This is a genomic window from Streptomyces sp. NPDC047081 (assembly GCF_040643775.1).
Taxonomy (GTDB): Bacteria; Actinomycetota; Actinomycetes; order Streptomycetales; family Streptomycetaceae; genus Streptomyces.
Genome location: NZ_JBEYUY010000042.1, coordinates 1 through 56,991 on the forward strand (window position 1 = coordinate 1; position 56,991 = coordinate 56,991).

Sequence of the window (56,991 nt, forward strand, 5' to 3'; positions counted from 1 at the left end):
CTGGCGATGGGGTCGCGGGGGTTCTCCGGCGGCGTCGGATCCGCGGAGCTGGACAGCCTCACGCTCGTCTGCCCGCCGGGCGCCCGCCGCGGTCCCGCGGGGGGCGCCAGTCAGCTTCTCTTGTCCCTCCTGAACCGACCAGCCGTGGTTCGGCGTTCCCGACGAGTTCGGCCCTTGGCGCTGCGAACCCGCCCGCCGCGCGCGAGATGGGTTCCGCAGGGCTGGTCGCGGGTCTGGTGGGGCAGCCAGCCCTGCGCGACCGTCACATCACCAGGTGACGGAGTGCGGTTCGGTGTAGGCGCGCAGGCCGTCGGGGCCCATTTCACGCCCCAGTCCACTCTGCCGGAGTCCGCCGAAGGGGACTCGGTCGTCGCACGCCATGGCGTTGGCGGTGTTGATCCAGGTGGTTCCGGTGCGTAGGCCCTTGGCCAGGGCCGTGGCGCGGGTGTGGTCGCTGCTCCAGACCGAGGAGCACAGTCCGGACCAGCTGTTGTTGACCTCGCTGACGACGGCGTCCAGGTCGTCGTAGGGAAGGATCGGCAGAGCGGGGCCGAACTGTTCCTGGGAGACGATCCGCAGACCGGGGTCAGGGTCGAGGATGAGCGAGGGCCTCAGGAAATGGCCCCCGGAAGCCGCGACATCGTCGGCGAGGGTGCCCAGTTCGCGGACCTCCGCACCTGCCTCGCGCGCCTCCGTGACCATCGCGGAGACGATGTCCCGCTGCTGGGCGCTGTTGAGCGGTCCCATGGTGGTGGCCGGGTCCCATCCGGGGCCGATCCGGTGGGCGCCGACGGCTTCGGTCAACCCGGCCACCAATTCGTCGTAGCGGGACCGGTGGACGTAGACACGCTTGACCGCCATGCAGACCTGCCCCGTGGTCAGAAACGCCGCCATCGCGAGACGGCCGACGCTTTCCGGGCCGAGGTCGGCGTCGTCGAGGACGAGCGCGGGGTCGTTGCCGCCGAGTTCGAGGGTGAGCCGGGTCAGGTTCTGCGCGGCCGTCGCCATGATGCGCTTGCCGGCGGCGGTGCTCCCCGTGAAGACGATCTTGGCGACGCGGGGATCGGAGATGAGCGGGGCGACCGCGTCGTTGCTGCCGGTCACCACGTTGACGACACCAGCAGGCAGCGCTGTGGCGAACTGCTCGATCGTGCGGACGAGGGCGAGCGGGCAGGTGGGCGGCGGCTTGATGACCACGGTGTTGCCGGCCAGGAGAGCGTAGGGCAGGCTCGCGGCGAGGATGGCGATCGGCCAGTTGAACGGCACGATGATCGTGACGACCCCCATGGGGAGGGCGTGGATCTCCGATGTCAGCGGCGGGCCGTCGAAGCGCCGGGGCGGTGCGTCCAGGGAGTCGACGAGATCGAGGGCCGCTCGCCCGCGGATCCCGAAGACGTCGATCTCCATCTTGCTCTCGAAGGCGATCTTCCCGTTCTCGCGCACCAGCAGGCCCGCTCGCTCGGCCGCGGTGTCGTCGAGCGAGCCGAAGGCCTCGTCGAGCATCTCGGCACGGCGGCGGACGGGGACGGCCGACCAGCCGGGGAACGCCGCGGCGGCGGCCGCCACCGCGGACCGGGCGAGCTCCTCGGTCGCGGCGGCCGCGTGGCCGACGACCTCGTGAGGGGCGGCGGGGTTGTGGACGGCGGTGTAGTCGTCGGTGTCGACGCTCTTGCCGTCGATGAACAGGCCGGTGTGGACAGCGGCGGGGCGATCGGCGATCTCGGTCATGCGGGATCTCCTGCGGTGGGGACGGGCAGTACGGGGACCGTGAGGTGAGAATCGTGGCGGCCGCCGGTATGGACGAAGTGCGGTCCGTGGTTGACCGTCTCCTCGTGGCGGGCGTAGACGGCGGGCTTGGGGTATCGGTTGACGTCGCTGCCCTGTACGACCAGGAGAAGCCGGTCACCGGCCTCGAACCGGGTGCCGGAGGGCAGTACTTCGATGTCGAGGCGCACCGTCTCACCGGCGGCCACGGGCAGTTGCCTGCGGTGGGCGAGGACGGGCAGGTACGGGGTGGAGCGTTCGGTGTCCTGCTCGCGGTGCGAGGCACGTTGCCAGCCGACCGCCACCGGGCCGTCGTCGAACTGCGCGAAATAGGGGAAGTGGACGTGGTTTCCCTCGGCGTCGAGCTTGAACAGGGCGACGAAGACGTCCAGGTCGTCGGCCTCAGGGGCGGACATGTGGAGTGAGGCGACGGCGTGCCCGATCACCTCGGTGGGCTCGTCGAAGGTGAACTCGAACGAGGCACGGTGCGACGCGAGCCCGCTGCCGAGACTGTCGTAACTCACCGACTCCTCGGTGTCCGAGGGCTTGGGGCTCAGCGTCCCCGTTCCCGCGCGCAGGTACAGCTGCCGGTATTCCGTCTCCTCCGGAGGCCACTGTGCGGCGGTGCGGAAGTTCCCGTTGTACGAGGTCCGACGGGCCTCCATCCGGACGCGCGGCCAGTCGTGCGGGCCGGGGCCGCGGTCGTGCAGGAAGCGGTCGAAGAAGACGCGCTGTCGTTCGACGTTCGCCGGCTCGTAGTAGTAGGCCCACTTCTTGCGGCCGTGGACGTCGAGCCACTTGTGCTCGGACGAGATGCGGCGGAACCCCTCCAGGGTGCCCCGGCTGTGCAAGCCGTGGTCGGACCAGCTGGCGACCACGAAGGCGGGCACGGTGATCCGTTCGAGGTCGGCGCTCTTGGACGCCCAGAAGTCGTCGAAGAACGGGTGTGCCTCGGTCTCGGCGGCCAGGTCCTCGATCTCCGTCGTGCTCGCGCCCCAGCGCTGCTGTATGTAGGGCCAGAACGAGGTCTCCGGGATACCGCCGTGCCGGACGACCTCCCGGTAGGTGTCCGTCCAGCCCTCCCACGGATTGATCGCGGCGAGATGCGGCGGGTTCAGTTCGGCCACCCGCCACTGGGACACCGTCAGGTACGAGACCCCCGAGAGGCCGACCTTTCCGGTGCTCCATGGCCGGGTGCCGGCCCATTCGACGAGGGCGGCGTAGCGCTGCGCCTCCTCCGGCGAGCAGTAGGTCGCACGGCCCTCGGAGTACCAGGTGCCGGGGATGTCGGCGAGGACGATGGCGTACCCGTGCGGTACCCAGTACTCCGGGTCGGGGGACTCGAAGGCGGTGATCTCCGAGGTGTGTTCCGGGCGGACACCGCTGTGGGGATAGATGACACCGATGGGCGCGGGATTGTGCTTGCCGTACGGCGACCAACTGATCAGCGGGGCCGCGGGGGCGTCGTTGTCCGGGCGGTACACGTCGACGTAGACGTGCTCGCCGGGTGCGACCTCGACCGCCACGTCGCGTTCGATGAGCATGCCGGGGCGGCGCTCCAGCCGGTCCCGCGGTGGTACGCCGCCGCGGGACTCCGGGCTCGACAGGGGAGTGCGGAACAGGTACTCGGTCATGCCACCGCCTCCGCGGATTCCCCGGGCTCGGCGATGAACGGGCCGCGCATCGGGCCGCGTCGCGCGATGCCGATCCGGCGGATGCGCCCGTCGCGCAGCGTGTAGTGGATGAAGTAGTCGCCTTCGACGCTCTCGCCCCGCTTCAGCGGGCTGATGGAGAAGTCCGGGGCGTCCTCGATCGCGGTGAAGCGGGAGGTCGCCTCCAGGGCGAGCCGGTCCTCGTCGACGACGATGGCGTGTGCGGTCAGGGTCTCCCGCACCGACCGGAACATGCCGTCGTAATAGGCCGCGATGGTCTCACGGCCGCGCAGCACTCCCACCGAGGGCAACCTAAGTTCCACGTCGTCGGTGTAGAACTGGGGGAACCGTTCGGTGTTGGCGACGCTGAACGAGAGAAGGTAGTCCTGGAAGGCGCGCTTGCCAGCGGCGTCCGGGCGGATGCGGGTGGGAGCCGGGGTGACCCCGTGGTCGGCCTCCCAGGTCGCCGTGCGCAGTCCGGCGATGCGTTCGCCGGTCGGGTCGAGTTCGTAGGTGACGAAGAACTTGACGGTGGTGAACTCTCCACGGGACAAAGGGCGGAAGGCGAAGCCCGGCCGGTCCTCGGTGGCGTGGAAGTCCATGTCGATCTCAGCGGCTATGTGCGTGGCGCTCCGGGTGACGACCTGGGGTCGCATCGTCTCCCGGATCCCGTCGTGGGCTTGGTTGAGGAAGGCCAGGATCTGGTCGTGGCCCTTCAGGTCCGTGGACGAACCCGAGAAGACGGCGTCCTCGGTGAAGTAGCGCTTCACCAGGGTTTCGTCGTCGCCGGAGTTGAAGAGCTCCGCGTAGGCGGCGTGGTCGAACGGCATCAGAGCGCTCCCTCCGCACCGGCGGGGACGAGTTCGTCGGCGCCGGCCCAGCTGCCGTGGTAGCCAGGACGCAGCCGGACCGGCAGCTTCATGGTGGCGATCGGTCCCAGTTCGATCTCCTTGGCGTCGAACAGCAGGATCTCGGTGCGCATCTCGGAGACGACCCCCGCGACCTGGATGAGGAAGCCGTCCGCCTCCGCAGCCGTGTCCGAGAGGGGAACGAAGCACGGTTCCTGGAGGATCGTGCTGGGGTCGGGTGCCCTCCAGACCGTGGTGGTGCCCTTGTCGAGGTCCACGTGGGCCAGCGCGTTACGGCTCTGGCCGTCCAGCTCCATCAGCCAGCCGTGCCGGTAGTGATCCATCTGGAACCGGTCGTCGTTGCGCGGGAACTCGCCGATGAAGTCGGTGAGCGTGCGCACCTCGGAGAACCGCGTACTCGTCGAGGCCAGGTCGACGGTCCAGCGGGTGAGCTTGGCCCGCGCGCCCGCCGGGTCGAAGGGCGTGCCGTCGTAGGAGGGGAAGAACGGGAAGACGACCGAGTCGGAGACGGCGAGGTCGATGGAGACCCTGGTGCCCTCGTTGAAGGCGTTCATCACGTGCGAGGCGAACTGGTTGGGCGCGGTGAACCAGCGGAGGTCCTCGGCGCCACCGCCCCTCGGCATGACCCCCAGGAAGACGTCCTTGGTCCGGTCCCACCCGTAGTGCTGCTTGCCGGCCCTCATCTCGTCCAGGTCGCCGACCAGCGGGATCACGGGGAAGACGACGTAGTCCCGGGTGACACCGAAGTCGTGCAGCATGCAGTAGTACGGGACCTCGAACCAGGCCTCGTGCGTGATCTTCCCTTCAGGGCTGATCTCGTAGTACGCGACGTCCCGGGTCATGAGCCCCTTGGCACCGAACCCGAAGGCGATCAGCTGACCGGTCTCGGGATCCTTCTTGGGATGCGCGGTGAAGCTGACGCTCGTGAGCCCTCCCTCGAAGTCCCAGCTGCCGATCGTTTCCAGGGTCTGGGGGTTCATCGCGATCGGAGGGCTGTCCTCCTTCATGGCGAACAGTGTCCCGTTGTGCACCAGCGCGCTGGTGTTGGCCAGGCCCCGGTTGGCGTCGGCGGCCCTCGGGTCGTCGGTGGACGGGTTGCGGTACGCGCCGAACAGGGCCTCCCCGGCCTCACGCTCCAGTTCGAAGCGGGGGGTGCGTACGTAACGCCGGTTGAAGTCGACCCGGCCGTCCTTGAAGCGGAGGGACTGGACGAGTCCGTCCTCGTTGAACACGATGTCGTTCTCGACGCGTGACGGATATCGCCTGTCGGCGCCGGACTGGTAGAAGATGCCGTCGATCTCCGGAGGGATCTCGCCGACCACCTCCACATCCTCCAGCGACATTTCGAACCGACCCGGCGCGTGGAATTCCCGGCCGGCCGGGACAGGGGGGAAATGAACCACGAAAATCACTTCCTAAGGGTGTGCGAATGGGCACGGGCAATCATCGATTGCCCGCACTTTCGAGCGAAAGCGGTTCTTGCTTCCTCGTGTTTACTGGCGCGGAGGGTCGCTGAGTTGCCGGACCGCGACCTCGGCATTGCGCAGCAATAGGTCGAGAATGAGGACCGCGGCACTTTCGGGTAGGTTGCCCAGAAGCGCACGCTGACGGTCGAGTGAAATCGGGGCCAGGGATTTCACCATCGCGTCGCCCTGTGCGGTGAGCCGGTAGCGGGCCATGCTGCTGGAAGCGGCGGGCACCCTCTCCACGAGGTCGCGCTTGACCAGCCTGGACACGGACCGGCTGACACCGGCCTTGTCCACCCGGGCCCGCCGACTGAGCTGGGACACGGTCAGTGGGGCGTGGTCGAGAAGCCGGATGACCCGGAGGTCGTTGTGGCCCAGCCCGTGAGGGGCTTCCACCAGAGCGGTGGTGGTGGTCTGGATCAGCTCCGCCAGCCGGACGACCCGGACAGCGATGAGCCGGTCGAGGAGGTAGGCCTGGTCGGCGGGCTCCGCGGCATGACCAGCGCCGTCGGTGGGACGGCGAGCAGAGGCATATCGCTTGTGTGCGGCCTGCGGTGTGGTGCCGAGTACGTCTCCCAGCTGGAGCCAGGTCGCGCCGGCCGCCAGGGCCGCGGCGACGGCCTCACCGCGGGCGGCCTCCACCGCGACGGTGAAGGCGCGGAGCAGTTCCGTCTGCTCGGCGATCGCTTGCAAGGCGTCGGCCTCGGGACCGGGTGAGGCAGTACCTCGGCCTGAGCCCGGCTTCCGCGTCTCCTCCTGGCTCGTACTCATGCTGGTCCTCAGTCGAAGTAGTCGCCGTGGGTGTTGAACCCTATGTGGTGCGGCGCCTGTACGCGGCCCAGCTCGTCGAAGGTGGTCGCGTCCAGGATGAGCAGGAAGGACGAACCGGCCTTGGCGTCCAGCACGACGGACAGGACGACCCCGGAGTCCTCGCCGTCGGCGCCGGGCTTCTGGACATAGACCGGCTCTCCGGGGAAGCAGTGGTCCCGCGACCAGCGAACATCACCGCCGGTGGTGACATCGATCTTCACCAGTTCGTCGAACCAACTGCTGTCAGGTGTCCGATAGGCGGTGCCGTAGGCGAAACGGTAGTCACGCGCGTTGGCGAGCGCGTAGTTGATCCGCGGGAACTCCAGGTGCGCCTCGGAGAGCGTCTCCACCGAGACCCGGCGCCTGGACGGCCGGATCCGGTACCGACGCAGCTCGCCGTAGAAGCGCGGCTTGTGTTCCGGGTCGCGCAGGCGGTCCAGCTTCAGGGACCACACCGAGGCGGCGTCGTTCATCGCGACCACGTCGACGACGATGTCGTCACCGTCCTCGTAGGCGTTGCAGTGGTGGAAGAAGAAGAACGGCTCGCCTTCGAACCTTCCGACCACGTGTCCGCTGTGGCGGTCCACGACGATGAACTCCGTGCTGCCGTCGGGGTCCCACTTGAGGGCGTCGACGCCGCGGCCGGTGCGGGCCAGGGCCGCCGCCGAGAAGGTCATGGGCTGAGCGGTCAGCACCATGTACCGCTCCGTCATCGCGAAACTGTGCATGTACCGGGGGGTGCCGTTGGTGGGCACGCGCGCGATTTCCCGGCGCGTCGTGGTGCCGGGAGCCCAGGCGTGCACGCGGTAGGTCGGCCGCGGTCCCATGTTGGTGAAATAGGCGATCATGTCGCCGCTGTCGCGGTCGAAGTGCGGGTGGGCGACCGGGCCGAGCTGGCCGGCGACATCGGACTCCATCTTGACCTGTCCATAGGTCTCAAGGGTGTCCGGGTCGAACTCCACCGGCAGGGGGACCTCGGTCAGCGCGAGATACTTCTCGCCGATCCGGGCCACGTTGATGTTGGTGTTGTCCGTCTGCTTGGGGTCGAACATCGCCATGATGCGCTTGCCCATGATCCGACAGGGATCGGTTCCCATGGTCGCGGGTTCGCCCAGGACGCCGCGTTCGCGGATCGAGCGGTACGCGTGAGTCCGCAGGAACCGGCTGGCGTAGGCGACTTTTCCCGCACCGAACGAAAAACAATTGATCATCGCCAGACCGTCGAACCAGTGGCCCATGGATTTCGTCCCCGTCGGACTCTTCCAGTCGAGCAGAGCGGGCGTCACCCGTATCAGGCGCCCGGTCAGCCATTCCGGTACCGCACCCTCAATGGGAAGGCTGTCGTGGCGGACTTCCTCCTCCATGGTGGTGAAGCCGAGCATCCGATCCTCGCCACTCTTGGATGAAGGTTCGGCTGTCGAGGAAATTTCCGTGAGACTCACGTGATTCACCCTTCGGGATCAACGGCGCCCGCCCGCGGATAATCCGTCTCGTGGGCTTCTGGTAAGACACTGGAAACACCGTCGACAGCCACTAAAACCGGCCCCGGGTAAGGCGGTCAACACCTGGTTAACACGCAGTTCATCCGCCACTCCGGCAGGACATCAACCTGGGTTGATGTGGCTGACGGAAGCTTCTGAGCGTAATTCGCCGAGGGGCGGTCACCGGCGATGCCGTAGGCAACACGGGTGTGATGCAGGACATACTTGCGTGTGCGTGACCGGGGTGCACGTAGGCGAAAGGCTCCAGCGGTGCCGTGCAGGCGACGTTCAGATAGATGGCACGACGTGTGGCCGCCGGTGCTAGCCTGACATCAATGTGACGATATGCCCGATAGCTCTTGGTGGAGGCCGCGCGGCCGCTACCTGTCGTGCATGTGTGAGCAGGAGGCGCGGTGACGGCTGAGAAGGCTGGTTCCGTAAGCGCCGCGGAGCAAGCTGAGCGACTGCCATTCGGCGCCCGCGCGGCCGAGAGCGCGGACCGCTGGGGCGAGGAAGCGCGAAGTTCGGAGACGCTGGCCCTGGTGCTCCAGCAGGCGACGGTCTGCCTGGGGGGCGTCGGCGTGCTGGTCCATCGGTACGACCGTGCCGCCGGTCGGCTGCTCCTGGCCGCGGCCGGCGGACTTTCCCGGGCGAGCGCCGGAGCGTGGGTGGATCTCTCCGAGGAACAGGATGCCGCGCCCGCATGTGCGCTGCGGTGCGATGCCTTCGTGTATGTCCCGGGTGACAGTCTGGGCACCGGCGCGGTCGGCACGGCTGCCGTGCCCCTTCCCGGAGCCGAAGGGCCGATCGGTGTGCTGTCGGTGCTCATGGCAGAGGCGGGGGAGCCCAGTGACACGCGGCGGTCCCTGCTGCGCGCGTTGGCGAGGTGGGCCGGTGCGCGGCTCGGTGGCGATGGGCCCGGTGCGCCGTCTGGTTCAGGGCCGGTACCCCCGGCCGACCGGTCTCTCCGCATGGGCGACCTGACCGCGGCACTGGCCGAGGCCGTCACCTCCGACGAAGTGGTGAAGGCCGGCGCCACGTTCATCCTGCCGCCCTTCGGGGCCGACGGGCTGGTCTTCCTCGTTCTCGAAGGCGGCCGCCTGAACGTCGTGGGGGCTGTCGGGTATCCGCAGGAGTTCCTCAGCCTGCTCGACAGGGCGCCGCTGGCCACACATTTCTCGATCATCAAGGATGTACTGCGAACCCGTATTCCCCGGTTCGTCGAATCGCGGGCGGAGCTCGACAGAGGCTATCCGGCGATGAGACACGTGAACGAGGCGTCGCCGAAGGCGGCATGGGCGTTCCTGCCCATGATCGCCTCCGGTCGCACCATCGGCTTGTGTGTGGTGTCCTTCAGCCGGCCCCGCTCCTTCAGCGACGAGGAACGCTCTTTGCTGACGGCGTTGAGCGGGCTGTTCGGTCAGTCACTGGAGCGAGCCCGCCTGTACGACGTGGAGCACGCCCGCGCTCGGGAACTGCAGCGTGGACTGCTGCCCAGGACGCTGCCTCGCCTGCCCGCCGCCCGCGCCGCCGCCAGGTACCTGCCCGCAGGTCGGGGAGAGGAGGTGGGCGGCGACTGGTACGACCTGATTCCCCTGTCCGCCGACCGGGTGGCCGTGGTGATCGGCGACGTCATGGGGCACGGCATCGCCGAGGCGGCCACGATGGGCCGGCTGCGCACGGCCGTACGCACACTGGCCGACCTGGAGATGCCTCCCGACGAGCTGTTCAGCCGTCTCAACGACCTGGTCTCCGATCTCGGCGAGGACTTCTACGCCACCTGCCTGTACGCCGTCTTCGACCCTGTGGCCCGAACGTGCACCTACTCCCTGGCCGGGCACCCTCCACCGGTCGTCGTCCACCCCGATGGCAGTGTGCACTTTTCCGACGTGATCCCCGACCCGCCGTTGGGCGCCGCCAAGCCGCCCTTCGAGACCCACCAGTTGCAGTTGCCCGACGAGAGCCTCCTAGTCCTCTACACGGACGGGCTGGTCGAATCCCCCACCCGCGACGCCGACCAAGGACTGACCCAACTGCTGCAGGTCCTCTCCCCGGCGACAGCCGCCTCCGTCTGCTTCGAGGACGCTGACGAGAACGATGTCGGCCGACGCCTGGACGAGTTGTGTGACACGGTGGTGTCGGCTCTGCTTCCCGATCGCGATCAGACGACTGACGACGCGGCCCTCCTCATCGTCCATACAAGATGTACGGCCGCTCGTGATGTCGCCTCGCTCGACCTCCCGAACGATCCCCGGGCAGCCGGACAGGCCCGGCAATACGTCCGTGAACAGCTCGAAAGATGGGGGCTCGACGAGCTCACGCTCACAACAGAACTGCTGGTGAGCGAGCTGATCGGCAACGTCGTCCGGCATGCCACGGGTCCAATCCGCCTCTGTTTGCTGCGCAGCCGTTCCCTGACGTGCGAGGTGTACGACGGCAGCCTCACGACCCCTCGCATCCGCCACGCCAGCTACACCGACGAGGGCGGACGTGGCCTGCAGCTCGTCTCGGCCATGTCCCGGCGCTGGGGGGCCCGTTACCTCCACAACGGCAAGTGCATCTGGACGGAGCAGGATCTGCCGGTCACGCAGGTCTCCGGGTAACGCGGTCGCGCAGGCGCTCCCGCCTAATAGCCCCTGAGGTCGTCGCCTCGGTCTCTGACGGGGACGTGCTGTAGGTCTGCAGCCCGCAAGGCGTGAAATCCCACTGTGTTCTTGGGAAGGCGTCTGAAGGCTCAGCCCTTGAGGGACGTAGTGCCGGCCGGAGTACTCGACGAGTTCCTTCGGCTCGGGGATCCATCTCGAAGAGGCAGTCCAGCGTCGCGACGGTGATCTCGTTGCTGAAGCCGGGTTTGCCGTGGATCATCCTCGCCACGAACTCCAGGTCCTCCTGGCGGTCGGCCGATGCCGCGGTGTCGTAGCGCGGAGCCCGTCCGTGACCGGTGGGGGGCGGGCGGCCGTTCAGCCGAGGAGGGTGGTGAGGGCCTCCTGGAGGAGGTGCAAGGCCTCTTCGGCTTCCCAGACCGCTTCGCTGTGGCGCCAGGCGATGTAGCCGTCGGGGCGGACCAGCAGTGCTCCGGCTTCGTGGATTTCGCGGGCGCGGTGCCAGTCGTGGTAGGCGTCCTCCGTACCCTTGGCGCCCATGACGACGGTCCGCAGGAAGGGGAGATCGGCCTTGTCGGCCGCGTGCACCCATGCCTGGCCGGCCAGGCCGGTGACGAGGGAGAACTTGCCCTTCTGGGTCACGTCGAGGGTAGAGACCCTGTGTCCGCTCTCGTCGACCAACCACGCGTGCGGGATCTTGGCGCCCGGCCGGGTCGTCGCCTGCAGGTACAGCACGGGGTCGCGCTCCCAGGCCTCCTCGCCTGCCTCGGCGTCGGGGATGACGGCGCAGGATTCATAGCGCTGGTTGAGTTCGATGCCTTGGGCGTTGAACTCGGTGTTCTTCAACTCGACGGCGGCAACGAGGGCTTCGCGGGCCTCGACGCCGGCGGGGCCGGTATCGCGGATCTTCGCCAGTCCGGCCGCGACCGGGTCGGCCTGGCCCTCGGTGCGGAACGCCGCGTTGAGCGGGCCGTAGTCGACGCGGGACTGGTTGGCGCGGGCGACGATCTTCGCGCCCACCGGCACGCGCTCGTCGGAGTAGGAGTCGAGCAGCTTGGGCCCGGCCCACTTCTTGATCACGTAGGTGAGCTTCCAGGCCAGGTTGAAGGCGTCCTGCATCGACGTGTTCGAGCCGAGCCCGCTGGACGGGGGGTGACGGTGGACGGCGTCGCCCCCGCAGAAGACCCGGCCTGCGGAGTACCGGGTGGCCCAGGCCTGGTTGATCTGCCACGTGTTGACGCTCTCGATCTCGATCTCGACGTCCGGATCGCCGATCATCTCGCGGATGCGCGGCAGGACCGCCTCGTGGCTGAGATCCGGCTCCGGTCCCTCGATGTCGTACCCCCAGCCGGCGATCCACTGGTGCCAGGGGCGCACGGCCCGGAAGGTTCCCATGCCGATCTCGCCGTAGCCGGCGCCGGGGGTCATGATCCAGTGCAGAACGGCGGGTCGATGGGCGACGTATCGGGTGAGGTCGGCCTTGAAGAGGGTGTAGATGCTGCCGGCACGGCCCATGACGCCCTCGATGGGCAGGTCCAGTTCCTCCGCGATCTTGGAGCGGGCGCCGTCCGCGCCTACGAGGTAGCGGCTGCGGATGGTGTATTCGTGTCCGGTGAGCCGGTCGCGGACCGTGGAGGTGACGCCGGTTTCGTCCTGCACATGGCCGAGGTATTCGGTGCTGAAGGTGATCTCGGCGCCGCGGGCCGCGGCGTTCTTGACCAGTACCGGCTCCATGTAGGGCTGCGGGATGTCGAGCACGGGACAGGGGCTGCCCTGCAGGTAGTCGCTGAGCCGGTTTTCGCCGGTGCCCCAGGTGCGCAGCCGGGCGACCTCCTCACCGGCGAGGCCGGTGGTGAAGACGGTGTCGCCCATCAGGTTCCACGGCGTCGCGACCGAGGCTGCCTCCTGCTCCACGCCGAGGTCGCGCAGCACCTCCAGGGCACGCTGGTTGGCGATGTGCGCGCGGGGGCTGTTGGCCAGCCAGTTCCACTTGGTGACCACGCGTACCCGGACGCCGTACGTGGCCAGGGCGAGCGCGCACGTGGCGCCGGTGGGACCGGTACCGACGACGAGGACGTCGGTGTCGAACTCTTCCGTGGCGGGCGCGCCGTGCGGTGCTTGGTTCATCAGGTACTTCCCTTGCTGGTGGTGGTGTCGGTGAAGCTCCCGCGGCCCCGGCCGACGCCGGTGATTCCGGACCGCTCCAAGCGGCTCGCGTAGCCGAGTCGTTCGGCGAAGTGACTATGCGTTCTCCTTCGCCGAGTCGACCGGCTCCCGTCCACCGATGAGCACGGCCATCAGCGTCGCGGGTCTGTCACTCTTGTTGCGCCACGCGTGCCGGGTGCCGTGCTGGACGACGACGTCTCCCGCGGACAGCCGCACCTCTCCCTCGTCGAGGGCCAGCCACAGCTCGCCGTCGAGTATGACGTCGTAGTCGACGGTGGTCGTGGTGTGCATGCCCGGATTGTCCGGCTCGAACAGCTCGGCGAGCCCGGGGCTGATGCGCCCCATTTCGGCTGCGGCCGCGGCCGGATCGAAGCCCGGGTCGGCGTACACCGCGTCGGGCGGGAAGGTGACGATGATGAAGCTCGTCCCGCCCGGCTCCGGTAGCAGCGTCGGGGTGGCGACCGCGGGGTCGCTGCCCGGGTGGGTGAGTGCGGGGACTGGCGGCGTGTACCAGACCAGGGTCTGCTCGAAGCCCGGAGTCTCGGCGGCAAGCGCCGTTCTGGGCGGTTCACCGTCTTCGATGACGCGGCTCATGCCCTCGGAATTGGCTACGAGGACGCGGCGAACCTTCATGACCTACCTCCATTGGTGGGTCGGAACACTGGGGCGGAGTGGGTGACGTAGTCGGGATGACGTGGTGTCCCGTGCGAGGACTCTGGTTGTTCATCTGCGGTCCTTCGGAGCAGATGAACAGTGCAGGGAAGGGTCAGCCGCGTGGCTGATGGGCGCCGGTCATGAGTTCGGCCAGGTCGTCGGGCCGGAGGAAGGAGGGCGGCGGTGGCGGACCCCAGTTGTAACGGGCGTGCCGGCCGCTGAAGACCTCGGGCTTCCACAGGTCCTCGTCGACGATGACGTCGAGGTCGCTGTAGTACTCGGCGAAGGTCCCCGACGGGTCACGCAGGTACCAGAAGAAGTTGGATCCGACATGGTGGCGTCCCAGCCCCCACACATGGCGCGCCGGATCCGCGTCCAGCATGGCCGCGGCGCCGCGCCCGACCTCGTCCACGTCCTCGACCTGCCAGGAGCTGTGGTGCACGAACGTGACAGGGGTGTTCTGGACGAGCAGGTTGTGGTGGTCGGTGGAGCAGCGCAGGAAGGAGCCGCGGTCCTTGATGCTGTCGCTGACCTTGAAGCCGATGCCGTCGACGAAGAAGCGCATCGAGGTGGCCAGGTCGGTGGAGCCGAGGACGACGTGCCCGAGCTTGCGCGGTGCGACGGGTGCCGTTCGTGACAGGCCCTCGGCGCGGGCGTTGACGCGCAGCGGACGTCCGGGCGAGTTCGGTTCGGGGAGCGGGCCGTCGTCGTTCTGCTTGATGGGTTCGGCGATCTCGACGCGTACGGCTACGCCGCTGACCGGTTCGACCGCGCTGACGGAGGCTTCCTCGCGCCGGGCGGCGAACCCCTGGGCGTGGAGGCTCGATGCCACCTGTCCGAGGTCGTCCTGGTCGTCGGCTCCGATGGTCATCGCGACCAGGCGTCGGGTGGGGCGGCTGACCAGCCGGAGCTGCTCGCCGCCGTCGCGGGAGGCGAAACGCCCTTGGCCGAGCGGGCGCAGGCCGAACTCGGTGTAGAACTCCTCGACGGGGGCGGGGTCGGGGATGCCGAGGGTGATGTGGCGCAGGCTGTGCAGGCTCACGGCGGCCTCCTTTCCGGGACTGTGCTGGCTTGCGGGGGTGCGGGCCTGGTGCGAGGCCGCGGGCGCTGGTCAGGGCGGTTTTCGGCGGGGCCGGCCGCTTCCATGATCTCCCTGAGCCGTAGCGGACTCGGGCAGGGAGGCTGCGTCCGATGGCGGAGCGAACCCGCCCGGTGGCGAGACGGCCACAGGTGCTCGCGCACCCGGGGCGCCGGGAGGGGCCTACTCAGTCCGGCAGTAACTCCCGGACGGTGGCAGCGGCGTCGCGATCGGTCCGCCGTGTCCGACGCCGACCCGGAGCCATCGGTCAGATCTCCCCGGCGATGGGGTTGCGCAGCGTCCCGACACCGGAGATCTCGACTTCCACCACGTCGCCGGGCTGCAGGAACACCGGCGGCTCGCGGAACAGGCCGACGCCTCCCGGGGTGCCGGTCACGATGACGTCGCCGGGGGCCAGCGGTGTGAAGGTGGAGATGTAGGCGATCAGTTCCGGGATGGAGAAGATCAGGTCGGCCACGGAGGCGGACTGGCGGACCTCACCGTTCACCCGGCACACCAGGTTCAGAGCCGCGACGTCGGGCACCTCGTCCGCGGTCACCAGAGCCGGGCCGAAGCCGCCGGTGGCCGGGAAGGTCTTGCCCGTGACCCACTGGCCGGAGTGCCGCTGCCAGTCCCGGACGCTGCCGTCCTGGTAACAGGAGTAGCCCGCGATGTGAGCGAAGGCGTCCTCGGCCGGGATGCGCCGCCCGCCCTTGCCGATGACGACCGCGAGTTCGCCCTCGTAGTCGAAGGACTCGGTCTCGGTCGGCCGGATCAGCGGCTGGTCGTGGCCGACCTGGGAGTCGGCGTAGCGCGGGAAGACCGTCGGGTAGGCGTTCTCCGGACGCGAGGTCTCCTCCCTGTGCGTGCGGTAGTTGACGCCCGCACAGAGGATCTTCGCCGGGTCGGGGACCGGGGGGAGCAGTTCGACATCTGCGAGCTTCACATCGCCGGCGCTGCCCTCGGTAGCGGCCCGAACCTGCTCCAGCGCCCCGGCGGCGAGTACGGCCCTCACCGAGCCGAGTTCGGGGCTGAGCACGTCAGCGCAGTCGATGATCGCATCACTGTCCCGCGTGAGCCGCCCGAAGCTTGTACGCCCGTTGTGGCGGAAGGTGACCAGGTGCACCGCTACCTCCTGAGTGCCTCATTGCATCTGCAGGATCGTTTCTAGGGGCTAAGAGTCGATTCGTCAATGGATATGCGATTCCTATCTTGGTAGTCGTCTTTGCTAGGCTGACCGCATGACGAAGCGCGGCACAGCGGTGACCCTGAACGAGGACATCTACCGGCGCATTCGCGGGGACATCCTGGCCGGCCGGTACCGCCCGGGAGGCAAGCTCAGCCCCGCCGAGTTGTGCGAGAGGTTCGGGGTCAGCCGTGGGGTCGTCCGCGAAGCGCTGACGAAGCTGGCAGAGCAGAAGCTCGTGTCGGCGCGCGGCGGTCAGGGCTTCAGCGTGGTCACTCTGTCGCCAGAGGAACTCGCCGACCTGACGCTGGTCCGGGTCGACCTGGAGACCAGGGCGCTGCGACTGGCCGTCGAACGGGGCGATCTGTCATGGGAAAGCGAGGTCGTTTCGACTCACCACCGGCTGGCCCGTACGCCCATGCGCGAGGCGAGCGATCCGGAGCGCACCAGCGAGGAATGGGCGTTGGCCCACGCGGCGTTCCACGAGGCCCTGATCAGCGCGTGCCGGGTGCCTCTTCTGCTGGACTTCTGCCACACCCTGCGCGCGGCGACCGAGCTGTACCGGCGCTGGTCGGGACCGGCCGCCGCCAGTCTGGCGGACAAGCGCGACGTCGCCGGAGAGCACCTCGCGATCATGGAAGCCGCGGCGGGTCGGGACGCGGATCTTGCCGCCGAGCTGCTGGGCGAGCACTACCGGCGTACCCAGCAATTGCTGCTCTCGGGCGGCTTCACGCAGCCTGAGCCGCCGACGGACGCACCATCCGCGATTCGGGACTGACACCGAGGGTGGTCCCCTCGGGGCGCGAGTCGGCAGAGGAGGTGGCGCCTTCGTCCGACGGCGTCAGGCTTGGCGGCAGCCGGTGGGGCCGGGCTGAGAGAGGTGTCGATGAGGCCGCCGACGCGGCCGATCTCGTCGAAGGAACGCGGCCCTTTCGTCGGCCGCCTCGGTGAGTCCCGATGGTCAGAGATGCCTCCGCGCGGGTGCCGACAGATGCATCCTGCCGGTTGTGGCTCGCTGGTGGATGTCAGTGTCCGGTGAACCGCGGGCGTCGCTTGTCCAGAAAAGCAAGCGCACCTTCGCGCAGGTCATGCGAGGTGTGACAGCGGTCGACGGCCTGCTCCGCGAGACGACGGGCGGCCTCTGCCACCTCGCCGTCGCCCTCGGACAACCGGCGGACAGCTCGGATGGAAGCCTTGGCGGCGCGGACCGACAGCGGGGCGTTCGCCGCGATGGTCGCGGCGAGCTCGTCGACCTCCTCGCCCAGCTCTTCGGGTGCTACCACCCGGTCCACAAGCCCCAGGGCGTGCGCTTCCGAGGCAGGAAGCCGACGCCCCGTGAACAACACGTCGCTCGCCGCCGACGGCCCTACGGCCTGGATCAGAGCAGCTGTCTGCGCCAGTGGATATCCGACGCCCAGACGAGCTGCGGGAATGGCGAGGACACTTCGGGTGTCGGCGTAGCGGATGTCGGCTCCCAGGGCGAGAGCCATCCCCGCGCCGATGCAGTAGCCGTGGATGCGTGCGATGACGGGCACGGAGACCGCGGACAGCTGGGTGAACAGCGCGCCGGCTGCCCGGTCGGCCGCTTGCCGGGCTGTGGCATCCTGCCGGTCCGGGAACTCGCTGATGTCAGCGCCCGAGACGAAGGCGTCCTCGCCGGCACCGCGCAGAACGACCACCCGTACGGCCGGGTCCTCGTCCAACGTCCGCAAGGCGGCGGCCAGTTCGGTCATCATCGCCACGGACAGAGCGTTGCGCCGGGCGGGATTGCTGATCTCGACGGTGCCGACGGCGTCGCGCACCTCGGTGCGAATGCCTGAGGTCGTGTTCGCCGCGGTCATTTGGCCTCCTCGTCCGCGAAACCGCTCTGCAGAACCCTTCCGTGGAACGCGCCGGTGCCGGCGGGGCCGGTCCGGGCCTGGCCGAGCCGGGCGACGGGTGCGGCGATCCGTCTGGTTCCGTCCCGCTGGAGTACGAATACGAGCGGCGTCCTGAGGGTGCCCTTCTGATTCATTCGCGCGGCTCGGCGCTGCTGGGACCCGGTACGCCGACGACACCGTCCTCGACCAGCGCGGTGATGTGCTCGTCGTCGTAGCCCAGTTCGGCCAGAGCGGCAAAGGTGTCCGCACCCAACTCCGGCGCGTGACCTCGGGCGCGGGGCGCGCCGTCCGCCACGATGGGAGTGTTCACGATCGTCGGCTCCCCGTGCCGCTCCTCGTCATGGACGAAGAGTCCGCGGGCGGCGAACTGCTCGTCGGTGAGGATGTCGCCGATGCGGTTGACCGGGCCGCAGGGAACTCCGGCCGCACGGAGGGCCGCCATCCAGTGGGCCCGCGGGGCGGTGGTGAAACGGGCCTGGATGATCTCTGCGAGAGGCTCGCGGTGAAGGAAGCGCTCGTACTCGGTGGCGAAGCGGGAATCACCGCTCAGATCGATCTCCAGGACCGCGCAGAGCGCGTCCCAAGCCCGGTCGACCGCACCGAGGACGAGAACGTCCCCTTCCTGGCAGGTGAACGCCTCATAGGGAGCCGCCAGACGGTGAGCCGTGCCCAGCGGGGCCGGGTCGACTCCGGTCGCCACGTAGTCGGCGACCTCCCACAGCGACCAGGCGGCCACCGAGTCCGTGAGGGCGACGTCGATGTACGCTCCGCCGAATCCGGCACGCGCCCGCAACAGGGCGGCCAGGACTCCGATGGCGCCCCACATGCCGGTGCCGATGTCGGAGACGGGAAACCCGGCCTTGGCCAGTTGCCCGTCGGTCGACCCCGTGACCGACATGAGCCCGCTGTACGCCTGCGCGATCAGGTCGATGCCCTTGGAGTCACTCATCGGTCCGAACTGCCCGAAACCCGAGATCGAGCAGTAGACAAGGTCGGGACAGTCCGGACGCAGGTCCTCATAGCCCAGACCGAGCCGGCCCATGGCGCCGACACTGAAGTTCTCCACCAGGACATCGCTGCGCCGGGCCAGTGAGCGCACGATGTCGGCACCGGCGGGCGACTTCAGGTCGACGGCGAGGCTCTTCTTGTCCCGGTGGATCAGATCGAACGGCAGCGACCTGCGCTCCGCACCCATCCGCCGGGCCCTCATACGGTCGCCCAGGACCGGCTCGATCTTGAGTACGTCCGCTCCGAGGTCGGACAGGATCGTCGTGCAGTAGGGGCCGGCGAGAGCGCCTGTCACGTCGAGGACGCGGACTCCCTGCAGGAAGGCCGGGGAGGACCCGACGGCCTCCGGTGTAGTTGTCATTGGACTCTCCTTGGTCCACTGGATGAACCGATGGACTACTCACAGGACCATTGTCAAATTAGGGAGGGATTCGGGTGGCGTCAAGCGCCAGCCTGCTACTCAGTCGTGGAGCGGCTTTTGACGGGCGGCTGTGGAACTGTGAGCGGTCCCGCCTCGAGGCTTGTATGGTCCGTATCGTGAACCGGGCGATCGCAAAGCGGATCAACCTTTGGAGGGACGCAGTGAGTGAGCCGTCGGAAGGGCGGTCGGGCATGCAGTCGGTGCTCAGAGCGCTGGATGTGCTGGAGGCGGTCGCCAGGTCGCAACCTGCGGGAATCAGCGCGCTCGCGAGGTCGCTGGAGATTCCCAAGGCCACGGTGCACCGGATCCTGCGCACGCTGGGCGGAGCCGGCTGGGTGGCGCCGCAGGGCGCGCCGGGTGAGCAGCGCTGGGTGCTGACGGCCCGGGCGCTCGCGGTGGGCGCGAGCGTGATGAACCAGGAGGACCTGCGGGAGTGCGCACGCCCGGTGATGGTGGAGCTTGGGCAGAAGACCGACGAAAACATCCATCTGTCCGTGCCGGACGGTGACGCGCTCGTTCTGATCGACAAGGTCGCGTCGATGCGTCCGGTGCAGACCGTCGCGCATGTGGGGGAGCGGGTTCCGATGGTGCTGACCGCGTCGGGATGGGCGTTCCTTTCGCGTCTTCCCGAGGCGGAGCGAGCCGCGCGGGTGCCTGATTTCGTCGCGCTCGCCAATGGCGCGCATCTCACGCGGGACGAGGTTCTGTCCGAACTGATCGGTGTCGCGGCGCGTGGCTACGACATCAATCCCGGACGTTGGCGGGCGGACGTGTCCGCGATCGGCGGGGCGGTCCGCGACAGGCAGGGGCGGCCGGTGGCCTCTCTTTCGATCTCGATGCCCGGCTACCGTCTCACCGACGAGCTTCGGGAACCGTACGGGAAGCTAGTGGTCGACGCGACGGAACGGATCTCGGCCGGGCTCGCACGCCACTGATGGCCGGTCGCCTCAGCAACCAATGCCGTCCCTAATTGGCGTGCTCGCCTACGAAAATTGGACGGTCCGGATTGGCACGAGGATCCCGGCGCCGCCATGTCCCGCGTTCGACAGCACTCAAGAACTCGGCAATGCGAGAATTGTACTGATCCGGTTCTTCGAGATTCATGGCGTGGCCGGTTTGGGGATGAATCCACAGTCCCGCCTGCGGCAGCGTGCGCTTCAAGAACAGGTTGACTTCGATGACCGCGTCGTCTTCGTCGCCGACGGCCAGCAGTATCGGGACGTCGAGTTCTTTGAGTTGCTCCTCGTAGTCGTAGAGCGATGGCCGGAGGGCCTGGTAGTTCTTGAGAGTCAGCGCAGATCCCAAAGTCGAGTGTTCGGACAGGCAGCGCCGGAACTCTTCCCAACCGCGAGGGTCCTTGTTCAGCAGCTGGACTCGTGTGGCACCCATGGCAAGTCCCCGAGCTCCGGACTCCATACCCTCTTGGAGCAAACGATCCGCCCCCTCGTCCGTCTCGCACCTGAACTTTTCGCGATCTTTCTGCTGGGACCCCGAACCGCCGCTGGAGAAGACGAGCGAGAGTGTTCTGGCCGGGTATTTCATCGCGAACTGGATACCGGCATATGCGCCCATGCTCAGGCCGACGATATGTGCGCGCTCGATCCCGAGTGCGCACATGACGTTTCGAAGGTCTTCGCGGTAATGTTCGTACGCGTAGGCGTCCTTGTTCTCGGGTACGTCGGACGGGGGGTAGCCGCGGGCGTTGTAGGTGATACATCGGTAGTCCCTGCTGAACCGGCGTATCTGCGCCTCCCACGTTCGGTAGTCGGCGGCGAACTCGTGCACCCATATAATTGCCTGGCCTGAACCCGTGTCCTCGTAGTAGAGGTTCACGCCATTACTGTCGATATAGGGCATGGTTGCTCCTCCTGTTCGGCACCTACCAACCGATGTTGAGCCGACGACCGGGCAGGCTACTCGACGCCCTGAATCGCAACCATTCGTACGTTCGCCGCTCCCTCACGAAGCGTCTTGGCCCCTTGGTACACCTCCGACTCGTACCAGCGCTTGGCCGCGTCGAGGTCCTCGAACGCGAGGACCGCGAGGCGCGGCGGATGCCAGTCGCCCTCAAGGACGGTGAACGCGCCGCCGGCGACAAGGCGGCCGCCGCCCGCTGCGAGGGCTGCGGGCAGGGCGGCCCTGTACTTCTCGTACTGCTCCGGGTCAGTGATGTCTATCTCGACGACGAGGTATGCGGACATGGTCGGATCCTCTGTACTAGCCGGGTGGACTTGTGGCGTTCCTGTCGAGACCTCGGCGCCGGTTCGGCGTGGCCGCGGCCCCGGTGGCAGATGGGCGCGTCAGACGCTTCCCTCGCCACCGGAGGCATTCCTGGCTTCAGGCACCGGGGCAGACTGTCCTTGACATCCGGCACCGCGCCGATCGACCACCGCGATCCGATGAGACGAAGGGACGACGGCCGTGCCCGTGCCGCGTGTCTCGTGGGCGGGGTGAGCCTTCTTGACGTCAGTCGCCCTGGTAGCCGAAGAGGAGCTTCCTGTCGCCGATCACGAGCTTCTCGTCTCCGAAGAGCAGGACGGACCGGTCGTAGTTGGAGAACTTCGGCTCGTCCTCCATGATCTCCGCCATCGCCGCCTTGCCCTCCTCGCTCCCCACGTGGGCGAAGAAGTCCTCCTCGCTGTCCCACCAGGACATGGCGAGGCCGTCCCATTCCCCACCGAAGTTGGCCTCGCCGTCGCGCGGGCCGTTGATGGCGTCGACCACGCTCTGGTAGCCGGAGTGCAGTTGGACGTAGCGCCGCAGACCGATCGCGTCGGCGTGACCCTTGACGAGGGGGCCGTGCACGTTCTGCCAGTGGTCGATGAACTGCTCGTGGGTCAGGTGGGGCTGTCGGCTGAGGAGGTGCACCATCATCATCGCGTTTCTCCTTGCTCTGCGTTCTTGGGCTGACTGCACGGGTGGCGACCGGTGGGCTCAGTGAGCCCCGGCGGTCTGGGTGACGTTGGAGTGGAGGGTGCGCAACTGTGTGGCAAGTGCCGCGAGGTCCTCGCTGTTGGCCGCGGTGCCGAAGAGAAGGCGGTCGGGTCGGACCACCACGACGCGGGCGTCGAGCCGGGACAGCCACTCGGCGACCTGTGGGTCCTCGCCGCTGACGATCGCCGGGTCGAGGCTGGACCACAGGTCGTGGTCGGCGGCGACCGCCTGCTCGATGAGCTCGGGGTCCCCGACCAGGGCGAAACGGTATCCGATCACGTCGTCGAGCCGTCGTCCGTCGGCCAGGACAGGCTGTTCGGCCAGATGTCCGGCCGGGTAAGGCGCTTCGCCGTGGACGCCGGGACCGACCCGCGGGTGGGGGTGCCGGAAAACCGAGTCCAGTGCCAGGGTGGCGCGGTAGGTGTCGGGATCGTCGGCGATCTTGGAGGTCGCCACAGCGAGCGCGTTCGAGAGCACGGTGAAGGCGTACACGTGCGGGCGGCGCTCGGTCTCGTAGGTGTCGAGGAGGGACTCGGACCACTGGCCGTTGACGACCCCGCCGAGCTTCCAGCCGAGGTTGATGGCGTCCCGGAACCCCGAGTTCAGGCCTTCACCGAGGTCCGGCGGCATCACGTGCGCGGCATCGCCGGCGATCATCACGCGACCGTCGCGCCACCCGTTGGCGACGCGCGTGTGGAACTCGTAGACCACGACACGCACCAGGTCGGCCTGCCCCTCGTGGAGCCACGGCCGCAGCAGCTCCCAGACCTTGGCCTCACTGGTCAGTTCCTCGACCGTGTCACCGGGCATGACGCGGAACTCGAACAGGCAGAGGCCGGCCGGCAGGTTGGGGACGAAGGTGACGGCCCGTTCGGGGTGAGCCCACTGGAAGAGCCGCTCGGGGAGCTTGACCGAGTCATCCGTCAGGCGCAGGTGGACCAGCAGCCATGCTTCGTCTCCGCCCAGGTCCTCCTGCTCTGATCCGATGGCGCTGCGGACGAACGAGCGGGAACCGTCGCAGCCCACGACCCAGTCAGCCCGCACAGTGTCCTTGCCGCCCGTCTTGACGTCGGCGACCGTGAGGCTGACGCCCGTCGCGTCCTGGTCGAGGCCGGTGACCCGGCATCCCGTGCGAGTGCGCACGCCCTGGACACCGTTCTCTCGACGTACCGCGGTCTCCAGAAGCGGCTGGAGGAACGTGTAGTGGTTGGGCCACACCTGGCGGGTGTCTCCGATGTCGGGCTCACGCTTGACGACGAGGTTCCAGTCCTTGTCGAAGATGTCGTACCAGAGGGTCACCTCTTTCATGTCGGCGGCGAGTTCGTCGGCCACTCCGACAATCTGCATGAGGCGCATCGACTCCGGTACCAGCCCGCCGGCCCGGGGCAGCGGATAGATGTCGGGATGCTCCTCGATGACCAGCACGTCGATGCCCTGCCGAGCCAGGAGGTTTGCCAACGCGCCTCCGACCGGTCCGTATCCCACGACTGCGACCGTGCATGCATCCATCGCCATCCCCTTGCTTCGTTGCCTGGGAGTGTCACGTGCCTGGGGCTGCGGTCCACCAGACGTAGTCCGTCATCCAAATGTCACTCCCGCGAAATGTCAACAGATCTTCGAAAATTGACATGAAGTTCAATCATGGCCATGATGTTCGATGATCAGGAGTGCTGTGGGGTCGTCGGCTCGGTCTGCCCCCCCGGATCCGAGGTCGGCGACGCGGATAGGGCCGGATCGTGAAGCTCGCAGCCAGCTGTCTGGCCCTCGACGGGTGGGGGTGTGGCGCTGTGTGCGCTGGGCTGAAGCACGCACCGTCGTTCGAGGGGAACTCCCCCTCGCGTGGGCCGAATGCCTGTTGTAGGCGAATTGTCGAATGAGGGAGTCGAGTGGAACTCGGGCTAACCGGACGTCTGGCCATTGTGACCGGCGCGTCCAAGGGAATCGGGGCCGCGACGGCCCGGCTGCTTGCGACCGAAGGTTGCGACACGGTGCTCGTCGCACGATCAGAGGCCCAATTGAAGCGGACGGCTGACCGCATAGCAGCTGAGACGGGCCGGGCCGTGACCCCGTGGCCCGCCGACCTCTCGAAGCCGGAGGAGGCGGTCCGAGTGGCGCGGAAGTGGAGTCATGCCGACATTCTGGTCAACAACGCCGGCGCCATCCCGGGTGGGCGACTGGAGGACGTCGACGACCCAACCTGGCGCGCTGCCTGGGACCTCAAGGTCTTCGGCTACATCAACATGACTCGCCACATGTTCGCCGCCATGAGCGCACGAGGAGACGGCGTCATCGTCAACGTCCTCGGCGCCGCCGCCCAGACCCGCGACCCCACCTACATCTGCGGCGTCACCGGCAACGCCGCACTCACCGCTTTCACCATGTCGCTGGGGAGCGACAGCCACCGGCATGGCGTCAGGGTCGTCGGAGTGAGCCCCGGGCCGGTCGCGACGGAGAGGCTGACCGAACTCGGCGGGTCCGTACAGACCAGTGCGGCCCGGCCTTTCGGCCGGGCCGCAGATCCGGTCGAAATCGCTTCGGCGGTCGTGTTCTTCGGCTCGCCGGCCTCCGGCTATACGTCGGGAACCGTCCTGATGGTCGACGGCGGCCTCTCCGCACGAGCGGCCCTGTAGGGCCTTTGGCCCAGGCTGCCGTTATCGACTACATCGCCGCGGGGCGCATTTGCCGCTCGTCACCACGCACGGGATGAACTGGACGCTGCCGACGTCTGGCCGACGGGATCGACACCGCGGGTACAACTGCGATGCCGCCGACGGACCTTCGGCCCCGATGCCGCACGCATTGGCACGGTGGCCGGGGAGGCGGCCGACGACGCGCCGTCATCTCACGAAATCTCGACGACCAGCTTTCCGAAAGCCTTGCCGGCGACCATCCGCTCGGCCGCTTCGGTGATGTCGTCCAGTGGGCGGACGCTGTCGATGAGCGGCCGAACCCCCGTGGTCGCGAGCATGTTGGCCAGCAGACCCAGTTGTTCGGGGCTGCCCATGAAAGTGCCCAGCACGTCGACATCGCGCAGGAACAGATGGGGTAGCTCGGCTGAGGGGTCGAAGCCTGTGGTCGCTCCAGCCACGACTATCCGGCCACCAGGGCGCACCGAGCGCAGCGAGTGTGCCCACGTCGCCGCACCGACCGTCTCCAGGACGGCGTCCACCCGATCGCTGAGTTGTTGCCCCGTCACGATCGCGTGATGTGCGCCGAGTTCGCGCGCTCGCCGTAGCCGCTCTTCGTCACGGCTGGTCACCGTCACCTCAAGGCCGGCCGCTGTGGCGAGGAGGACGGCTGCCGTGGAGACGCCGCCGCCCGCACCCTGGATGAGTACATGTTCACCGGGGATCAATCGTGCTTTCCCGAAGAGCATGTTGAACGCGGTGAGATACGAGGTCGGCAGGCACGCGGCCTCGGCGAAGCTCAGCTCCGCCGGTTTGGGGATCAGGTTTTCGGCTGGGGCGAACACCCGATCGGCAAGCGTGCCTGGGGCGCGTTCCGAGAGAAGGAGGCCTGGAGCTACGACGGCGTGCACGATCACTTCCTGCCCATCGTCCGTCACGCCGGCCGCGTCGGTCCCGAGTACCAATGGCGGATCCACGCGGTGGCCACTCAAGCCCCGAAGTGTCCATATGTCGTGGTGGTTGAAGGACGCGGCTCTGACGTGCACCCTTGCCCAACCGGGCGTTGGCGGCGTTTCCAGATCGCGGACTTCCAGCCCCGCGAGCGGGTTGTCGACGTCGAACCGGGTGGCGACGGCGGCGCGCATGCGCTGCTCCTCTCGACTACGGCGTACTGAAGGGATTGGAGCCGTCCCCCGCTTTCGAACGCGGCCTTGATGAGCGGCGTCTCGTAGTTGTCGGCCGACAGCGGCGGCGGACACTCCGGACTTCTGGCAGGGCGAGGTGAAAAGTCCCTGTCACCCGACTAGCCAGCAGCGAAGTCACCCAAGAGGATCCTCGCGGTGCTCTCGTAGTGAAACGTCAGCGCTTCGGCCGCGGCGTCGCCGTCGCGGTCGATCACCGCGTTCAGAAGCCGACGGTGCTCGGCGGCGACATCGCGCTTCGGCTCCCGCGCACCGGACCAACGTCGGTACAGCTCGGCGCAGTCGCGCAGATTTGCCGCGATGCTGATCAGCCACTCGCTGCCGCACCCTGCCACGAGGGCACGGTGGAACTCCCCGTGCGCCAGCTCCCACTCGTCACGGATGCGCTGAGGCGAGTCCTCGGAGAACATCGGCGTACGGTCGAGCTTGTGATGCGCGGCCAGGACCGTCGACTCCCAGGAAATGTCGCCGGTGGCCACCGCGCGCCGCAGGGCCAGGGACTCGATCTCGATGCGCGTCCAGGTCAGGTCTTTGAGGCTCGGCGCGGACAAGTCGGTGACTCGGAAGCCCACACGGGGCTCGCTCAAGACCAGACGTTGTTCGGCCAGCCGCGCGAGCGCTTCACGCAGCACGCTGACACTCGCGCCGTAGCGCTCGCTGAGTGACGCGAACTTCAGCCTGGACCCTGGCTCGTAGATGCCCCCCAGGATGTCGGCACGCAAGCTGTCGAAGACGGAGTCGGCATTGGAGCGTGTTCGCGAGCCGTTGGGTGCGGACTCATCGGTGGGTGTCGTACCTCTGGCCATGTGGCGATCCTAGGGGATAGTGAACAGCACTTCCAGATGTTCGAATGTTACTTGTGATTGCGAATATCGTGTGGTTGAGTGACAGAAACCATACGCTCGTCATCAGGGATCCCCATATGAAACTGGCAAACCTTGAAGGCCGAGCTGTCCTCATCGCTTCCGACGGGACAGCCCACGACATCCACGAACTCAGCGGCGCTCGGTTCGGCCCGGATCCCGCGAGCCTCTTCCCGCTCTGGGACGAGGTGTCCCAGTGGGCGGCACAGTTGGACGAACTGGCCGACGGCATCGTCGTGGACGACGCGAAGCTCGGCCCCCCGTCGCCGTTGCCTCGCCAGATCATCGCGTTCGGTCTGAACTACGCCGACCATGCCCAGGAGTCGGGCTTCGAAGCGCCGGCGGGCTTGCCACCCGTCTTCCCCAAGTTCGTGTCGAGCCTGTCGGGGCCGGTGACGACCGTCGCACTGCCGGAAGACGGCAGGATCGACTGGGAGGTCGAACTCGTCGTCGTCATCGGGCGTCCCATCGACGGCCCCATCTCAGAGCGTGACGCGTGGGATCACGTTGCCGGCGTCATGGCGGGCCAGGACATCTCGGATCGGGCCACCCAGTTCAGCACGCCGGCGCCGCAGTTCGGACTCGGCAAGTCCTTCCCCGGGTTCGCGCCGACCGGTCCGTGGATCGTCACTCCTGACGAGCTGCCCGACCGCGAAGACGTGGAGCTTGGCTGCACGTTGGACGGTACGCAGATGCAGACGGGCAGCACCAAGCAACTCCTCGTGCCGATTCCCCGCCTGCTTGCCGGCCTGTCCGGGATCATCTCCCTCTACCCGGGCGACCTGGTGTTCACCGGCACCCCCGAGGGAGTCGGGGTGGGCCGCGAGCCCCAGTTGTTCATCCAGCCGGGCCAGGAGCTCGTCACCTCGGTGGCCGGTGTCGGAGAGCTGCGGCAGCGGTTCGTCCGGCCCGAGAGCGGCCACGAGTCGGCACGCCGTGCACTGACGGCGGTGGCGTCATGAGTCTGCACGGCCTCACTCACGTGACCATCGCCGTCCCCAACCCGGACGAGACGGCTGACTACTACGACGACTTCGGCCTCACCCAGGGGCGGGGTCTGCGATTCTCCACAAGCGAGGGGGGCGAACAACTGCGCATCACGTCGGGTCCTCGCCGACGCCTGGAAGAACTGGGTGTCGGAGCCGACGATGCGGACGACGTCGCCCGGATCGCTTCGTCATTGACGGCGCTGGGATACCACCTCGACGTGTCGACCATCGACAGCCTTGCCGCCACCGACCCGGCGACAGGTATCCGCGTCCGGGTCGCGGTCGCACCACGCATCCAGCAGGAACGCGTCCCTGCGACGCCGTACAACGGTCCCGGGCGTGTGGAGCGGCTCGGCCGCGCACCCGGCGTCCTGCGAGGCGACCGGGTTCGTCCCCGCAGGCTCGGTCACGCGGTTTCCGGAACCCCGGACCTGCAAGGCACCATGCGCTTCTTCGTCGAGGGCCTGGGGTTCCAGGTCTCCGACTACATCGGTGACAAGGGTGCGTTCCTGCGCTGCAGCACCGATCACCACAACTTCCTCGCCCTCGCCGCGCCCATCAGCTACCTGCATCACACGAGCTGGCAGGTCAGCGACGTCGACGATGTCGGCCGCGGCGCCTACGCCATGCTGGAGAACAACCCGGAACGCCACGTCTGGGGTCTCGGACGGCACCACGCCGGCTCCAACTTCTTCTGGTACCTGAAGGATCCGGCAGGCAACTTCTCGGAGTACTTCGCGGACATGGACCACATCCCGGAGGACGAGCTCTGGACGCCCGAGTCCCTCGAAGGCGCCAAGGGGCTCTTCAACTGGGGACCGCCTCCGCCGCCGTCCTTCCTGGCTCCGGACGACCTCGCAGGCCTGATGACCGGTGCCCACTCGGCCTGAGCCACCCACCGGCGGAGGGACCCACGGCGCGCATCGACCCACCCCTGTCGTTCATCCGCACGGTGGTGACGGCGTGGCGGTAGCGAAAACTCCCACGAAGGTGTTGACCGGGAGCCCAGCCGCGCTGGGCCCGGCCCACCCGTGGGCGATCCGACCGGAGGGCCTTAACCCGGGTGCTCGGCCTGTGCGGCACGGTCGAGGAGGACCACGCTGGTGTGCTCGATGTGGGCCGTGAGCACCGCGACGGCGGCGTCCGCGTCCCGGGCGAGCACGGCCTGCATCAGGGCGCGATGCTCGCCGGCGATGTCCCGGTCCTCGTCGTGGCCCAACGGCCGTGACCACTGCCGATAGAGCTCGGCCGAGTCGCGGAGACCATTGGCGATCGCCCGCAGTCGGCGGTTCGTGCACCCTTCGAGCACGGTCGCGTGAAACTGCGCGTGTGCTCGGGTCCAGTCGTCGGAGAACCGAGCCGGGTCGGTGGCGTCGACCTGGGGGGTTCGCGTGAGGGCGTGATGGCGGGCGATCACCTGCGACTCCCAGCCGAGATCTCCCTGGATGACGGCCTGCCGCAGGACGAGCCCCTCGATCTCGACCCTCGCCGCGGTCAGGTCCGCCAGGTCCTCGGCCGACAGGGGCATGACCCGATAGCCCTGTTGCGGTTCGACCAGCACCAGCCCCTGCTCGGCCAGTCGGGAAAGTGCCTCGCGCAACACTCCCGTGCTCGCACCGTACCGGGCACACAGATCAGCGAATGGCATCCGGGCCCCTGGCGTCAGGCGGCCGGCCAGGATGTCTCCTCGTACGGCCGTGAACACTGCTTCGCCTCTGGTCGTCGGCGCATTCTTCTGCATGTCGAACACCATACTCAAGAGCGAAGATAGCGTCGAGTTTCGAAAATACTCTTGCTTATCTGACGAGCCAGGTGGAATGTTGAGGTGGTCTTCGGCTCCCGGAGCCGCTGCGCGAGGAAGTTCGCCGTCTGGGACGTCGGCGCTCCTACCGCACTCCAGCTGATCGCCGTGGGGTCGGGCCGACACGTCACCTCGTCTTCATCCCACTCCGACAGCCCGACCACTCGCGTCCCCCATGGATCAAGGAGGATCCAGTGGCACTGCACCGCGTCACGAAGCGCGTTGTCGGCGTGCCCCACGTATCCGGGGGACGGGGGCTGGTCGAGGTCCTCCCCTCCTCGGCCGGCCCCGCCGGGATCCGCCTAATGCGGGGGTGGCAGGCTCGGACGCGCGGTCTCCGCCCACTTCACGTGCGCTGCCCCGGCGCTGGTGGGCTCTTGCCACCGCACAGATCTCTCAGGCGACTTCGCCGGACAAGACTGCGACATCGGCGACCGGATGTGGATCCTCGAGGACTTCGACCACACCGCCCGGATCTACCGGTGGCACCGGCCCCTCTCCCGTCCGTCCTGCTCCACCGAGAACCTCGGCGCACCGACGGCGGCTTCACACAACGAAGGCCCGCGCGTCACCGGCCGAAGCCCTGAAGCGGCGAGCGAAAGGAAGATCAACAGCAATGACCTCACATACGAGCACAGTGGCGATCGTCGGCTATGGCCCGGTCGGAGCCGCCATCGCCAACGTCCTGGCACGCCGCGGGATCGACGTCGCGGTCATCGAGGAGCACGAAAACGTGTACCCGACGCCGCGCGCGGGGGGTCTCGTGCCCGAGTCGATGCGGCTGCTGCAGATCATGCGGCTCGCGGACGAACTGGTCACGGACATGCTCCCGTTCACGTTCTGGTACGACATCGTCGACAAGGACGGGAACCTCGTCCTGTCGCGCCAACCCGATGTCCCGGAGACCCACCAGGCATGGGGGCCCAACTACTCGATTCTGCAACCGCTCGTCGAGACGGCGATCCGGCGGGAGAACACGGCCCTCGGTGTGTCGGAGTTCCTCGGGCAACGAATGACCTCGCTCCGCCAGGACGCCGCGGGCGTCGACCTCGTACTGACGAGTGCGGACGGATCCGGGACGACCACGACGTTGCACGCCGACTGGGTGATCGGGGCGGACGGTTCGCGCTCCGCGGTCCGTCAGGCCATCGACTGCACTGTCGAGGACCACGGTGGCGACGAGAGCTGGCTGCTGGTCCATCTGCGGGTCACCGACGACTCCGTGTCGTTGCCCGAACGGCTCACCCAGTACGCCAACCCCGAGCGGCCGGTCAGCTACATCACCCCGCTTCCGACCAACATCAAGCTCTTCGAGTTCCGGGTCATGCCCGGCGACGATCCCGAGGAGCTCACCTCGCACGCCAAGGTCTGGGAGCTGTTGAGCCCCTGGCTGAAGGAGGGACAGGCCGAGCTGATACGGGTCGTCGTCTACACCTTCCACTCGCGCACCGCCACCGGATGGCGGGACGGCCGGGTGCTGTTGGCCGGCGACGCGGCCCACCTCATGACGCCCGATCTGGGCGAGGGGCTGAACTCCGGCTGGCGAGACGCCGCGAACCTGTGCTGGAAGCTCGCGGGCGTGGTCGACGGCGTGCTCACCGAGGAGGTCCTCGACACCTACGAGACCGAACGCCGGCCGCATGTGCGTGCGTTCACGCTGATGGCGCTCGCGCTCGCCAAGGCCACCACCACCATCGCGGAGGATCCCGACGGCTACCGGGCGACACTGACGCTCGACAGCGTCTTCACCCATCCGCGGCCGCTGGTCGGACCGGGCCTGCACGGTGAGGCCGACCTGCCCGCGGGCCTTGTCGCCGAGCAGCCGGTCCTGGCCGACGGGAGCCGTCTCGACGACGTGATCGGCTACCGGTTCGCGATCGTGGGTGACCTCGCGCTCCTGACCGAAGGCGTCCGCCGCGACCCGAAAGTGTGGGGAGCCCTCGACACGCAGTTCGTCCCCGACGACGATCCCGCGGTCCGCGCCTGGTTGGACCGACTGGGCACGCGTGCGGTCGTCGTGCGGCCGGACCGGCTGATCCTCGGCGTCGCCGAGAGCGCGGAGGACATCGCCGGAATCGCCGAAAAGCTGCGGCGGTTCGTCTCCGCCGACGCGCTCGGTTCCGCGCCGTCGGCCGACGGGCCGGCACCGCAACTCGAACGCTCCTAGTACCCGCAAGCCACCGAGTCTCCGAGGAAGAGGCAATGTCCGAACTCATCACGACCCCATCCGGCTTCGACGTCCGGGTCACCCGCGACATCGCGTATGCCGACCGCGGCGGCACCGCCCTCGAACTCGACCTATACCGGCCAGAGGTCGCGGGGGAGGTACCGACCGTCGTCTACCTGCACGGCGGCGGGTTCGCGATGGGCAGGCGGACCGACCTGCCAGAGCGACTCGTCGGGGTGGCCCAGCGCGGGGTCGCCGTGGCCAGCGCGAGTTACCGGCTGGTGGACAAGGCGATCTATCCCGCACAGCTCGAAGACGTCAGAGACGCGGTCCGCTGGGTCCGGCGGCACGGCGGGTCCCATGGGCTCGACACGACGCGGGTCGGGATCTGGGGGGCGTCCGCGGGAGCGGCCCTGGCCATGCTGACGGGCTTCGCACCGGACCCGGACGGATCGGCCGCGGACGCCTCGGTCCAGGCCGTCGTGAGCTGGTTCGGCCCGGCGGACCTCACCTTCGACGGGGAGAAGGCACAGCCCACGCCGGGCTTGCCGGTGCCCGAGTCCATCATTGAGTTCGCACAGCGCGACGGCATGGTCATGCCCCCCGACCCGACGTTCTATGCCCGTCTCGTCGGGGTCGAGAAGGAGGAGGAAGGCCAGGAGGCCCTCCTCCAGGCGAGTCCTCTCACCCATGTCAACGGCCAAGGCCCGCCCCTTCTCCTGATGCACGGGGACAGCGACGCGATGCTGAGCCTCGACCACAGCCGGTGGCTGTTCGACAAGGTGCGGGAGGACGACGGGGACGTGTCGCTCCTGATCCTCGCCGGCGCGAACCACGAGGACGAGATGTTCCACCGAGGGGACGCCCTCGGGGCCGTGGCCGCCTTCCTCCATGAGCGGCTCTCACCCGCGCGACCAACTATCCGTTGACGGAAGGAGCGGCATCGCGACGACGAGCCCTCTCCTCACGACCAGGGAGAGGCCACCATCCAGGTGCTGTCGTCGCCGAAGCTGCTCATGCTGTCGAAGGAGTTCGACGACAGGCCGTTCTGCCCTATGTAGACGTTGAAGGCGTAGTGCCGCAGATATCTGGCGGTGAAGTTGTCGGACCGGAAGGAGAATCCCTGCCCGCTGTTGCCCGGCTGCGGACAGAAGGTGGCGTCCTGCGCGAACGTCGACGTCCCGTCGTTCGCGTTCAGCCGGAGGCGGTAGGCGTAATGGCGCAGGTACGCGCCGGAGTTGTTCGCGGACTCGAACGAGACGCAGGAGGAGTCCGACAGCCCCGCCCGGACGATCCACGTCGCGTCCGCCTTGGTCGTCGACGAGGAGGACGAGGTGACGTTCGCGATCTCGGCGTATTCGTCGCTGTCGTCGTGCTTGATGTAGTCCGAGGTGCAGCACGCCGTGGTCGCCCGGAGTGAGATACGGGAACCGGGGGTGAGCGCGGTCGACGCCGCCGGGGCGGTGTAGGCGACGGAGGTTATGTTGGCCTGGACGGCGTCCTCCGTGGCGGCCGTCGGGTAGCCGGACGTCATGACGCCTTCGTAGAACGTGCCGGACGCCCCGTTGCTGTTGTCACCGCCGATGCCCAGGACGATGGCTCCCTGCTTCTTCATGGTGGCGTACCCGGTGGGGCGCACCCCGTCGTAGTACGTCGAGAGGCCACCGGTCTGGGCGTTGCCGGCGCGCATGGCCCAGTGGTTGGGCTGGCCCTTGAGCGTCGCCGTGAGGAACCGGTGGCTCACGGTCGGGTCGCCGGCGTTGTATCCGGTGTTCTGACCGGAGAACAGGTTGTTCTCCATGTCCGCCATCACCCAGGCGCCCTTGCCCGCCCCGTAGCCCCAGACCTTGATGTTGCCGAAGTAGATGGCCTCCATGGTGCCGTCGCCGTCGTCACGGTTGTCGATCTCGGCGTTGCCGTAGTCGAAGCAGCAGTTGCCGTTGTAGTGGGTGCCGTCGAGAACGGCGTACATGCCCTCGGGCTGGTCGCCGGTGGCGATGCCGTTCGTGGAGTTGTCGCGGTAGCCGGTGCCGGGGCCGACGAACACGCCGTACGCCTTGTGGCCGCCGACGGTGATGGGCTCCGCCGCTGCGGGCGCGAGGTTGTCGTTGCCGCCCGCGGCCGGGCCGGGGAACTGCCCCTTGGGGGCCTGGGTGAGGTTGTTGCCCTTCCCGGACTGGTCGTAGATGACGGTGATCACGCAACTGGTGCCGGTACAGAAGGAGTCCTGAGCGGCGGCGTCGGCGTATCCGCCCGCGCTGAGGAGCCCGATGTCCTTTGTGGCGCTGTCGGAGGCCCGACGGACCTGGTACAGCGGGCCGTTGTACGCGGCGTACAGGGCCCGGGTCGTGCTGTGCGCCGCCACGCAGGGGGTGCCACCGGAGGCGTAGATGTCGCACGGCTCCTGGGTGGCGGCCTGGGACGTGGTCGCCGTGCCGGCCAGCACGCCTGCGGTGAGCAGGCCGGCCGCACCGGTCGCTAGGAGCGCGCGACGGGCGCGGCGTATCCAGGCTCGAATGGACATGTACGGACTCCTTCACGGGGTTGGGCGAGCAGTTCGGAAGAGAGGTCGGGGGCCTGGCACAGCTGCCAGGCCCCCGACGGGCCGACGGTCTGCCTACTGGACGAGCTCCCAGTCCTGGGAACCGTCGTCGACCGCGTTCTGCAGGGTGAGCTGGGATCCGGCGGTCGCGCCGGTCAGGTACAGGCTGGTGTTCTTGACCGACTGCAGCTTGTAGAGGCCGTCGCTGGTCTTGACGAGGTTCCAGCTGCCCGTCTTGCTGTTGTCGACCCACTGGCCGATCTTCTGGCCGGCGGTCGCGCTCCCGGTCCAGATGGCCGCCGCGCGTCCGCCCGATTTGTTCAGCAGGGTCGTGCCGCCGTTGGGCTCGGTCACCAGATGCCAGTACTGGGTGTCCGCGTTCGACGCCGAGCCGGGAGCCTCCAGGCGTACGTCGGGCACGTCCGCGTTGCCGATGTTGGCGTCGTTGGTGTGGTTCCCGGTGCCGATCACCTGGTCGGTCTTGCGGTTCACCAACTGGTAGTAGGCGCCGTCCGAGTGGCCGAGGTCGACCTCGGCGAACTTGAGCGTCGAGGTGCCCTCGTTGTTGAGGATCACGATGCGGCCGGTGCCCTCGACGTACTGCAGGTTGCGGCTGTAGGCGGACGGCGAGGTCGTTTGGTACTCCTTCCAGGTGCCGTCGCTGCGTCCGCTGTCGTTGACCCAGACGCTGCCGCTGCCGGAGGCGTTGTAGACCAGACGTCCGCCGGGAAGCCTGATGAGGACCGGGTTGCCGCCGGTGGCGAACGGCCGGGAGCCGGTGTCCAGCGGCAGGCTGGTGATGCCCGTTCCCGGGGTGGTGTCGAGGTAGAACTTCAAGGGGTTGTCGGCGAGTTTGTACCTGAGGGCGGCTCCACCGCCGTAGTACTCGTAGGTGGCCATCCACTTGCCGTCCGTCGTCCGGATGACGTTGGTCATGCCGGGCCGGCCCTTGCCGATCTCCGTCTTGCCGCCGCCCATGTCCTGGGTCAGGCCTGCGACGTCTACGACGGGGTCGCTCCACGCCGTGCTCCGGCCGTCCCAGGTCTTGTGGACCAGGATCTGCCCCATCGAGTCGGTGGCGGTGTCGTTGGCGGGGTCCAGGGTGGGCACGCCGGTCGTCGCGTTGTACCCGGTGTAGTCGTTCTCGTCGGAGTAGTAGCAGACGAGCTGGCCCTTGTAGACCATCAGGTACGGCTCCCACAGGGGGTCCACCTGCTTGTTCGTGTTCGCGGCGGCGATGTTCTTCCCGATGGCTCCCGCGCTGCCGCCCTGCCAGCCGCCGGTGGCGACGACGTTGACGACCTTCCAGGTCGCGCCGTCGTCGGTGCTGGAGTACAGGGCGATGGCCAGGTCCTTGCGGTCGCCGTCGCTGGTCGGCGTCCAGTTGGGGTCGGCCGCCTTGTGCTCCTTGTAGTAGTAGTCGTCGCCGGACACGACACTGGCGAGGAGCAGGGTGCCCTGCTTGAGGTTTCCGACGTCCTGGGGAAGGACGTAGAGGTAGGGGTTGGTCCAGTTGCTCGTGTACTTCGCGTACTGGGAGTTGCTGGAGAGGTACGCGGGGGCCTTGACCTCCGACAGCGGCTGCCACGTGTCGCCGTCGTCGTCGCTCTTGTAGACCGGGATGGTCTGCCCGTCGGCGGTTCCCGTCGACGAGACGACGGTGGACTTCTCGAACGCCGCGACCAGACGACCGCTCGGCAACTGCGCTGACTTGGGGTAGATCGCGCAGTTGCCGCGGCCCTTCAGACAGGGCTCGCTGCCGAGCTGGTACAGGGTCCCGCCCGTCGGGTCGTACGCCTGCGCGCTGAACAGGGGAACCGCCAGCATCACGCACGCCGCGGCGAAGGTGCCGAGCACCTTGGCCAGTCTCTTTCTCCGCATGGTCACTCCTTCGTGGATCGATCGTTGGTCCGTCGCTTCATGCCGCCGGTGTCCCTTCGGCGGTGGCGGAGACGACGACGCGTACGTCCCAGGGGCCGAGGTCCAGCGCTGAGCCCGACGGGATGGCGGTGCCCGTGAGGGCGTCGGAGAGGTCCACCGGTGCGAAGGCGCTCGTCGGCTCCCAGCTCCAGTTGTGGACGATGTGGACGCGGCGGCCGTCGGGGGAGGTGCCGGTGGTTGCGGTGACGGACGGGGGGAGGTCACGCCACCCGCTGAGCGCGGCCGGGGTCAGCCACTCGGCGAGCGCGCGGGCGAGGTCGCGACCCGGTACGGTGCCCACACAGGTGACCCGGCCCTCACCGTGGCGGCGGGTGGTGACGGCAGGCCAGCGGCCGAAGTGAGGGTCGTCGTAGGTGGCGAGGACGTCGGCGTCGACGACCGTGAGGCTTTCGATCCACTGGATCGCCGTCGCGTCCGCGGGCAACTCGAGCGGGCCGCCCGGCGTGGCACGGACGGGGATGTCGCGCACCAGGTTGCTGAATTCGTCGTACGTCACCCCCGCGGCGTCGGCCAGGCGGCCGGGGGCCGTGTCGAGCCGTGCCCGTGCCTCGTGGTCGGCGTACCCGGTGCGCGGGCCGAGGACCAGGTGGCCCCCCGCGTGGGCGTAGGCGGCGAGCCGATCGAGCGTGGCGTCATCGGCGACGTACAGCGCCGGGACCACCAGGACCGGGTGGTGGAGCGCCGTCTCCTCGGGTGTCATAGCCTCCAGCTGCCGGGCATGGATGATGCGCACCTGGCGACCCGCGTCGAACGCGCCGCGGTAGAAGGGGTCGAGGATGCGGTGGTAGGCGGCGGGGTCCGGCGCGCCGTCCGGCTTGGACAGCGGCGGGTACTTCTGCATCAGCCACTTGCTGGGCGTCGAGTAGACCATGGTGATGTCGGCGTCCGGCTCGATCCCGGCGACCAACGCGCCCGCCGTGTCGAACTCCTCGCCCAGACAGGCTAGTTCGGCGTAGGTACGGCCGGGGCGACCGCCGTGGGGGAGAACGCCGCCCCAGTAGGTCTCGGCGCCGAAGCGCAGGGTCTGCCACTGCCAGTACTCGATCATCCGCGCGCCGCGCGCGACATGCGCCCAGGCCGCCTGGCGCCACTGTCCGTCGTAGCCGGGGCGGTTGTCCCAGGCGAAGCCGATGGAGTTCGCGTTGGTCTCGGTCACCAGGAACGGCTCCTGGCGGGAGGAGAACATCCAGTCGGCGGTCTGGTACATCGACCAGACGCCGGTGGTCTTCCAGACCTGTTCGTGGTCGTCGGGTGTCGGATCGGGGAGCAGCAGGCCGTCCTGCATGTCGTAGTACGGGTTGCCGGACGCGATGTCGAGCCGGGTGGACAGCTCGTCGTCCGCCACGCCCTGGCGGGTGTAGGAGATGCAGGTGGTGACGAACTGCCCGTTCTGCGCGTACTCACGGACGATGTCCGCCTGCCAGCCGATGAACTCGGTGACCTGACGGGCCTGGAACTCCCGCCAGGCGACGTCGTATTGAGGCTGTTCGTTGCCGTCCGGGGTCCACAGGTCGGCCCAGGTGGACAGTCGGTGGGACCAATAGACCAGTCCCCACTCGCGGTTGAGGGTCTCGACGTCGCCGTACTTCGCGCGCAGGTGGTCGACGAAGCGCTGGAAGACGCCGTGGTTGTGGAAGAGGTGGAGGCCGGGTTCGTTGTCGACCTGCCAGCCGATGACGGCCGGGTGGTCGGCGTACCGGGCGGCGATCTTCCGGATGATCCGCTCGGCGTGGAAGCGGAAGGCGGGGTGGGTGAAGTCCACCTCCTGGCGGGCGCCCCAGCCGATGAGCTCGCCGGTGCGCCGTTCGCCGGTGATCTCGGGGTACTGGCGGGCGAGCCACGGGGGGACGGCGTACGTGGGGGTCCCGAGGACGACCGAGATGCCCCGCTCGTGGGCGCCGTCGAGGACGGGCTGGAGCCAGTCGAGGTCGAAGCGGCCGTTCTCCGGCTCCCAGGTCGACCAGACGGACTCGCCGACCCGGATCACGGTGAAGTGCGCGTCGGCCATGAGGTCGAGGTCGGTCTTCAGCCGTTCGTCGGGCCGCAGGTCGGGGTCGTAAGCCGGTGTGTACTCGTGGTAATAGGCAGCACCGAACAGGACGCGGGCGGGCAGATCCGCCATGAAGGGAACCTCCAGGAAGGTAGGGGGAGTTACTGCTTGACGCTGCCGGTCGCCAGGCCGCTCTGCCAGTAGCGCTGCAAGAGGAGGAAGGCCACGACGAGGGGGATCACCGAGATCAGGGAACCGGTCACGACGAGGGGGAGCATGTCGCCGCTCGCGCCCGCACCGCCGTTCTGGGCCTGGGCGGCCCAGGAGGAGAGGCCGACCGTGACGGGGTACAGCTTGGGGTCGTTGAGCATGATCAGTGGCAGGAAGTAGTTGTTCCAGGTCGCCACGAGCGTGAAGAGCAGGACGGTGACCAGGCCCGGGCCCAGCAGCCGGAGCGCCACCCGGAAGAAAATCCGCGCCTCCCCAGCCCCGTCGATCCGTGCGGCCTCCAGCAGACTGTCCGGGACGGCGTCCTCTGCGTAGACGCGCATGAGGTAGAGGCCGAAGGGGTTGACCAGGGAGGGCAGGATGACTGCCCAAGGGGTGTTGACCAGGCCGACCTTGGCGAACAGGAGATAGGTCGGGATCGCCAGCGCGGTCGCCGGGACCATGATGGCGCCGAGGACGAGGTTGAAGGCGAACCGGTCGCCGCGGAAGCTGAACTTGGCGAAGCCGTACCCGGCGGCCGCCGCGAGCAGCGCGGCGCCGAAGGCGCTGACGCCCGCGTACATGACCGTGTTGAGCAGCCAGTGCACGAAGACGCCGTCGTCCTGGGTGAAGGTCTCCTTGATGTTCGTCAGCAGTTGCGGGGTGTGCGAGAACCACAGGCCGAAGCTGTTGAACAGGTCCTGGGTGTTCTTCGTCGAGGCGATGAGCAGCCAGAACAGGGGGAGCAGGAAGTAGGCGAGGGCGGCCAGCATGGCGATGGTGAGGGGAGTGCTGCGGCGGGCCCTGGTGCCGCGCCTCGGCGACGGTACGGGAGGAGCCGGCTCGGCCGCCGTCACGACCGTGTCCGGGGGAGTGGTGGTCGTCATCATGGGGTCCTCCTGCGGTTCGCGGTGAGCAGGACGGCGTAGGAGGCGGCCACGATGACGAGGCCGAGGAGGAAGGAGACGGTGGCCGCGTAGTTGACCTGCTGGCCGGTGAAGGCGAGGGAGTAGGCGTAGAGGTTGGCGGTGTAGGAGCTGGAGATGACGTCGGGGGCGATGCTCATGAGCAGCTTCGGCTCGTTGAAGAGTTGGAAGCTGCCGATGACGGAGAACAGCAGGGTCAGCAGCAACGCGGGCCGCAGCGCCGGGAGTTTGATCGACCAGGCGATGCGCCAGGCGCCGGCGCCGTCCATCGCGGCGGCCTCGTACAGCTCCTGGGGGACGGTACGGAGGGCCGCGTACAGGATGATCATGTTGTAGCCGACGAACTCCCAGGTCACGATGTTCGCCAGGCTGCCGAGCATCCAGCCGTCGGTGAGGAAGTGCGGGGCGGGCAGGTTGAGTTGGCGGCTCAGCTGGGCGAAGGGGCCGAAGTCCGGCCCGTACAGGTAGCCCCACATCAGCGCGGCCACGACGCTCGGCACCGCGTAGGGGACGAAGATGCCGAGCCGGATCACGCGGGCCAGCCGCAGCAGGCCGCTGTCGAGGGCGAGGGCGCACGCCAGGGCCAGGAGCAGCATCAGCGGGACCTGGATGACGAAGAAGAGGGCCACGCGGGCGACGCCGTGCAGGAGTTGGGAGTCGCCGAGGGCCTGGACGTAGTTGTCCAGCCCGACGAAGACGGTGCCGCCGATGAGCCGCTCCTGGTAGAGGCTGAGGTAGGCGGCGTAACCGAGCGGGGCGAGGAAGAGCAGGAGGAAGAGGATCAGGAACGGGGCGACGAAGAGGGGACCCGCCCGGTTCGGCCTGCGCGGGTGAACGGCCGCCATTTCAGGCCCCCTTGACGGTGAAGCCCTGGCCCTTGGCGTACGTCGTGATCCGCTTCTGCCAGGTGGCGAGCGCGGCCACGGTGTCCGACCTGTCGGCGAGGGACTTGCCGACGGTCTCGGTCCAGTCCGTGGCCACCTGGTCCAGGAAGGGCGGCCACTGGAAGGAGGTGGGGACGGTGTCGCTGATGTCGGCGAAGACCTGGTTGACCTTCTGGCCCCCGTAGAACGCCGGCGCGTCGCCGGTGAAACTCGTGTCCGAGAGCAGGGACTTGGTCGCCGGGAAGAAGAACTGCTTGGTGGCGAACATCTTCGCGCTCGCCGGGTCGCTGTTGAGGAACTGGGCGAACAGGGCCGCCGCGATCGCGTTCTTGGTGGACTTGATGACCGCGGTCGTGGACCCGCCCCAGTTGCCCGAAGTCGGCTTGGCGGCGTCCCACTGCGGCAGCGGCGCCGCCCGCCACTTGCCCGCGGTCGACTTGGCCGAGCCGGACAGGAACGCCGGGCCCCAGGCCGCGGTGATCCAGGTGGCGTACTTGCCCTTGTTGAACCCGGCGTACCACCCGTCGGTGAAGTCGGGGTCGGTGCTGATGACGCCCTCCTTGGCGAGCCCGCCCCAGAAGGCGCCGAGCTTCTTGGAGGCCGTGTCGTCGACGTTGACGGAAAGGTTGCTCGTTCCCGAAACGGCGTACGGCTTGGTGCCCGCCTGCCACAGCAGTCCGTGCCAGGCGGCGGCTTCGTTTGCGGCGAGGTTGGTCAGGTAGACGTTCGGATCGGCCTTGTGGAGTGCGCGGGCCGCCGTCGCGAACTCGTCCCAGGTCGTGGGCACTTGGATGCCGTGCTTGTCGAAGATGTCCTTGCGGTAGAGCATGCCCATGGGCCCGGTGTCCTGGGGGACCGCCCAGATCTGGCCGTTGGATCCGCTGACCTGCGCCCATGTCCAGTCGACGAAGCCGTCCTTGAGCGCCGTCGCGCCGTAGGGGGCCAGGTTCAGCAGACTGTTGGTGATGGTGAAGGTCGGCACCGCCTGGTATTCGATCTGCGCCAGGTCCGGCGCACCGCTGCCGGCCTTCAGAGCGGTGCGCAACTTCGTGTAGTGGGCCACGCCCTGGCCGGCGTTGACGACCTTGACCTTGATGGCCGGGTACTTCTTCTCGAAGAGGGCGACCTCCTGCTCGATGTTCGGGACCCAGGTCCAGAACGTCAGCTCGGTCGGCGTCTTCATCGCCTTGTCGATGTCGGCCTGGCTGACCGGCGTGGCGGATGCGGACGAGCCGCCTGATCCGCTGCCGCCGCACGCGGCGAGCGCCGCACCGAGTGATGCGGCTCCCGTCGCGGTGAGGAAGCCACGGCGGCTCAGGGAGGCAGGGGAGGAACCGGTGAGGAATCTGGGCATGGTGAACTCCGCGGAAGCGCGTAGGGGTTGGGGAAGCGGTGCTGCGGTGCTGGGCGGGCGCCAGGAGCGGTATGTGGGTATGGGGCCCGGACGAGACCGGACGGGAGCGAGCGGCTACCGGCGCGGCTAAGGGTCGAGTACGCAGCGTTCGCCGACTGGAGAGGGTTCGTGCTCGTGACGACCGGGGTAGCGGCGGAAGCCGCTGAGTTGGTGATCGGCTTCAGGGGGACGCCCAGGAGGTGGTGCTGGTGGTCCGGGTGAGAGGCTCGCGGGGGTGGGCGGGCCTTTCATCGTGGTCGGGGGCGGTGTATGAGCCCTCAGAGCGAGACTCGCGGGTGCTCCGGGGTCGTCCGGTGCGGCGGGGGTGCGGTCGATGCGCGGACGACGAGTTCTACGGGCAGGTCCTGGGCGGGGATCGGGTCCGCGTCCGGGTTCTCGATGGCGTGCACGAGACGCTTGAAGCCGTCCTGCACCATGGCGTCGAAGGGCTGCCGCACGGTTGTCAGGGGAGGAGACATGTAGGCGGCGACCGGGATGTCGTCGAGACCGACCACACTGACGTCCTCCGGTACCCGCCGGCCGGCTTCCAGCAGTGCGCGGATCAAACCGATGGCCATGTCGTCGTTGGCGGCGAAGACGGCTGTCACGGTGTCGTCCGCGGCCAGACGACGCCCGGCCGCATAGCCGGACGAGGCCGACCAGTCACCCGTGATGACGGGCGGCTCGCGTCTGCCGTGTTCGGCCAGCGTCGCTCGCCATCCCTCAAGACGGTCCCTGGCGGCATACCAGCGTGCGGGCCCGGCGAGGTGGTGGACGGTCGTGTGTCCCAGTTCGAGCAGATGCTCGGTGACCGCCCGTGCCAGTCGGTCGGCGACGATCCCGGCGGTCACCACCCGGGGAGCGGTGAACGGCGGGGGCGCGCCGAGGACCAGGACCGGCACATCCGTGCGGAGGGAGAGATCCGCGTCGCCCTCCTCCTCGATCGGCTCGGAGATGACGATGCCGTCCACGCCCTGATCGAGGAGCGAGTCCACGGCACCGGCGATGCCCGAGGCGTCACCTTCCATCGTGTTGACCACCCGAAGCGCGTAACCGGTGTCGCGCACGGCACGCTCGACGCCCATCAACAGGGTGGCCGGTCCGTACAGAGCCGTTCCGAGCGTCACGACACCGATGGACCGGGTCCGGCCCGAAGCCAGTGCCCTGGCGGCGTGGTTCAGCCGGTAACCGAGCTCTTCGGCGGCGTCGAGGACACGCCGGCGCACGCCCTCGGAGACGTACGGCTCACCGTTCATGACCCGCGACACCGTCTTCTGCGAGACGCCCGCTACACGCGCCACGTCGACGCTGCGCGGCGCGGCCCTCGGGCTGCGGCCTGCCAGTCGTGCCATGCGCGTCTCCTCAGGGTCGGTGGTCCAAGCGCGCAAGTCGGAATGTCTGCGCAGTCATGACAGCGCAGACATATTTATGGGCTCGCACAAGGCTGCGCGTCAAGGGGTGGCGCAACATCTCTGAAACACGAGTGTCGGCACGGGTCTCAGATCGTCGAGATGTGGATGGGCCCGTCGTGCACGGCGGTGTGGAAAGTTGTTCGCAATTTAGCTTGCTTGATCCATTGACGCTCTCCGTTCATGCCTCTACTTTCTGACCGATCCCACGAACGATGTTCGTAGTATCGAACGATCGCTTGTGGACAGGTAGGAGATGTCATGCCCGCGGTTCTCGCCACCACCGCGTTGGGGCGCGGCGACGCAACTTTCCGTGTGACGAGCTGACCGACAGGGACGTCACCGCCGTCTGGCTGAGCGCTCGTGGCATGAGCGGCTACGTCAGCACACCCCGCCTCCGCACCGGCCCCGGTTCGGCTGACGCCGTACCGGTACCAAACCCCCTCGTACCCACCCGCTGTTCTGTGCGCTCGGTCGCTCCCTCCGGAAGGAACCCGATGTCCCTCCAGCAGTTCGCCCCCTGGTCAAGACGCCTGGGCAGAGCCGTCCTCATCCGAGCCGCGGTGCTCGCGACGGCCGCCGGTGCTCTGGTCGGCCTCCAGCACCAGCAGGCCACCGAGCTCGACAGGACGGAACCGGTCGCGGTGACGTCCAACCAGATCGCGGTGCCCTCGGCCCCGATGGGCTGGGCGTCCTGGAACAGCTTCGCCGCGAAGATCGACTACAACGTGATCAAGGCCCAGGTCGACGCGTTCGTCGCGGCCGGAATGCCGGCGGCCGGCTACAAGTACATCAACATCGACGAGGGCTGGTGGCAGGGCACCCGGGACAGTGCCGGGAACATCACCGTCGACGAGTCCGAGTGGCCGGGCGGCATGAAGGCCATCGCCGACTACATCCACAGCAAGGGGCTCAAGGCGGGCATCTACACCGACGCCGGTAAGAACGGCTGCGGCTACTACTACCCGACCGGCCGCCCCGCCGCCGCGAACACCGGCAGTGAGGGCCACTACGACCAGGACATGCTCCAGTTCTCCCAGTGGGGCTTCGACTACGTCAAGGTCGACTGGTGCGGCGGCGACAAGGAGGGCCTCGACGCGACGTCGACCTTCCAGGCCATCAGCGACTCGGTCGCCAAGGCGGCTGCCTCCACGGGCAGGCCTCTGACCTTGTCCGTCTGCAACTGGGGCAGGCAGAACCCGTGGAACTGGGGCGCCGGCATGGCGTCCCTGTGGCGTACCAACGACGACATCATCCTTTACGGCAACAACCCGTCGTGGACGAACCTGCTCACCAACTTCGACAGGAACGTACATCCCTCGGCGCAGCACACCGGCTACTACAACGACCCGGACATGCTGATGGTCGGCATGGACGGCTTCACCGCCGCCCAGAACCGCAGCCACATGAACTTGTGGGCGATCTCCGGGGCCCCGCTCCTCGCCGGCAACAACATGAGCACGATGAGCACGCAGACGCGCGACATCCTCACCAACCCCGAGGTCATCGCGGTCGACCAGGACGCTCGCGGCCTCCAGGGCGTCAAGGTCGCCGAGGACACCACCGGGCTGCAGGTCTACGGCAAGGTCCTGTCCGGCACCGGCAACCGTGCCGTCGTCCTGCTCAACCGCACCTCCAGCGCGCAGAACATGACCGCGCGGTGGTCCGACCTGGGCCTGACCAACGCGTCGGCCACGGTCCGCGACCCGTGGGCCCGCTCCAACGTGGGCAGCTTCGGCACCAGTTACACCGTCTCCGTCCCGGCCAAGGACTCGGTGCTGCTCACGGTCACCGGCGGCACCGAGGCGGCTAGCTCGTCGTACGAGGCCGAGGCCAGCGCCAACACCAAGAGCGGCTCCGCGGCCAACGCGACCTGCGCGGACTGCTCCGGCGGCACGAAGGTCGGCAGCGTGGGCAACGGCGCCGCCAACACCCTCCGCTTCAACAACGTCGTCGCCGGCGCCACGGGCACCAAGGTCGTCGACATCGCCTACACCAACGGCGGCACCGCGGCCCGTACGGCCCGCCTCCAGGTCAACGGACAACAGGCCACCACGGTCTCCTTCCCGCCCACCGGCTCGTGGACCACGCCCGGCACCGTGTCGGTCGAGGTCTCCCTCGCCAAGGGCTCGACGAACGCGCTGACGTTCTCCAACTCCTCAGCCTGGGCACCGGACTTCGACGCCATCCAGGTCCGCCCACTGCCCGGCGCGAACGGCACCCAATTGGTCGGCGGCCAGTCGAACCGCTGCCTCGACGTCAACAACAACACCATCACCAACGGCACCGACGCACAGCTGTGGGACTGCAACGGCGGTGAGAACCAGTCGTGGACCAACGTCACGGCCCGCAAGCAGTTCGTGGTCTACGGCAACAAGTGCCTGGACGCGTACGGCGCCGGCAAGACGGACGGCACCCGGGTCGTCATCTGGGACTGCAACGGTCAGACCAACCAGCAGTGGAACGTCAACGCGGACGGCACCATCACCAACGTGAACGCCGGCCTCTGCCTGAGCCCCACGGGCGCGGGAACCGCCAACGGCACCAAGCTGGTCCTGTCGACCTGCAACGGCGCAAGCAGCCAGAAGTGGGCCCTGCCGTAGTCCGCGCGACGGAGTGACAGCACAAGGGGCCCGATTCCAAGGACGGGATCGGGCTTCTCGTCATCTGTGCGTTCGGTCTCATGCGGCCGGGCTGGAGCCGTTCGGCATGCGGTTGATCGGCCGCACGTCCGCCACGACCGGCACGGCCGCCAGTCAGTTTTGTACAGCCCGCGCGATTTCTTCCGCTGCCTTCCGAACCCGCTCGACGGACTCCCTCACGATGCCTTCGCGGTACGTGATGACATTGATACAGGTCGGCGAGGCCTGGCCCGCCAGTGGCAACGGGACGGACAGTCCGTAGGCCCCCGGTTCCACCTCGCCGTGCGTGATGGCGTACCCGTCACGCCGGGCACGGACCACGGCCTCGGTGTCGGTGGGGGAGGGCGCCCGGAGGGAGGACAGTGCGTGGCCGGCCGCCCCCCGATGCAGTGGGTGCCTGCTGCCCTCACGGAAGGCCAGGTGATAATCGACCGACTGCGGGGTGACCACCGCGATGGCCACCGCCTCGTCGAGCTCGGCGACGAGCAGGGCGACCGTCGAGCCGAGCTCGTCCGCCAGGCGCCGCAGTACCGGAAGGGCCGCATCCCGCAGCACGGTCTGGTAATTGCGGGCCAGCGCGACTGTGCCCGCTCCGGCACGGTAGCGTCCGTCCGCGCCGCGAGTGATCAGATGGAAGTCCACCAACGTGCCGAGCAGCCGGTAGGCGATGGTCCGATGGGCTCCGAGCCGCTCGGAGATCTCCTGGACGCTCAGGCCTTCCGGCGCATCCGTGATCATCTGCAGAGCCGTCAGGCCACGGGCCAGGGTCTGGGATCCACTGTTCCGTATGGGCGTCCGCTCCCCGCCGGGCTCCTTGATCATGCCGTCAGTTTATCCGCGGTCCGTCCGCGCCGGTCCGCGGATCTCCGATGGCCGAGCGGCGGGCACGGCATCCCTGAGCGGAACGGATCCTGCACCGGGGGTGCGACCGTGAGCTCGCTCGCCAAGCGGACTGCCGCTCGCCTCTCACGGTTGCCGGGACGACACCCGCTTCGACTCGCACGGCATCTTCCCGATCGCGGTGCACCGACGTCGGCCGACCGCGGCCCGGGGACGTTCACGCCGTGGCGGAAGCGCCTGCGGCGCCCGACGCCAGGTCCAGGGCGATGTCGGTGATCATGTCCTCCTGGCCGCCGACCATGCCCCGTCGTCCCACCTCCACCAGCACGGAACGGGTGTCCAGTCCGTAGCGGGCGGCGGCGGTCTCGGCGTGCCGCAGGAAGCTGGAGTAGACGCCCGCGTAGCCGAGGGTGAGGGTCTCGCGGTCGACCTGGACCGGGCGGTCCTGCAGCGGTCGTACGAGATCGTCGGCCGCGTCCATCAGGGCGAACAGGTCGCAGCCGTGCTCCCAGCCCATCAGGTCGGCGACCGCGATGAACGCCTCCAGCGGGCAGTTGCCCGCGCCGGCTCCCTGGCCGGCGAGGGAGGCGTCGACGCGGGTGACGCCGTTCTCGACGGCTACGACCGTGTTGGCGACGCCGAGGGCGAGGTTGTGGTGGGCGTGGATGCCCAACTCCGTTGCCGGATCGAGGACTTCGCGATAGGCGCGGAAGCGGTCGCGGACGCCGTCCATCGTCAGCCGGCCGCCCGAGTCGGTGACGTACACGCAGTGGGCGCCGTATGACTCCATCAGCTTGGCCTGGCGGGCCAGTTCGGCCGGTTCCGCCATGTGGGACATCATCAGGAACCCGGCGACGTCCATGCCCAACTCTCGGGCGGCGGCGATGTGTTGGGCCGATATGTCGGCCTCGGTGCAGTGCGTCGCCACCCGCACCGAGCGGACGCCGAGGGAGTGCGCCTGCTTCAGGTCGTGCACCGTGCCGATGCCGGGCAGCAGCAGGGTGGTGGGCACGGCGTGCCGGACGGCGCCGACGACGGCCTCGATCCACTCCCAGTCGGTGTGGGCGCCGACGCCGTAGGTGATGCTGGATCCGGCCAGGCCGTCGCCGTGGGCGATCTCGATCGCGGCCACCCCGGCGGCGTCCAGGGCGGCGGCGATGGCGCGGGCCTGCTCGACGGTGTAGCGGTGCCGGACGGCGTGCATACCGTCCCGCAGGGTCACGTCCTGGACGTAGAGGGTCGGGGGCACGCGGTCGGGAAGTCCGCCTTCGGTCGTGGTCACAGCGACGCCACCTCCTGGGGGCGGTACGAGGCGATGCGCTCGGCGGTGCGCAGCGCGGCCGACGTCATGATGTCGAGGTTGCCGGCGTAGGCGGGCAGGTAGTGGGCGGCGCCCTCCACTTCGAGGAACACCGACACGCGGACCGCCTCACCCCCGATGTCGGAGGCCGGAAGCAGGTGCCGCATCGGATCGTCGGCGCGGACGCGGTCGAACTGGACCTTCTGCTTGAGCCGGTAGCCAGGCACGTACGTCTGGACCCGGGCGACCATCTCCTCGATCGAGGCCTCGACGGCCGCGTCGTCGCAGGAGCCGACCAGGCAGTACACCGTGTCCCGCATGATCAGCGGCGGTTCCGCCGGGTTGAGGACGATGATCGCCTTGCCGTGGGCCGCGCCGCCGACCTTCGAGATCGCGGACGACGTCGTCTCGGTGAACTCGTCGATGTTGGCCCTGGTGCCCGGCCCGGCCGAGCGTGAGGAGATGGAGGCCACGATCTCGCCGTAGTGGACGGGCGTGACAGCGGAGACCGCCGCGACGATCGGGATGGTGGCCTGGCCGCCGCAGGTGACCATGTTGACGTTGGGCGCGCCGAGGTGCTCGTCGAGGTTGACCGGCGGCACCACGTACGGGCCGAGCGCGGCCGGGGTGAGGTCGACGACCGTGCGGCCGAGCGCCCGCAGCACCTCGTCGTGGCGGCGGTGGGCACCCGCCGAGGTGGCGTCGAAGACGATCCGCACATCGGCGAACTCGTCCATCCCCACCAGGCCGTCCACCCCCTCGTGGGTGGTCGCCACCCGCAGGCGCCGGGCCCGCGCGAGGCCGTCGGAGGCGGGATCGATGCCGGCCAGCGCGACGACGTCGAGCGTGTCGGACAGCCGGAGGATCTTGAACATCAGGTCGGTTCCGATGTTGCCCGAGCCGATGACCGCGACCTTCTTACGGCCCTGGGCTGTTGCGTCGCTCATGAACGGTCTCCCTCTACGGCGTCGGCCGGGGCGGCGACTTCCGTGTCCGGCTCCGGCTCGGCGAAGGTGACGCCCACCCGGCCGAGGCCCGAGATGTGCGCCTCGAACGTCATGCCAGGCCCGGCGTCGGTCATCGGGCCGAGGGCGCCGGTCAGTACGACGTCCCCGGCGCGCAAGGGGTCGCCCATGGCGGCCAGCGTCGAGGCGAGCCAGACCGCGGCGTTGAGCGGGCTGCCCAGACACGCCGCTCCGGTGCCCTCGGAGACCTGCTCACCGTCCCGGGTCATGGTCATCGCCACGTTCCGCAGGTCCAGGCCCGTCAGCGGCACCGGCGTGCCGCCGAGCACGAACAGTCCCGAGGAGGCGTTGTCCGCCACCGTGTCGACGATCGTGATGTCCCAGCCGGCGATCCGGCTGTCCACGATCTCAAGGGCGGGCAGCGCGAAGTCGACGGCACGCAGCACGTCGGCCACGGTGCACTGGGCGTGCGGCAGATCGGCGCCGAGTACTAGGGCCACTTCCGCCTCGACGCGTGGCTGGAGCAGCCGTCCGGCAGGCACGGTCCCGTACTCGGGGACCGCCATGTCGGACAGCAGGGCACCGAAGTCCGGCTGGTCCACGCCCAGTTGCCGTTGCACCGCCGGGGAGGTCAGACCGATCTTGCGGCCGATCACGCGTCGGCCGCCGGTCAGGGCGCGCTCGACGTTCAGCCGCTGCACGGCGTAGGCCGCCGCGAGGTCACCGTCGGGGAGCAGGCCGCGCACCGGAGGGCAGGGCAGGGCGGTACGGGACGCCTCGGCGAGGACGTCGGCGGTCTTGGCGACCTCGGCGGGCACATCGCCCGTGGTCATGGGTACCTCCGGCGGGTGGGGAGAGGAAGGAACGGAGGTCACGATGTACCTCCCGGTCGGAGCGCGAGGGCGGGGCCCTCTGGGCTCCGGTATAGACGTGGACGTACGAAGGGGCCAAGCTCTGTTCCGTGACACGGAACGACCTCCCGGCCAACATGCTCCGCAAGGCCCTGCTCGTCCTCGACTGCTTCCGCCCGACCGGTGGCCCGTACCGCCTGACGGAACTGGTCGAGCGGTCCGGCCTGTCCAAGACCACCGTGCACCGGCTGGTCGCCGAGCTCGTGGAGCTGGGCCTGCTGGAACGCGCCGGCGCGTCCTACCGGCTCGGCGGCAAACTCTTCGAGCTGGGCACGCTCGTCCCCCGCCGGCTGGGCCTGCGCGAGACGGCGCTGCCGTTCCTGCAGGACCTCTATGAGGCCACGCACGAAACCGTCCACCTCGGCGTCCGCGAAGGCCTTGAGGTCGTCTACATCGAGCGCATCCACGGCCACGACGTCCTTCCGCTGCCCTCCAGGGTCGGCGGCAGCCTGCCCCTGACGTGCACCGGTGTGGGCAAGGCGCTGCTGGCCTTCTCGAGCACGGAGCTGGTGGACGACGTGCTGGCCGGACCGCTGACCCGCCTGACGGCCTACTCGGTCACCGATCCGGCACGGTTGCGCACCTCGCTCGAACAGGCGCAGGTGTCGGGGCTGGCGTACGAGGAACAAGAGGCGGCCGTGGGGGTCAGCTGTATCGCCGCACCCGTCTTCGAGAACGGCGAGGCGGTCGCGGCCCTGTCGGTCGCGGTGCCCCGTGCCCGCTTCCGGCCCGCTCAGATGGCCCCGGCCGTGCGCACCGCGGCGCTTGGGCTCTCCCGTGCACTGCGGTCGGGCAGGCCGCTCTGACCGAGGCCGTCGGACATGGCGGCGAAGGTCAGGCGAAGGCTTTTCGGAGGGATGCGGCCATCAGTTCCATGGCCTCCTTCGCGGGCTCGACCGGCCCCGCGTGCGTGAACGCGTGGTCGACGCCGTCGAAGCGCCGATGCGTCACGGGTACGCCCGCGGCCCGCAAGGAGTCCGCGTACGCCTCACCCTCGTCGCGCAGGAGGTCGTGCTCGGCGGTGATGATCAGCGCCGGCGCCAGGCCGGCGTGGTCGGGGGCGAGGGCGGGTGAGACGAGAGGGTCCTTGCGGGTGGCGAGATCCGGCACGTAGGCGTCGTTGAAGAGGTGTGACAGCGCGGGAGTGATCACGGACTTCCGGCCGTGGAGGAGTTTGGCCTCGGGATCGGCCGCGAGATCCAGGGGAGGGTAGTCGAGGATCTGCAGCCGCAGTGAGAAGTCCTTGGTGTCGCGGGCGGTGAGGCAGACGCCGGCGGCGAGGTTGCCGCCGGCGCTGTGTCCGCCCACGGCGAGCCGCGTGCCGTCCCAGCCGCTCTCGGCTCCGTGTGCCGCGACCCAGGCGGTCACGTCGTACGCCTGGGTGGTGGCGGCCGGGAACGGGTGTGTCGGGGCCACGTCGTAGTCCACGTTGACGACCACGCAACCGGCGCGGTCGGCGATGAAGCGGCAGATGTGGTCGTCCGCCTGGTGCCGTCGCAGGACGAAGCCGCCGCCGTGGAAGTTGACATATACCGGGGGAGCGCTGCCGTCGGGGCGTGCCGAGGGGCGGTAGACGGTACAGCGCACCGAGCCGGCGCGGGTGGGGATCCGCAGTTGGCTCGTGCTGCGGGGTATGTCGGTGCACCGAAGGTCGCGGTGGACGCGGGCGATCAGGGGGCCGAGGAGCTGGAACGCTCTGACTTTGAGGGCATGCCGATTGACCATGTGGTTCTTCCCTGGGGTGGCTCGGAGAGCGGGACGCATCAGACGCGTCGATCAACAGGATTCCTGATGGTGCACTGCGGGCGCGCCGCGAGGCAAGGGGGTGGCACTCATCCCTGTGGGCCGGTGTGCGAGTCATGGAATTTCGTCGTGTCGGACGCCTTGACAATGTGACGCCGAGGTTTCAGTCTCCCACATAACGCACCGAGTGAATCACATAACGCACATCGGTGGTCGTCGGAAATCCCTGAGAGAAGGGCTCGGCCATGACCGCACCGTCCAGGTCTCCCGCGAGGTCGGCGGACGTCGTGATCGTCGGAGCGGGACCCACCGGTCTCGCGCTCGCCAACCTGCTCGGCCTGTACGGAGTGCGCACCCTCGTGCTGGAGGCGGAGGGGGAGCTGTTCGACTACCCGCGAGGCGTGGGCATCGACGACGAGAGCCTGCGCACGTTCCAGACCGCCAGGCTCACCGACACGGTCCTGCCGCACACCGTCCCCCACCACCTGCTCCGTTTCGTCAACGGCAGCGGCCGCCTTCTCGCCGAAGTGGATCCCGGCGAGGGCGACTTCGGCTGGCCCAGGCGCAACGGCTTCATCCAGCCGCTGGTGGACCGGGCCATGCTCACCGGCCTCGACCGCTTCCCCCACGTGGAGGTGCTGTTCTCCCACCGCCTCACCGGCTTCACCGACCGGGACGAGGACGTACTGCTGTCGGTCACCGACGCCGACGGCGAGGAACTGACCATCCGGACAGGGCACTTGGTGGGATGCGACGGCGGACGCAGCACGGTCCGCAAGTCGATCGGCGCCACCTTCGAGGGCACCACCGAAGCCACCAGGTGGCTGGTCGTCGACGTCCGCAACGACCCGCTGGGCACCCCCAACGCCTACCTCGGCTGCGACCCGCGCCGGCCGTACGTCTCCATCGGACTGCCGCACGGCATACGCCGCTTCGAGTTCCTGCTCCTGCCCTCGGAGACCGACGAGCAGGCCGTGGAGCCCGCCCACCTGCACCGCATGCTCGGATCGCTGATACCCCACCCCGAGCGGGCCGACCTGATCCGCAAACGGGTCTACACGCACCACGCCCGGGTGGCCTCCGCCTTCCGCCGCGGCCGGGTCCTCATCGCCGGTGACGCCGCGCACCTGATGCCGGTGTGGCAGGGCCAGGGTTTCAACAGCGGTATCCGGGACGCCGCGAACCTCGCCTGGAAACTCGCCGCCGTCACCCACGGCATGTCGGACGAGGGACTCCTCGACACCTACGACGCCGAACGGCGCGGGCACGCCGCCGCGATGGTCGACGTGTCCAACAAGATCGGCAAGGTCATCTCACCCACCAACCGACTGGTCGCCGGGGTGCGTGACGCCATCGCCGCCGCTCTCAACGCCTTCCCCCGGGCCAAGCGCTACCTCGCCGAGATGAGGTACAAGCCCATGCCGTACTACCGTCACGGCGCCGTCGTCCACCTCACGGAACCGGACCCGCGTACAACGGCCGTCGGCAGGCTGTTCGTCCAGCCGGAGGTCGCCACCGGCGAGGGCGAACGACTGCCTCTGGACGAGGTGTTGGGCCCCTGGTTCGCCATCGTGACGTGGGCCAACGACCCCCGGTCCGTCCTCGGCCCGCAGGGTGTGGAAACGGCCGAGCGCCTCGGCGCACGGCTGGTCGAGGTACGCCCCATGAGCCAACTGCACTGGAAGGCCCCGGAGCAGACCGGCGACATCACCGTCGTGGGAGACGTCACCGGGCGCCTGAAGAAGTGGTTCGACGCCCACCCCGTCTCCACGGTGGTCGTCCGGCCGGACCGGTTCGTGGCCGGCGCCACCATCGCCCAACGGGCTCCCCAACTCCTCACCGACCTCGCCGAAGCCCTTCATCTCACCCCCGGAGGCCCCCATGCCGGTCCGTCTGTGCTGCCTGTCGCACTCCCCGTTGATGGAGCACTCGCGCCCGCCGAGTGACGTCCGGGCGAAGGTCGACAGCGCCCTCGACGGCGCCAGGGACTTCGTCCGCGCATACGACCCCGAACTGGTCGTCCTGTTCGGACCCGACCACTACAACGGCTTCTTCTACGACATGATGCCGCCGTTCTGCATCGGGGCGGGGGCGGAAGCGGTCGGCGACTTCGGCACCTCAGGCGGCAAACTCCCCGTGGACCGCGACACCGCGAGGTGGCTCGTGGCGGAGGTGCTGGGGCAGGACGTCGACGTGACGATGTCGGAGCGGATGATCGTCGACCACGGCTTCGCCCAGCCGCTCGACCTGCTGTTCGGAGGCATCGACCGGGTACCGGTGGTTCCCGTGTTCATCAACGCGGTCGCCGAACCCCTGGGCCCCGCCGGCCGGGCCCGCCGTCTGGGGGAGGCGATCGGCGGGGCCCTGGCCGAACTGGATCAGCGCGTCCTGGTCATCGGCTCGGGTGGGCTCTCCCACGACCCGCCGGTGCCGAGGATGGCCGAGGCCGAATCCCCCGAGGTGATCGCCCGGCTGATCGACAACCGCAATCCCTCCCCGCAGGAGCGCGCCGCACGGGAGGCCCGGGTCATCGCCGCCGCCCACACCTTCGCCGCGGGCACCTCACAGCTCCAGCCCCTCAACCCCGCCTGGGACGCGGCCTTTCTCGACGTGCTCGAACTGGGCACGCTGACCGACTTCGACACCTGGACCAACGACTGGTTCGTCGAGCAGGGCGGCCACTCAGCCCACGAGGTCCGCACCTGGATCGCCGCCTACGCGGCCCTGGCGGCCCAAGGCCCGTACCGGATGACCTCCAGGTTCTACGAGCCCGTCGAAGCCTGGATCGCGGGATTCGCCCTCACCACCGCCGAACCCGCCGCCTGACCTCCCCCGGTCCCCGCCCAACCCCCGCTCACCTTCCCCTCCGTCCCGTCCGGGAGCCACCGAATGACCAGCAGCCCCACCGTATGGACCGCACTCGCGGAGACCCCCTTCACCTATCGCCACGTGGACGTCGGCCCCTGGCGCACCCGTGTCCTGGAGGCGGGCCGCGCTGACGCCGAGCCACTCGTCCTGATGCACGGCACCGGAGGGCACCTGGAGGCGTACGCCCACAACATCGCCGCCTTCGCCGAGCACTACCGGGTGATCGCCTACGACTTCCCGGGCCACGGCCGCACCACCCACGCCACCGCCGACCTCGAACTCCCCGACTACACAGGGCACTTGCTGGCACTGCTCGACGAACTCGGCATCGACCGGGCCCACCTGAACGGCGAGTCCCTCGGCGGCTGGGTCGCGGTCAAGTTCGCCGCCGCCCACCCCGAGCGGGTGCTGCGCATGGTGCTCAACACGCCGGGCGGAACCATGTCCCGGCCCGAGGTCATGGAACGCCTGCGCACCCTCAGCCAGCAGGCCGCCGACGACCCCACGCCCGAGCGGGTGCGGACCCGGCTGGAATGGCTGATGGCCGACCCGGCCACCGTCACCGACGAACTCGTGGCCATCCGACGCGGCCACTACGCCCGACCCGGATACGCCGACTCCGCCCGCCACATCCTGTGCCTGCAGGACCCGGAGGTCCGCCGCCGCAACCTCATCACCGACGACGAACTCGCAGCCATCGAAGGCCCGGCGCTGGTGGTGTGGACGAGCGACGACCCCTCGGGCCCCGCCGCGGCCGGACTCGAGATGGCGGAGAAGATCAGCAACGCCCGATTCGAGGTCATCGAGGGCGCCGGTCACTGGCCGCAGTGGGAACAGGCCGAACGCTTCAACAAGCTCGTGCTCGCCTTCCTCTCCGAAGGGCCCTGAGCATGCTGGACGTCGGTGAACTCGTGGTGCGCTACGGCAGGGCGCAGACAGCGCTGCACGGAGTGAGCCTGAACGTGCCGGACGGGGCCGCCGTCGCGGTCCTCGGGGCCAACGGCGCCGGCAAGTCGACGCTGATGCGCGCCCTGTCGGGAACCCTCGGCCATCATCGGGGCACGATCGACGCCGGGACGATCACCTACCGGGGACGCTCGCTACGAGGCCTGAACCCCGCCGACATCGTGGCGGCGGGCGTGGTGCAGGTGCCGGAGGGCCGCCGTGTCTTCGCCACGCTCTCGGTGGAGGAGAACCTGCGCGCGGGCGCCGCCGCGGTGCGCGACCGGGCGGCGCGGGCCCGCACCCGCAAAGAGGTGTACGAGCTCTTCCCGCGGCTCGCCGAGCGCGCCGAGCAGAAGGCGGGCCTGCTCTCCGGCGGCGAGCAGCAGATGCTCGCCATCGGACGGGCGCTGATGTCGAGGCCGTCGCTCCTACTCCTCGACGAACCGTCGCTGGGCCTGGCCCCACTCGTCGTGGCACGCATCGGCGAGATCGTCCGGGAGATCAACGCACAGGGAACGGCCGTGCTCCTCGTCGAGCAGAACGCCGCGATGGCCCTGTCCCTGGCCGAGACCGCCTACGTCTTCGCGGTGGGCCGGGTGCAACTGGCCGGGCCGAGCGCCCGGTTGGAGGAGAGCGGCGAGATCCAGCACCTCTACCTGGGTGGAGACGTCGCTTCCGACGAGCCGCCGCCTGCGGCACCGGCCCGGGCGGCCCTGACGAGGTGGGCTCCATGAACAGCGCGGTACTCGAGGTCGACGGCATCACCCTGCGCTTCGGCGGGGTGACCGCACTCGACAACGTCTCCTTCACCGTGGCCCAGGGCAGCATCCACGCCCTCATCGGACCCAACGGAGCGGGCAAGTCCTCCAGCTTCAACGTCATATCCGGCGTGTACCACCCGGCCTCCGGGGCCGTCCGCTACGCCGGAAACGACCTCGTCGGCCGGCCGCCGCACCGCATCGCCGCGCTCGGCGTGGCCCGCGCCTTCCAGAACCTCGCCCTCGCCGGTGGCCAGAGCGTCGGCGACAACCTGATGGTCGCCCGCCATCACCTCACCCGCGCCGGATTCGTGGCGACGGGACTGCGACTGCCGTCGGCACGCGCGGAGGAACGCCGGCACCGCGCACGCGTCCGCGAGATCGCCGACTTCCTCGGCCTGGGCGCCCACTGGGACACCCCGGCGGGCCTGCTGCCGTACGGCGAACGCAAACGTATCGAACTGGCCCGGGCCGTGGCGGCCGAACCCGAACTCCTCCTGCTCGACGAGCCGGTGGCCGGCATGAACCACCACGAGTCCCAGGTGATGGCCCGGCAGATCCGGCAGGTGCGGGACGAGCTCGGCGTCACCGTGGTCCTCATCGAACACGACATGCCGATGGTCATGTCCCTCGCCGACCGCGTCACGGTCCTCGACTTCGGCCGCCGCATAGCCGACGGCACTCCCGCAGAGGTCAGCGCCGACCCGGACGTGATCCGCGCCTACCTCGGCACCGACGACACCACCCCCGCGGAGCACGCATGACCCGCTTGCTGGAACTCCTCGTCACAGGGCTGTCGCTGGGCATGCTCTACTCACTGGTCGCCATGGGCTTCGTGGTGATCTTCAAGGGCACTCGGGTGGTGAACTTCGCCCAGGGCTCCCTGCTGGTCCTCGGCGCCTACGTGGTGGCCCGGCTCGCCCCGTCCATCGGCTTCTGGCCGGCCGCGGCCGCGGGTGCGGCGGCCTCGGTCCTGGCCGGAGCACTGATCAGGCTGCTGCTGTCCCGGGCACGCACCGACGACCCGACGGCCCCTGCCATCGCCACCATCGGCATCGACATCGTGCTCACCACCGACCTCACCCGGCGTATCGGCCCGGACGTCC

At 68.7% G+C, this 56,991-nt stretch carries 48 protein-coding genes (1 of these 48 only partly in view); 16 read left to right on the forward strand and 32 right to left on the reverse strand.

Annotation, left to right across the window (positions count from 1 at the left end):
• Positions 1-267: 267 nt before the first annotated feature.
• From ABZ848_RS44860 to ABZ848_RS44885, 6 genes are all read right to left on the reverse strand, one after another.
• Positions 268-1,728 carry an aldehyde dehydrogenase family protein gene (locus ABZ848_RS44860; protein WP_360841506.1) on the reverse strand — a complete coding sequence of 487 codons (1,461 nt, stop codon included), beginning with the start codon at positions 1,726-1,728 and terminating at the stop codon, positions 268-270.
• Positions 1,725-3,398 (reverse strand): CocE/NonD family hydrolase, encoded by a 1,674-nt coding sequence (locus ABZ848_RS44865; RefSeq protein WP_360841508.1) that lies wholly within the window; start codon positions 3,396-3,398, stop codon positions 1,725-1,727. The genes ABZ848_RS44860 and ABZ848_RS44865 overlap by 4 nt, the downstream gene beginning before the upstream one ends.
• Positions 3,395-4,246, reverse strand: a complete 852-nt coding sequence (locus tag ABZ848_RS44870) for a nuclear transport factor 2 family protein (RefSeq protein WP_360841509.1) — start codon at positions 4,244-4,246, stop codon at positions 3,395-3,397. Before ABZ848_RS44870 ends, ABZ848_RS44865 begins: the two co-directional genes overlap by 4 nt.
• A complete protein-coding gene (locus ABZ848_RS44875; protein WP_360841511.1) occupies positions 4,246-5,697 on the reverse strand; it encodes a carotenoid oxygenase family protein in 1,452 nt (483 codons plus the stop codon). Before ABZ848_RS44875 ends, ABZ848_RS44870 begins: the two co-directional genes overlap by 1 nt.
• 81 nt (positions 5,698-5,778) lie before the next feature.
• On the reverse strand, positions 5,779-6,522 hold the full coding sequence (locus tag ABZ848_RS44880; protein ID WP_360841513.1) for a MarR family winged helix-turn-helix transcriptional regulator: 744 nt from the start codon (positions 6,520-6,522) through the stop codon (positions 5,779-5,781).
• An 8-nt stretch (positions 6,523-6,530) separates the two neighbouring features.
• Entirely contained in the window at positions 6,531-7,943 is a 1,413-nt protein-coding gene (locus tag ABZ848_RS44885) for a carotenoid oxygenase family protein (protein WP_360841515.1), read from the reverse strand.
• A 512-nt stretch (positions 7,944-8,455) separates the two neighbouring features.
• On the opposite strand from ABZ848_RS44885, the gene ABZ848_RS44890 reads away from it, so the two are divergent.
• The gene (locus ABZ848_RS44890) at positions 8,456-10,645 is read left to right on the forward strand and encodes a SpoIIE family protein phosphatase (protein ID WP_360841516.1); all 2,190 of its coding nucleotides are present in this window, start codon (positions 8,456-8,458) and stop codon (positions 10,643-10,645) included.
• Between the two features lie 357 nt (positions 10,646-11,002).
• Here ABZ848_RS44890 and ABZ848_RS44895 read toward each other — a convergent pair whose 3' ends face one another.
• From ABZ848_RS44895 to ABZ848_RS44910, 4 genes are all read right to left on the reverse strand, one after another.
• The gene (locus ABZ848_RS44895; RefSeq protein WP_360841518.1) at positions 11,003-12,772 is read right to left on the reverse strand and encodes an FAD-dependent monooxygenase; all 1,770 of its coding nucleotides are present in this window, start codon (positions 12,770-12,772) and stop codon (positions 11,003-11,005) included.
• Between the two features lie 114 nt (positions 12,773-12,886).
• Entirely contained in the window at positions 12,887-13,444 is a 558-nt protein-coding gene (locus ABZ848_RS44900; RefSeq protein ID WP_360841520.1) for a cupin domain-containing protein, read from the reverse strand.
• 133 nt (positions 13,445-13,577) lie between these two features.
• Positions 13,578-14,507: a VOC family protein gene (locus tag ABZ848_RS44905; protein ID WP_360841522.1), complete on the reverse strand. Its 930-nt coding sequence runs from the start codon at positions 14,505-14,507 to the stop codon at positions 13,578-13,580.
• A 304-nt stretch (positions 14,508-14,811) separates the two neighbouring features.
• The gene (locus ABZ848_RS44910; RefSeq protein WP_360841523.1) at positions 14,812-15,669 is read right to left on the reverse strand and encodes a fumarylacetoacetate hydrolase family protein; all 858 of its coding nucleotides are present in this window, start codon (positions 15,667-15,669) and stop codon (positions 14,812-14,814) included.
• A gap of 115 nt (positions 15,670-15,784) precedes the next feature.
• Between ABZ848_RS44910 and ABZ848_RS44915 the strand changes: the two genes are divergently transcribed.
• Positions 15,785-16,507 (forward strand): GntR family transcriptional regulator, encoded by a 723-nt coding sequence (locus ABZ848_RS44915; RefSeq protein ID WP_360841525.1) that lies wholly within the window; start codon positions 15,785-15,787, stop codon positions 16,505-16,507.
• A gap of 247 nt (positions 16,508-16,754) precedes the next feature.
• Here ABZ848_RS44915 and ABZ848_RS44920 read toward each other — a convergent pair whose 3' ends face one another.
• From ABZ848_RS44920 to ABZ848_RS44930, 3 genes are read right to left on the reverse strand one after another with little or no spacing between them, the layout of a single operon-like run.
• A complete protein-coding gene (locus tag ABZ848_RS44920; protein ID WP_360841527.1) occupies positions 16,755-17,570 on the reverse strand; it encodes an enoyl-CoA hydratase-related protein in 816 nt (271 codons plus the stop codon).
• Positions 17,567-17,743 (reverse strand): hypothetical protein, encoded by a 177-nt coding sequence (locus tag ABZ848_RS44925; protein WP_360841529.1) that lies wholly within the window; start codon positions 17,741-17,743, stop codon positions 17,567-17,569. The genes ABZ848_RS44920 and ABZ848_RS44925 overlap by 4 nt, the downstream gene beginning before the upstream one ends.
• The gene (locus tag ABZ848_RS44930; RefSeq protein WP_360841530.1) at positions 17,740-18,978 is read right to left on the reverse strand and encodes a CaiB/BaiF CoA-transferase family protein; all 1,239 of its coding nucleotides are present in this window, start codon (positions 18,976-18,978) and stop codon (positions 17,740-17,742) included. The genes ABZ848_RS44925 and ABZ848_RS44930 overlap by 4 nt, the downstream gene beginning before the upstream one ends.
• 176 nt (positions 18,979-19,154) lie before the next feature.
• Between ABZ848_RS44930 and ABZ848_RS44935 the strand changes: the two genes are divergently transcribed.
• A complete protein-coding gene (locus ABZ848_RS44935; protein WP_360841532.1) occupies positions 19,155-19,973 on the forward strand; it encodes an IclR family transcriptional regulator in 819 nt (272 codons plus the stop codon).
• Positions 19,974-20,004: 31 nt separating this feature from the next.
• Here the strand turns inward: ABZ848_RS44935 and ABZ848_RS44940 are convergent, their stop codons facing one another.
• The 4 genes from ABZ848_RS44940 to ABZ848_RS44955 form a co-directional block, all read right to left on the reverse strand.
• Positions 20,005-20,895 carry an alpha/beta hydrolase gene (locus ABZ848_RS44940; protein WP_360841533.1) on the reverse strand — a complete coding sequence of 297 codons (891 nt, stop codon included), beginning with the start codon at positions 20,893-20,895 and terminating at the stop codon, positions 20,005-20,007.
• Between the two features lie 56 nt (positions 20,896-20,951).
• Positions 20,952-21,239 (reverse strand): DUF1330 domain-containing protein, encoded by a 288-nt coding sequence (locus ABZ848_RS44945; protein ID WP_360841535.1) that lies wholly within the window; start codon positions 21,237-21,239, stop codon positions 20,952-20,954.
• 265 nt (positions 21,240-21,504) lie between these two features.
• On the reverse strand, positions 21,505-21,915 hold the full coding sequence (locus ABZ848_RS44950; protein ID WP_360841537.1) for an EthD domain-containing protein: 411 nt from the start codon (positions 21,913-21,915) through the stop codon (positions 21,505-21,507).
• A 57-nt stretch (positions 21,916-21,972) separates the two neighbouring features.
• Complete coding sequence (locus ABZ848_RS44955) at positions 21,973-23,487, reverse strand: bifunctional 3-(3-hydroxy-phenyl)propionate/3-hydroxycinnamic acid hydroxylase (RefSeq protein ID WP_360841539.1); 1,515 nt, start codon at positions 23,485-23,487, stop codon at positions 21,973-21,975.
• A gap of 371 nt (positions 23,488-23,858) precedes the next feature.
• On the opposite strand from ABZ848_RS44955, the gene ABZ848_RS44960 reads away from it, so the two are divergent.
• On the forward strand, positions 23,859-24,602 hold the full coding sequence (locus tag ABZ848_RS44960) for a short-chain dehydrogenase/reductase (RefSeq protein ID WP_360841540.1): 744 nt from the start codon (positions 23,859-23,861) through the stop codon (positions 24,600-24,602).
• Positions 24,603-24,814: 212 nt separating this feature from the next.
• Here ABZ848_RS44960 and ABZ848_RS44965 read toward each other — a convergent pair whose 3' ends face one another.
• The gene (locus ABZ848_RS44965) at positions 24,815-25,744 is read right to left on the reverse strand and encodes a zinc-binding dehydrogenase (RefSeq protein WP_360841541.1); all 930 of its coding nucleotides are present in this window, start codon (positions 25,742-25,744) and stop codon (positions 24,815-24,817) included.
• Between the two features lie 158 nt (positions 25,745-25,902).
• Entirely contained in the window at positions 25,903-26,607 is a 705-nt protein-coding gene (locus tag ABZ848_RS44970; protein WP_360841543.1) for a GntR family transcriptional regulator, read from the reverse strand.
• A gap of 53 nt (positions 26,608-26,660) precedes the next feature.
• On the opposite strand from ABZ848_RS44970, the gene ABZ848_RS44975 reads away from it, so the two are divergent.
• Entirely contained in the window at positions 26,661-27,626 is a 966-nt protein-coding gene (locus ABZ848_RS44975) for a fumarylacetoacetate hydrolase family protein (RefSeq protein WP_360841545.1), read from the forward strand.
• The gene (locus ABZ848_RS44980; protein ID WP_360841547.1) at positions 27,623-28,543 is read left to right on the forward strand and encodes a VOC family protein; all 921 of its coding nucleotides are present in this window, start codon (positions 27,623-27,625) and stop codon (positions 28,541-28,543) included. The genes ABZ848_RS44975 and ABZ848_RS44980 overlap by 4 nt, the downstream gene beginning before the upstream one ends.
• 164 nt (positions 28,544-28,707) lie before the next feature.
• On the opposite strand, the gene ABZ848_RS44985 is transcribed toward ABZ848_RS44980, so the two are convergent.
• Entirely contained in the window at positions 28,708-29,406 is a 699-nt protein-coding gene (locus ABZ848_RS44985) for a GntR family transcriptional regulator (RefSeq protein ID WP_360841549.1), read from the reverse strand.
• Between the two features lie 664 nt (positions 29,407-30,070).
• Here ABZ848_RS44985 and ABZ848_RS44990 point away from each other — a divergent pair.
• Both ABZ848_RS44990 and ABZ848_RS44995 read left to right on the forward strand, forming a co-directional pair.
• Positions 30,071-31,621: a bifunctional 3-(3-hydroxy-phenyl)propionate/3-hydroxycinnamic acid hydroxylase gene (locus tag ABZ848_RS44990; RefSeq protein ID WP_360841551.1), complete on the forward strand. Its 1,551-nt coding sequence runs from the start codon at positions 30,071-30,073 to the stop codon at positions 31,619-31,621.
• 35 nt (positions 31,622-31,656) lie between these two features.
• On the forward strand, positions 31,657-32,550 hold the full coding sequence (locus ABZ848_RS44995) for an alpha/beta hydrolase (RefSeq protein ID WP_360841553.1): 894 nt from the start codon (positions 31,657-31,659) through the stop codon (positions 32,548-32,550).
• Positions 32,551-32,585: 35 nt separating this feature from the next.
• Here ABZ848_RS44995 and ABZ848_RS45000 read toward each other — a convergent pair whose 3' ends face one another.
• From ABZ848_RS45000 to ABZ848_RS45030, 7 genes are all read right to left on the reverse strand, one after another.
• On the reverse strand, positions 32,586-34,145 hold the full coding sequence (locus tag ABZ848_RS45000; protein WP_360841555.1) for an alpha-L-arabinofuranosidase B: 1,560 nt from the start codon (positions 34,143-34,145) through the stop codon (positions 32,586-32,588).
• Positions 34,146-34,238: 93 nt separating this feature from the next.
• Positions 34,239-36,044 carry an RICIN domain-containing protein gene (locus tag ABZ848_RS45005; RefSeq protein WP_360841557.1) on the reverse strand — a complete coding sequence of 602 codons (1,806 nt, stop codon included), beginning with the start codon at positions 36,042-36,044 and terminating at the stop codon, positions 34,239-34,241.
• A 37-nt stretch (positions 36,045-36,081) separates the two neighbouring features.
• Complete coding sequence (locus tag ABZ848_RS45010) at positions 36,082-38,226, reverse strand: beta-galactosidase (RefSeq protein WP_360841559.1); 2,145 nt, start codon at positions 38,224-38,226, stop codon at positions 36,082-36,084.
• Between the two features lie 29 nt (positions 38,227-38,255).
• Positions 38,256-39,188 (reverse strand): carbohydrate ABC transporter permease, encoded by a 933-nt coding sequence (locus ABZ848_RS45015; RefSeq protein ID WP_360841623.1) that lies wholly within the window; start codon positions 39,186-39,188, stop codon positions 38,256-38,258.
• Positions 39,188-40,072: a sugar ABC transporter permease gene (locus ABZ848_RS45020; RefSeq protein WP_360841560.1), complete on the reverse strand. Its 885-nt coding sequence runs from the start codon at positions 40,070-40,072 to the stop codon at positions 39,188-39,190. Before ABZ848_RS45020 ends, ABZ848_RS45015 begins: the two co-directional genes overlap by 1 nt.
• Position 40,073: 1 nt before the next feature.
• Positions 40,074-41,465 (reverse strand): extracellular solute-binding protein, encoded by a 1,392-nt coding sequence (locus ABZ848_RS45025; protein ID WP_360841562.1) that lies wholly within the window; start codon positions 41,463-41,465, stop codon positions 40,074-40,076.
• A gap of 317 nt (positions 41,466-41,782) precedes the next feature.
• Positions 41,783-42,856 carry a LacI family DNA-binding transcriptional regulator gene (locus tag ABZ848_RS45030; protein WP_360841564.1) on the reverse strand — a complete coding sequence of 358 codons (1,074 nt, stop codon included), beginning with the start codon at positions 42,854-42,856 and terminating at the stop codon, positions 41,783-41,785.
• Between the two features lie 554 nt (positions 42,857-43,410).
• Between ABZ848_RS45030 and ABZ848_RS45035 the strand changes: the two genes are divergently transcribed.
• The gene (locus tag ABZ848_RS45035; RefSeq protein WP_360841566.1) at positions 43,411-45,516 is read left to right on the forward strand and encodes a ricin-type beta-trefoil lectin domain protein; all 2,106 of its coding nucleotides are present in this window, start codon (positions 43,411-43,413) and stop codon (positions 45,514-45,516) included.
• Positions 45,517-45,669: 153 nt separating this feature from the next.
• Here the strand turns inward: ABZ848_RS45035 and ABZ848_RS45040 are convergent, their stop codons facing one another.
• The 4 genes from ABZ848_RS45040 to mhpD form a co-directional block, all read right to left on the reverse strand.
• Complete coding sequence (locus ABZ848_RS45040) at positions 45,670-46,377, reverse strand: helix-turn-helix domain-containing protein (RefSeq protein WP_360841568.1); 708 nt, start codon at positions 46,375-46,377, stop codon at positions 45,670-45,672.
• Between the two features lie 235 nt (positions 46,378-46,612).
• Positions 46,613-47,644, reverse strand: a complete 1,032-nt coding sequence (gene dmpG / locus ABZ848_RS45045; RefSeq protein ID WP_360841625.1) for a 4-hydroxy-2-oxovalerate aldolase — start codon at positions 47,642-47,644, stop codon at positions 46,613-46,615.
• Positions 47,645-47,673: 29 nt separating this feature from the next.
• A complete protein-coding gene (locus ABZ848_RS45050; protein WP_360841570.1) occupies positions 47,674-48,642 on the reverse strand; it encodes an acetaldehyde dehydrogenase (acetylating) in 969 nt (322 codons plus the stop codon).
• Positions 48,639-49,493 (reverse strand): 2-keto-4-pentenoate hydratase, encoded by an 855-nt coding sequence (gene mhpD, locus ABZ848_RS45055; RefSeq protein WP_360841572.1) that lies wholly within the window; start codon positions 49,491-49,493, stop codon positions 48,639-48,641. The genes ABZ848_RS45050 and mhpD overlap by 4 nt, the downstream gene beginning before the upstream one ends.
• A gap of 155 nt (positions 49,494-49,648) precedes the next feature.
• On the opposite strand from mhpD, the gene ABZ848_RS45060 reads away from it, so the two are divergent.
• A complete protein-coding gene (locus ABZ848_RS45060) occupies positions 49,649-50,377 on the forward strand; it encodes an IclR family transcriptional regulator (protein WP_360841626.1) in 729 nt (242 codons plus the stop codon).
• A 28-nt stretch (positions 50,378-50,405) separates the two neighbouring features.
• Here the strand turns inward: ABZ848_RS45060 and ABZ848_RS45065 are convergent, their stop codons facing one another.
• Positions 50,406-51,296 (reverse strand): alpha/beta hydrolase, encoded by an 891-nt coding sequence (locus tag ABZ848_RS45065; RefSeq protein ID WP_360841574.1) that lies wholly within the window; start codon positions 51,294-51,296, stop codon positions 50,406-50,408.
• Between the two features lie 263 nt (positions 51,297-51,559).
• Here ABZ848_RS45065 and ABZ848_RS45070 point away from each other — a divergent pair, with 263 nt between their 5' ends.
• The 6 genes from ABZ848_RS45070 to ABZ848_RS45095 all read left to right on the forward strand — a co-directional run.
• A complete protein-coding gene (locus ABZ848_RS45070) occupies positions 51,560-53,260 on the forward strand; it encodes a bifunctional 3-(3-hydroxy-phenyl)propionate/3-hydroxycinnamic acid hydroxylase (protein WP_360841576.1) in 1,701 nt (566 codons plus the stop codon).
• Positions 53,235-54,140: a 3-carboxyethylcatechol 2,3-dioxygenase gene (locus tag ABZ848_RS45075; protein ID WP_360841578.1), complete on the forward strand. Its 906-nt coding sequence runs from the start codon at positions 53,235-53,237 to the stop codon at positions 54,138-54,140. The genes ABZ848_RS45070 and ABZ848_RS45075 overlap by 26 nt, the downstream gene beginning before the upstream one ends.
• A 63-nt stretch (positions 54,141-54,203) precedes the next feature.
• Positions 54,204-55,070, forward strand: coding sequence for an alpha/beta fold hydrolase (locus ABZ848_RS45080; protein WP_360841580.1), 867 nt, complete (start codon positions 54,204-54,206; stop codon positions 55,068-55,070).
• The gene (locus tag ABZ848_RS45085) at positions 55,067-55,861 is read left to right on the forward strand and encodes an ABC transporter ATP-binding protein (RefSeq protein WP_360841628.1); all 795 of its coding nucleotides are present in this window, start codon (positions 55,067-55,069) and stop codon (positions 55,859-55,861) included. Before ABZ848_RS45080 ends, ABZ848_RS45085 begins: the two co-directional genes overlap by 4 nt.
• Positions 55,858-56,649 (forward strand): ABC transporter ATP-binding protein, encoded by a 792-nt coding sequence (locus tag ABZ848_RS45090; protein WP_360841582.1) that lies wholly within the window; start codon positions 55,858-55,860, stop codon positions 56,647-56,649. The genes ABZ848_RS45085 and ABZ848_RS45090 overlap by 4 nt, the downstream gene beginning before the upstream one ends.
• Positions 56,646-56,991 carry the beginning of a branched-chain amino acid ABC transporter permease gene (locus tag ABZ848_RS45095; protein WP_360841584.1) on the forward strand. Its footprint extends 542 nt past the window's final position, so 346 of the gene's 888 nt are visible here — the first part of the coding sequence; the start codon lies at positions 56,646-56,648; its stop codon lies off the right edge, out of view. Before ABZ848_RS45090 ends, ABZ848_RS45095 begins: the two co-directional genes overlap by 4 nt.

What these genes read in the sequence shown, in the direction of transcription:
- ABZ848_RS44860 (WP_360841506.1), bottom strand. Translation starts at nt 1,728, where the DNA reads ATGACCGAGATCGCCGATCGCCCCGCCGCTGTCCACACCGGCCTGTTC.
- ABZ848_RS44865 (WP_360841508.1), bottom strand. Translation starts at nt 3,398, where the DNA reads ATGACCGAGTACCTGTTCCGCACTCCCCTGTCGAGCCCGGAGTCCCGC.
- ABZ848_RS44870 (WP_360841509.1), bottom strand. Translation starts at nt 4,246, where the DNA reads ATGCCGTTCGACCACGCCGCCTACGCGGAGCTCTTCAACTCCGGCGAC.
- ABZ848_RS44880 (WP_360841513.1), bottom strand. Translation starts at nt 6,522, where the DNA reads ATGAGTACGAGCCAGGAGGAGACGCGGAAGCCGGGCTCAGGCCGAGGT.
- ABZ848_RS44885 (WP_360841515.1), bottom strand. Translation starts at nt 7,943, where the DNA reads ATGCTCGGCTTCACCACCATGGAGGAGGAAGTCCGCCACGACAGCCTT.
- ABZ848_RS44895 (WP_360841518.1), bottom strand. Translation starts at nt 12,772, where the DNA reads ATGAACCAAGCACCGCACGGCGCGCCCGCCACGGAAGAGTTCGACACC.
- ABZ848_RS44900 (WP_360841520.1), bottom strand. Translation starts at nt 13,444, where the DNA reads ATGAAGGTTCGCCGCGTCCTCGTAGCCAATTCCGAGGGCATGAGCCGC.
- ABZ848_RS44915 (WP_360841525.1), top strand. Translation starts at nt 15,785, where the DNA reads ATGACGAAGCGCGGCACAGCGGTGACCCTGAACGAGGACATCTACCGG.
- ABZ848_RS44920 (WP_360841527.1), bottom strand. Translation starts at nt 17,570, where the DNA reads ATGACCGCGGCGAACACGACCTCAGGCATTCGCACCGAGGTGCGCGAC.
- ABZ848_RS44925 (WP_360841529.1), bottom strand. Translation starts at nt 17,743, where the DNA reads ATGAATCAGAAGGGCACCCTCAGGACGCCGCTCGTATTCGTACTCCAG.
- ABZ848_RS44930 (WP_360841530.1), bottom strand. Translation starts at nt 18,978, where the DNA reads ATGACAACTACACCGGAGGCCGTCGGGTCCTCCCCGGCCTTCCTGCAG.
- ABZ848_RS44940 (WP_360841533.1), bottom strand. Translation starts at nt 20,895, where the DNA reads ATGCCCTATATCGACAGTAATGGCGTGAACCTCTACTACGAGGACACG.
- ABZ848_RS44945 (WP_360841535.1), bottom strand. Translation starts at nt 21,239, where the DNA reads ATGTCCGCATACCTCGTCGTCGAGATAGACATCACTGACCCGGAGCAG.
- ABZ848_RS44950 (WP_360841537.1), bottom strand. Translation starts at nt 21,915, where the DNA reads ATGATGATGGTGCACCTCCTCAGCCGACAGCCCCACCTGACCCACGAG.
- ABZ848_RS44955 (WP_360841539.1), bottom strand. Translation starts at nt 23,487, where the DNA reads ATGGCGATGGATGCATGCACGGTCGCAGTCGTGGGATACGGACCGGTC.
- ABZ848_RS44965 (WP_360841541.1), bottom strand. Translation starts at nt 25,744, where the DNA reads ATGCGCGCCGCCGTCGCCACCCGGTTCGACGTCGACAACCCGCTCGCG.
- ABZ848_RS44970 (WP_360841543.1), bottom strand. Translation starts at nt 26,607, where the DNA reads ATGGCCAGAGGTACGACACCCACCGATGAGTCCGCACCCAACGGCTCG.
- ABZ848_RS44980 (WP_360841547.1), top strand. Translation starts at nt 27,623, where the DNA reads ATGAGTCTGCACGGCCTCACTCACGTGACCATCGCCGTCCCCAACCCG.
- ABZ848_RS44985 (WP_360841549.1), bottom strand. Translation starts at nt 29,406, where the DNA reads ATGGTGTTCGACATGCAGAAGAATGCGCCGACGACCAGAGGCGAAGCA.
- ABZ848_RS44990 (WP_360841551.1), top strand. Translation starts at nt 30,071, where the DNA reads ATGACCTCACATACGAGCACAGTGGCGATCGTCGGCTATGGCCCGGTC.
- ABZ848_RS44995 (WP_360841553.1), top strand. Translation starts at nt 31,657, where the DNA reads ATGTCCGAACTCATCACGACCCCATCCGGCTTCGACGTCCGGGTCACC.
- ABZ848_RS45000 (WP_360841555.1), bottom strand. Translation starts at nt 34,145, where the DNA reads ATGTCCATTCGAGCCTGGATACGCCGCGCCCGTCGCGCGCTCCTAGCG.
- ABZ848_RS45005 (WP_360841557.1), bottom strand. Translation starts at nt 36,044, where the DNA reads ATGCGGAGAAAGAGACTGGCCAAGGTGCTCGGCACCTTCGCCGCGGCG.
- ABZ848_RS45010 (WP_360841559.1), bottom strand. Translation starts at nt 38,226, where the DNA reads ATGGCGGATCTGCCCGCCCGCGTCCTGTTCGGTGCTGCCTATTACCAC.
- ABZ848_RS45015 (WP_360841623.1), bottom strand. Translation starts at nt 39,188, where the DNA reads ATGACGACCACCACTCCCCCGGACACGGTCGTGACGGCGGCCGAGCCG.
- ABZ848_RS45020 (WP_360841560.1), bottom strand. Translation starts at nt 40,072, where the DNA reads ATGGCGGCCGTTCACCCGCGCAGGCCGAACCGGGCGGGTCCCCTCTTC.
- ABZ848_RS45025 (WP_360841562.1), bottom strand. Translation starts at nt 41,465, where the DNA reads ATGCCCAGATTCCTCACCGGTTCCTCCCCTGCCTCCCTGAGCCGCCGT.
- ABZ848_RS45030 (WP_360841564.1), bottom strand. Translation starts at nt 42,856, where the DNA reads ATGGCACGACTGGCAGGCCGCAGCCCGAGGGCCGCGCCGCGCAGCGTC.
- ABZ848_RS45035 (WP_360841566.1), top strand. Translation starts at nt 43,411, where the DNA reads ATGTCCCTCCAGCAGTTCGCCCCCTGGTCAAGACGCCTGGGCAGAGCC.
- ABZ848_RS45040 (WP_360841568.1), bottom strand. Translation starts at nt 46,377, where the DNA reads ATGATCAAGGAGCCCGGCGGGGAGCGGACGCCCATACGGAACAGTGGA.
- ABZ848_RS45050 (WP_360841570.1), bottom strand. Translation starts at nt 48,642, where the DNA reads ATGAGCGACGCAACAGCCCAGGGCCGTAAGAAGGTCGCGGTCATCGGC.
- mhpD (WP_360841572.1), bottom strand. Translation starts at nt 49,493, where the DNA reads ATGACCACGGGCGATGTGCCCGCCGAGGTCGCCAAGACCGCCGACGTC.
- ABZ848_RS45060 (WP_360841626.1), top strand. Translation starts at nt 49,649, where the DNA reads ATGCTCCGCAAGGCCCTGCTCGTCCTCGACTGCTTCCGCCCGACCGGT.
- ABZ848_RS45065 (WP_360841574.1), bottom strand. Translation starts at nt 51,296, where the DNA reads ATGGTCAATCGGCATGCCCTCAAAGTCAGAGCGTTCCAGCTCCTCGGC.
- ABZ848_RS45070 (WP_360841576.1), top strand. Translation starts at nt 51,560, where the DNA reads ATGACCGCACCGTCCAGGTCTCCCGCGAGGTCGGCGGACGTCGTGATC.
- ABZ848_RS45075 (WP_360841578.1), top strand. Translation starts at nt 53,235, where the DNA reads ATGGAGCACTCGCGCCCGCCGAGTGACGTCCGGGCGAAGGTCGACAGC.
- ABZ848_RS45080 (WP_360841580.1), top strand. Translation starts at nt 54,204, where the DNA reads ATGACCAGCAGCCCCACCGTATGGACCGCACTCGCGGAGACCCCCTTC.
- ABZ848_RS45090 (WP_360841582.1), top strand. Translation starts at nt 55,858, where the DNA reads ATGAACAGCGCGGTACTCGAGGTCGACGGCATCACCCTGCGCTTCGGC.